Annotated in this window: 46 protein-coding genes and 1 pseudogene (1 of these 47 running past the window's edge); 31 read left to right on the plus strand and 16 right to left on the minus strand. The window is 62.5% G+C overall.

Features of this window, described 5'->3' with window-relative positions; all coding sequences use genetic code 11:
- From H096_RS19985 to H096_RS20045, 13 genes are all read left to right on the plus strand, one after another.
- Positions 1-2,568, plus strand: a 2,568-nt coding sequence (locus H096_RS19985) for a thioesterase domain-containing protein (protein ID WP_033901135.1), incomplete at its 5' end; no start/stop codon positions are given.
- Positions 2,565-4,298 (plus strand): ABC transporter ATP-binding protein, encoded by a 1,734-nt coding sequence (locus tag H096_RS19990; protein ID WP_033901136.1) that lies wholly within the window; start codon positions 2,565-2,567, stop codon positions 4,296-4,298. The genes H096_RS19985 and H096_RS19990, both read left to right, overlap by 4 nt.
- Positions 4,295-6,040: an ABC transporter ATP-binding protein gene (locus tag H096_RS19995; protein ID WP_033901137.1), complete on the plus strand. Its 1,746-nt coding sequence runs from the start codon at positions 4,295-4,297 to the stop codon at positions 6,038-6,040. The genes H096_RS19990 and H096_RS19995 overlap by 4 nt, the downstream gene beginning before the upstream one ends.
- Entirely contained in the window at positions 6,034-7,137 is a 1,104-nt protein-coding gene (locus H096_RS20000) for a saccharopine dehydrogenase NADP-binding domain-containing protein (RefSeq protein WP_033901138.1), read from the plus strand. Before H096_RS19995 ends, H096_RS20000 begins: the two co-directional genes overlap by 7 nt.
- Positions 7,134-8,168, plus strand: a complete 1,035-nt coding sequence (locus tag H096_RS20005) for a class I SAM-dependent methyltransferase (protein WP_033901139.1) — start codon at positions 7,134-7,136, stop codon at positions 8,166-8,168. The genes H096_RS20000 and H096_RS20005 overlap by 4 nt, the downstream gene beginning before the upstream one ends.
- On the plus strand, positions 8,165-9,835 hold the full coding sequence (locus tag H096_RS20010) for a class I SAM-dependent methyltransferase (protein ID WP_033901140.1): 1,671 nt from the start codon (positions 8,165-8,167) through the stop codon (positions 9,833-9,835). Before H096_RS20005 ends, H096_RS20010 begins: the two co-directional genes overlap by 4 nt.
- Positions 9,832-11,010: a cytochrome P450 gene (locus H096_RS20015; protein WP_033901141.1), complete on the plus strand. Its 1,179-nt coding sequence runs from the start codon at positions 9,832-9,834 to the stop codon at positions 11,008-11,010. Before H096_RS20010 ends, H096_RS20015 begins: the two co-directional genes overlap by 4 nt.
- A complete protein-coding gene (locus tag H096_RS20020) occupies positions 11,007-12,152 on the plus strand; it encodes a Gfo/Idh/MocA family oxidoreductase (RefSeq protein ID WP_033901142.1) in 1,146 nt (381 codons plus the stop codon). The genes H096_RS20015 and H096_RS20020 overlap by 4 nt, the downstream gene beginning before the upstream one ends.
- The gene (locus H096_RS20025; RefSeq protein ID WP_033901143.1) at positions 12,149-12,868 is read left to right on the plus strand and encodes a VOC family protein; all 720 of its coding nucleotides are present in this window, start codon (positions 12,149-12,151) and stop codon (positions 12,866-12,868) included. The genes H096_RS20020 and H096_RS20025 overlap by 4 nt, the downstream gene beginning before the upstream one ends.
- The gene (locus H096_RS20030) at positions 12,861-14,459 is read left to right on the plus strand and encodes an AMP-binding protein (protein ID WP_033901144.1); all 1,599 of its coding nucleotides are present in this window, start codon (positions 12,861-12,863) and stop codon (positions 14,457-14,459) included. The genes H096_RS20025 and H096_RS20030 overlap by 8 nt, the downstream gene beginning before the upstream one ends.
- Positions 14,456-15,214: an alpha/beta fold hydrolase gene (locus H096_RS20035; RefSeq protein ID WP_033901145.1), complete on the plus strand. Its 759-nt coding sequence runs from the start codon at positions 14,456-14,458 to the stop codon at positions 15,212-15,214. The genes H096_RS20030 and H096_RS20035 overlap by 4 nt, the downstream gene beginning before the upstream one ends.
- Complete coding sequence (locus tag H096_RS20040; RefSeq protein WP_033901146.1) at positions 15,211-15,519, plus strand: isochorismate lyase; 309 nt, start codon at positions 15,211-15,213, stop codon at positions 15,517-15,519. Before H096_RS20035 ends, H096_RS20040 begins: the two co-directional genes overlap by 4 nt.
- Positions 15,516-16,892: an isochorismate synthase gene (locus tag H096_RS20045; protein ID WP_033901147.1), complete on the plus strand. Its 1,377-nt coding sequence runs from the start codon at positions 15,516-15,518 to the stop codon at positions 16,890-16,892. Before H096_RS20040 ends, H096_RS20045 begins: the two co-directional genes overlap by 4 nt.
- Before the next feature lie 13 nt (positions 16,893-16,905).
- Here the strand turns inward: H096_RS20045 and H096_RS20050 are convergent, their stop codons facing one another.
- Positions 16,906-18,069, minus strand: a complete 1,164-nt coding sequence (locus H096_RS20050) for an L-dopachrome tautomerase-related protein (protein WP_033901148.1) — start codon at positions 18,067-18,069, stop codon at positions 16,906-16,908.
- A gap of 636 nt (positions 18,070-18,705) precedes the next feature.
- On the opposite strand from H096_RS20050, the gene H096_RS20055 reads away from it, so the two are divergent.
- Genes H096_RS20055 through H096_RS20075 form a run of 5 tightly spaced genes read left to right on the plus strand, consistent with a single transcriptional unit; the run spans position 18,706 to position 26,178 of the window.
- Positions 18,706-21,063 carry a TonB-dependent receptor gene (locus H096_RS20055; RefSeq protein WP_241495519.1) on the plus strand — a complete coding sequence of 786 codons (2,358 nt, stop codon included), beginning with the start codon at positions 18,706-18,708 and terminating at the stop codon, positions 21,061-21,063.
- 44 nt (positions 21,064-21,107) lie between these two features.
- A complete protein-coding gene (locus tag H096_RS20060) occupies positions 21,108-22,718 on the plus strand; it encodes an ABC transporter substrate-binding protein (protein ID WP_033901149.1) in 1,611 nt (536 codons plus the stop codon).
- Positions 22,715-23,665 (plus strand): ABC transporter permease, encoded by a 951-nt coding sequence (locus H096_RS20065; RefSeq protein ID WP_033901150.1) that lies wholly within the window; start codon positions 22,715-22,717, stop codon positions 23,663-23,665. The genes H096_RS20060 and H096_RS20065 overlap by 4 nt, the downstream gene beginning before the upstream one ends.
- A gap of 3 nt (positions 23,666-23,668) precedes the next feature.
- Positions 23,669-24,568, plus strand: a complete 900-nt coding sequence (locus H096_RS20070) for an ABC transporter permease (RefSeq protein WP_033901151.1) — start codon at positions 23,669-23,671, stop codon at positions 24,566-24,568.
- The gene (locus H096_RS20075) at positions 24,565-26,178 is read left to right on the plus strand and encodes an ABC transporter ATP-binding protein (RefSeq protein ID WP_033901152.1); all 1,614 of its coding nucleotides are present in this window, start codon (positions 24,565-24,567) and stop codon (positions 26,176-26,178) included. Before H096_RS20070 ends, H096_RS20075 begins: the two co-directional genes overlap by 4 nt.
- Here the strand turns inward: H096_RS20075 and H096_RS20080 are convergent.
- Complete coding sequence (locus H096_RS20080) at positions 26,159-27,124, minus strand: LysR family transcriptional regulator (protein WP_051422110.1); 966 nt, start codon at positions 27,122-27,124, stop codon at positions 26,159-26,161. The two genes, H096_RS20075 and H096_RS20080, sit on opposite strands and share 20 nt — an antisense overlap.
- A gap of 110 nt (positions 27,125-27,234) precedes the next feature.
- Between H096_RS20080 and H096_RS20085 the strand changes: the two genes are divergently transcribed.
- The gene (locus H096_RS20085; RefSeq protein WP_033901153.1) at positions 27,235-27,459 is read left to right on the plus strand and encodes a DUF2790 domain-containing protein; all 225 of its coding nucleotides are present in this window, start codon (positions 27,235-27,237) and stop codon (positions 27,457-27,459) included.
- Here H096_RS20085 and H096_RS20090 read toward each other — a convergent pair.
- From H096_RS20090 to H096_RS20120, 7 genes are all read right to left on the minus strand, one after another.
- Entirely contained in the window at positions 27,456-28,667 is a 1,212-nt protein-coding gene (locus H096_RS20090) for an OprD family porin (protein WP_241495520.1), read from the minus strand. The genes H096_RS20085 and H096_RS20090 overlap by 4 nt on opposite strands.
- Before the next feature lie 84 nt (positions 28,668-28,751).
- On the minus strand, positions 28,752-30,086 hold the full coding sequence (locus H096_RS20095; protein WP_033901155.1) for an MFS transporter: 1,335 nt from the start codon (positions 30,084-30,086) through the stop codon (positions 28,752-28,754).
- Positions 30,087-30,140: 54 nt separating this feature from the next.
- On the minus strand, positions 30,141-30,902 hold the full coding sequence (locus H096_RS20100) for a 1,6-dihydroxycyclohexa-2,4-diene-1-carboxylate dehydrogenase (protein WP_033901156.1): 762 nt from the start codon (positions 30,900-30,902) through the stop codon (positions 30,141-30,143).
- A 10-nt stretch (positions 30,903-30,912) separates the two neighbouring features.
- Positions 30,913-31,935: a benzoate 1,2-dioxygenase electron transfer component BenC gene (gene benC / locus H096_RS20105; RefSeq protein ID WP_033901157.1), complete on the minus strand. Its 1,023-nt coding sequence runs from the start codon at positions 31,933-31,935 to the stop codon at positions 30,913-30,915.
- A 10-nt stretch (positions 31,936-31,945) separates the two neighbouring features.
- Positions 31,946-32,434, minus strand: a complete 489-nt coding sequence (gene benB, locus H096_RS20110; protein WP_033901158.1) for a benzoate 1,2-dioxygenase small subunit — start codon at positions 32,432-32,434, stop codon at positions 31,946-31,948.
- Entirely contained in the window at positions 32,431-33,816 is a 1,386-nt protein-coding gene (locus H096_RS20115) for a Rieske 2Fe-2S domain-containing protein (protein ID WP_033901159.1), read from the minus strand. The genes benB and H096_RS20115 overlap by 4 nt, the downstream gene beginning before the upstream one ends.
- Before the next feature lie 106 nt (positions 33,817-33,922).
- Positions 33,923-34,870 (minus strand): AraC family transcriptional regulator, encoded by a 948-nt coding sequence (locus tag H096_RS20120; protein ID WP_033901160.1) that lies wholly within the window; start codon positions 34,868-34,870, stop codon positions 33,923-33,925.
- Positions 34,871-35,280: 410 nt separating this feature from the next.
- On the opposite strand from H096_RS20120, the gene mexE reads away from it, so the two are divergent.
- Genes mexE through H096_RS20135 form a run of 3 tightly spaced genes read left to right on the plus strand, consistent with a single transcriptional unit; the run spans position 35,281 to position 41,129 of the window.
- Positions 35,281-36,522, plus strand: coding sequence for a multidrug efflux RND transporter periplasmic adaptor subunit MexE (gene mexE / locus H096_RS20125; protein WP_033901191.1), 1,242 nt, complete (start codon positions 35,281-35,283; stop codon positions 36,520-36,522).
- A 15-nt stretch (positions 36,523-36,537) separates the two neighbouring features.
- Positions 36,538-39,717, plus strand: a complete 3,180-nt coding sequence (locus tag H096_RS20130; RefSeq protein ID WP_033901161.1) for an efflux RND transporter permease subunit — start codon at positions 36,538-36,540, stop codon at positions 39,715-39,717.
- Complete coding sequence (locus tag H096_RS20135; RefSeq protein ID WP_033901162.1) at positions 39,714-41,129, plus strand: TolC family protein; 1,416 nt, start codon at positions 39,714-39,716, stop codon at positions 41,127-41,129. Before H096_RS20130 ends, H096_RS20135 begins: the two co-directional genes overlap by 4 nt.
- An 85-nt stretch (positions 41,130-41,214) precedes the next feature.
- Here H096_RS20135 and H096_RS20140 read toward each other — a convergent pair whose 3' ends face one another.
- On the minus strand, positions 41,215-42,231 hold the full coding sequence (locus tag H096_RS20140) for an AraC family transcriptional regulator (protein WP_033901163.1): 1,017 nt from the start codon (positions 42,229-42,231) through the stop codon (positions 41,215-41,217).
- 169 nt (positions 42,232-42,400) lie between these two features.
- Here H096_RS20140 and efeU point away from each other — a divergent pair, with 169 nt between their 5' ends.
- From efeU to efeO (H096_RS20160), 4 genes are read left to right on the plus strand one after another with little or no spacing between them, the layout of a single operon-like run.
- Positions 42,401-43,246: an iron uptake transporter permease EfeU gene (gene efeU / locus H096_RS20145; RefSeq protein WP_033901164.1), complete on the plus strand. Its 846-nt coding sequence runs from the start codon at positions 42,401-42,403 to the stop codon at positions 43,244-43,246.
- A gap of 10 nt (positions 43,247-43,256) precedes the next feature.
- The gene (gene efeO / locus H096_RS20150) at positions 43,257-44,459 is read left to right on the plus strand and encodes an iron uptake system protein EfeO (RefSeq protein ID WP_033901165.1); all 1,203 of its coding nucleotides are present in this window, start codon (positions 43,257-43,259) and stop codon (positions 44,457-44,459) included.
- A 14-nt stretch (positions 44,460-44,473) separates the two neighbouring features.
- A complete protein-coding gene (efeB, locus tag H096_RS20155; RefSeq protein WP_033901192.1) occupies positions 44,474-45,772 on the plus strand; it encodes an iron uptake transporter deferrochelatase/peroxidase subunit in 1,299 nt (432 codons plus the stop codon).
- A 26-nt stretch (positions 45,773-45,798) separates the two neighbouring features.
- Positions 45,799-46,617, plus strand: coding sequence for an iron uptake system protein EfeO (efeO, locus tag H096_RS20160; RefSeq protein WP_033901166.1), 819 nt, complete (start codon positions 45,799-45,801; stop codon positions 46,615-46,617).
- 62 nt (positions 46,618-46,679) lie between these two features.
- Here the strand turns inward: efeO (H096_RS20160) and pssA are convergent, their stop codons facing one another.
- A complete protein-coding gene (pssA, locus tag H096_RS20165) occupies positions 46,680-48,023 on the minus strand; it encodes a CDP-diacylglycerol--serine O-phosphatidyltransferase (protein ID WP_033901167.1) in 1,344 nt (447 codons plus the stop codon).
- Positions 48,024-48,148: 125 nt separating this feature from the next.
- Here pssA and H096_RS20170 point away from each other — a divergent pair, with 125 nt between their 5' ends.
- A complete protein-coding gene (locus tag H096_RS20170; RefSeq protein ID WP_033901168.1) occupies positions 48,149-48,712 on the plus strand; it encodes a TetR/AcrR family transcriptional regulator in 564 nt (187 codons plus the stop codon).
- Between the two features lie 53 nt (positions 48,713-48,765).
- On the plus strand, positions 48,766-49,245 hold the full coding sequence (locus H096_RS20175) for a nuclear transport factor 2 family protein (protein WP_033901169.1): 480 nt from the start codon (positions 48,766-48,768) through the stop codon (positions 49,243-49,245).
- A 35-nt stretch (positions 49,246-49,280) separates the two neighbouring features.
- On the opposite strand, the pseudogene H096_RS20180 reads toward H096_RS20175, so the two are convergent.
- Positions 49,281-50,435: pseudogene (locus tag H096_RS20180) on the minus strand (PQQ-dependent sugar dehydrogenase); the annotation flags it as partial.
- A 12-nt stretch (positions 50,436-50,447) separates the two neighbouring features.
- Positions 50,448-50,762 (minus strand): hypothetical protein, encoded by a 315-nt coding sequence (locus H096_RS20185; RefSeq protein WP_033901170.1) that lies wholly within the window; start codon positions 50,760-50,762, stop codon positions 50,448-50,450.
- A gap of 184 nt (positions 50,763-50,946) precedes the next feature.
- Here H096_RS20185 and H096_RS20190 point away from each other — a divergent pair, with 184 nt between their 5' ends.
- Positions 50,947-51,777: a Ku protein gene (locus H096_RS20190; RefSeq protein WP_033901171.1), complete on the plus strand. Its 831-nt coding sequence runs from the start codon at positions 50,947-50,949 to the stop codon at positions 51,775-51,777.
- 3 nt (positions 51,778-51,780) lie between these two features.
- Positions 51,781-54,240, plus strand: a complete 2,460-nt coding sequence (ligD, locus tag H096_RS20195; RefSeq protein WP_033901172.1) for a DNA ligase D — start codon at positions 51,781-51,783, stop codon at positions 54,238-54,240.
- Between the two features lie 21 nt (positions 54,241-54,261).
- Here ligD and lpxO read toward each other — a convergent pair whose 3' ends face one another.
- Both lpxO and H096_RS20205 read right to left on the minus strand, forming a co-directional pair.
- A complete protein-coding gene (gene lpxO / locus H096_RS20200; RefSeq protein ID WP_010210619.1) occupies positions 54,262-55,161 on the minus strand; it encodes a lipid A hydroxylase LpxO in 900 nt (299 codons plus the stop codon).
- Positions 55,162-55,414: 253 nt separating this feature from the next.
- Positions 55,415-56,731 (minus strand): Wzz/FepE/Etk N-terminal domain-containing protein, encoded by a 1,317-nt coding sequence (locus tag H096_RS20205; protein WP_033901173.1) that lies wholly within the window; start codon positions 56,729-56,731, stop codon positions 55,415-55,417.
- Between the two features lie 396 nt (positions 56,732-57,127).
- On the opposite strand from H096_RS20205, the gene H096_RS20210 reads away from it, so the two are divergent.
- A complete protein-coding gene (locus H096_RS20210) occupies positions 57,128-57,514 on the plus strand; it encodes a TIGR03067 domain-containing protein (RefSeq protein ID WP_033901174.1) in 387 nt (128 codons plus the stop codon).
- A gap of 91 nt (positions 57,515-57,605) precedes the next feature.
- Here H096_RS20210 and H096_RS20215 read toward each other — a convergent pair whose 3' ends face one another.
- Positions 57,606-57,671, minus strand: partial view of a class I SAM-dependent methyltransferase gene (locus H096_RS20215; protein WP_051422112.1) — the final stretch only. 795 nt of this gene lie beyond the right edge of the window; 66 of the gene's 861 nt are visible here — the last part of the coding sequence; its start codon lies off the right edge, out of view — the gene reads right to left on this strand; the stop codon is at positions 57,606-57,608.

Raw genomic sequence — 57,671 nt, forward strand, 5'->3', positions numbered from 1 at the left:
GCCGAACCCGAGCCGCTGCCAGGCGCGCCGTTGCTTACGGCGGTCAAACGTTATGCCGACAGCCAGGTGGGCAGTTTCGATGCGCAACAGGTGCGCGAGTACCAGGCTGACCTGAGTGCCGCTGCATTGAGTTCGATGCTGGAGGTGTTGCTCAAGGCCGGACTGTTCAGCGGCGAGCGGGCCGAACCGGACGCCGCCACAATCCTGCACGCCTTGCAGGCCGAGCCGCGCCACCATTGGCTGGTTCGTCGCTGGTTGGGCGCGCTGTGCGAGGCTGGTCTGCTGCACTACACCCACTCGCACTACCGCCTCGCGCAACCCGCGCCCAACCCGGCGCTGGCGTGGGGCCGGGTGGAACAAGCGGTCGCCTCGGGGCTGTGCAGCCAGGCGCTGCTCGACTACCAGCTCAACCATGTGTGGCAACTGCCGCAACTGCTCAAGGGCGAGGTCAACCCGTTCGACTTGCTGTTCCCCCAAGGCCAACTGGACGTGGCCTTGCAGTTGTACGGCGGGGATGCCGTGTCGCGCTACAACAACCACAGCATCGCGGCGCTGATCAACCGCCTGGCCACCCACCATCAAGGCGACGGCCCGCTGCGCATCCTCGAAATCGGCGCCGGTACCGGCGCCACCAGCGCGCCGGTTATCGGCTTGCTCGATGGGCTGGAAGTCGACTACCTGTTTACCGACATGACCGCGTTTTTCCTGCCGGCGGCCAAGCAGCGCTTTGCCGAGCACGCCTGGGTACGCTATGGCGTATTGGACATCGACCAGGACATCCGCCCCCAGGGTTTGGCCAGCAACAGCGTGGATATCGTGCTGTGTGCGGGCATGCTCAACAGCGTCAAGGACATCGACAACGCCCTCGGCCAGATCACCGAGTTGCTTAGCCCTGGTGGCTGGCTGGTATTCAGCGAGCCGTCCGGCGAATGGCCGCCGATCCTGCTGACCCAGGGCTTCATGATGACACCGGCGAATGGCGACCACGACCAGGGCCGCAGTGGCCTGCGCGACGCCGATATCTGGCAGGCGCGGGTCAAGGCCTTCGGTGGCGAATGCCTGCCTGCCCTGCCCCAGGCCGACCACCCGCTGGCCGCCCTCGGCATGCAGGTATTCGCTGCGCGCTTCAAGGCCGGCGTGCAGCGCCTGAATGTCGACAGCCTGCGCCGCGCCCTGGCCGAGCGCCTGCCGGACTACATGCTGCCAGCGCACCTGCAGGTACTCGACCGCTTGCCGCTGACCGCCAATGGCAAGGTCGATCGCAAGACCCTGGCCGGCTGGCGCCCTGCCGCCGACGCCCAGGCCTCCAGCAGCCAGGAAGCGCCGAGCGATCCGCTCAGCGCCGAGTTGTGCCGCGTATGGGCCGACGCCCTGGGGCTGGCGCAGATCGGCGTCGAGGACAGCTTCTATGAAAAAGGCGCCGACTCGCTGATCCTCGCCCGCGTCGCCGGCCAACTGCGTGAGCAACTGCCCCAGGCCCAACGCCTGAGCTACGACACCTTGCTGCGCCAGATGCTCAACGAGCCGAATGTCGCCGCCCTCGCGCGCCTGCTCAATCAGGGCGAAGCCACGCCGGCCACGGTTGCCGTCAGCGGTGAAGCGCAACGCTCGTCCAGCAGCAACGCGCTGGTGGTGCCGTTTGGCGGGGGTGACGTCGGCCCGGTCCGGGTGATGTTCCATGCCGCCCTCGGCACCCTCGATTATTTCCAGCACCTGGGCCGCGCCCTTGCCGACCAGCAGGCCGGTCCGGTGATTGGCTTTGCCGTGGCTGACACCGAACAGTACCTGGCGCTGGAGCCCAAGCGCCTGATCGAAAGTGTGGCCGAGGACTACGCCGAACGCTTGATTGCCGATGGCCATCAACGCTTCCAACTGATCGGCTACTGCCTCGGCGGGCTGCTGGCCACTGAGGTTGCCCGGCGCTTGCTCGAACGCGGCATGGAGGTGGTCGACCTGAGCCTGATCGACAGCATCCCGATGTTCATCGACACCGACGAAGAGCTGGCGTACGAGGCGATCTTCGTGCCCAACCTGAACCTGGACCCAGTGAAAACCGTGTTCGGCGCGCACATCGAAGACTACGACGTGTACCGCGCCATCGACCTGTTGATGGCCCGCGACAACCGCCGCGTACCCGCCGGGGCCATGGCGGCGCTGAGCGGCGATCCGGGGCTGGACGCGCTGGCGCTGGCGGTCCAACAGCAATCGGCGCGCAGCCAGGAGGAACGCCTGGCCGAATACGCACGCCTGGCCTCGGGCCAGGCCGGGGTGCCGATCGGTCCCGAACTGGTACCGACGCTGTTCCGTGTGTGCCGCCACAGCATGCGAGCGGCGCGGTTCGACCCGCTGCCGTTCCTCGGCAACATGACCTACCTGCGCTGCCTGGAGCAGCAATCGTTCGGCATCACCGGCGGCGTCGGGCATTTGGCCGCGCCGTTCTGGGAAGACGCGTGCCTGGGCCACTTCGAGCTGATCGACGTGCCTGGCAACCACTTCAGCGTGATCGAACCGCCTCACGTCCACACCGTCACTGCGCACCTGCTTGAGGCCCTTCGGAAAAACTCATGACCACCGCCTTGGATACCCTGAAACGCCCGGTCAACCGCTTGATTCGCCTCGGTGTGGCGTTCGCCGCCCTCGGCGCATTGGTCAACCTGGTGCCCTTTATCGGCCTCACCGAACTGGGCCGATTACTGTTGGCCGGCAGCGCCGACAGCAAGACCCTATGGCTGTGGGCCGCGCTGGTGGTGATCGCCCTGAGTGTGGGGTGGATGGCCAGTGGCGTGGCGCTGTGGTTGACCCATGTGGCTGACCACCGGCTGCAATCGAGCTTGCGCGAAGCCATGGTACGCAAGCTCGGGCGCGTGCCGTTGGGCTGGTACACCGACACCACCTCCGGCGCCGTGCGCAAGGTGGTGCAGGACGACCTCGAAGACCTGCACCACTTGGTCGCCCACCATGCGGTGGAGCTCACCGCAGCCATCGTCACGCCGCTGGCGGGCCTGCTGTGGCTGGCGACGTTGAACTGGCGGCTGGCGCTGCTCGCGGTGCTGACACTGCCCATCTACGCGGTGGCCTACGCCCTGATGATGCGCGGTTTTGGCGCCAAGATGCAGTTGCTGGACAAGAGCATGACCCGGGTCAGCGCGGCGATTGTCGAGTTCGTGCACGGCATTGCCGTGGTCAAGGCGTTCGGCCAGGTCGGGCAGGCGCATCGCAGCTATCAGCAGGCGGTCAACCAGTTCAGCGAGCAGTACGCCGGCTGGGTCAAGCCGCTGCTGCGCCTGGAAGCCTTTTCCTCGATGGCCTTGAGTGTACCGGTGATCCTGCTGGTGAGCCTGGGGGTGGGTTGCCTGTTACTGGCGCACGGTTGGATCACACCGCTGGAGCTGTTCGCCGAAACCCTGGTGGCGGTGGTCATCCCGCAATCGCTGCTGGTGATCAACCAGAGCCTCACAGCCCAGCGTACGGCCCTGGCGGCAGCCGGTCGCATCGAAGCGCTGCTGGACGTTGAGGAATTGCCTACGCCCAAGGCCTGCGTCCAACCCCAGGGCAGCGATATCCGCTTTGAACAGGTGCAGTTCGGCTACGACGCCGAGCACCTGATCCTCAAGGGCGTCGACCTGCACTGCCCGGCCGGCAGCGTGACCGCATTGGTCGGCGCGTCCGGCGCGGGCAAGTCGACCCTGGCCAAGCTGGTGCCGCGCTTTCATGACGTCAACGCCGGCCGCATCTGCGTGGGCGGCGCCGATGTGCGCGAGATCGACCCGCGCCAGTTGTATCAACACGTGGGTTTCGTGTTGCAGGACGCACAACTGGTGCACGGCACGGTCGCCGACAACCTGCGCCTGGGCCGCCCGGATGCCAGCGATGCAGAGGTCGAGGCGGCAGCACGCTCGGCGCAAATCCATGCGCGTATCCAGGCGCTGCCTCGGGGTTATCAATCGGTGATTGGCGAAGACGCGATCTTATCCGGGGGCGAGGCGCAGCGCGTGTCCATCGCCCGCACCCTGCTGGCCGACACGCCGGTGCTAATCCTCGATGAAGCCACCTCCCACGCCGATCCCGAGTCCGAAGCATTGATCCAGGATGCGCTGTCGGCCTTGGCACGGGGCCGCACGGTGCTGGTGATTGCCCATCGTCTGTCGAGCATCAGTGGCGTCGACCAGATCGTCGTTCTCGACCAGGGCCGCGTCCTGGAAAGCGGCCGCCATGAACACCTGCTGAACGCCAACGGCGCCTATGCCCGACTGTGGCGAGCCAGCACCGAAACCCCTGCCGTGGAGATGTCCCTATGATTCACAGCCTTGTGACCTTACTGGGCCCGGCCCATGCCCCGCGCCTCTACCGTTACCTGGCGTGGCTGGTGACCAGCGCCGTGCTGCAAGGCCTGGCCGTGGCGCTGCTGGTGCCGATCCTGCACGCGTTGTTCGCCGGCGACCTGCCCACGGCCAGCGCCTGGCTGGCAGGCCTGGCGGCCATGGTGGTGCTGACCTGCATCGCCCACTACCAGCAGGCCATGAAGGGCTTTGCCCTGGCCTTGCTGGTGCTGACAACCTTGCATGATCGCCTCGGCCAGCACCTGGTCAGCCTGCCGTTGGGCTGGTTCAACTCGGAAAAGGTCGGGCGCCTGTCACGCAGCGCTACCAGCGGCACGTTGATGGTCACCGGTTTGTTCGCCCATTACCTGGGGCCGGTAGTGTCCGGGGTGGTGGTGCCGGCCACCGTGGCGCTGACGCTGTTCGTGTTCGACTGGCGCCTGGGCCTGACGGCTGTGTTGTGTGCGCCGCTGATCTACTTCACCCATCACTGGTCAGCCGCCGCCATCGGCAGCAACGATGCGCGGGTGGAAGCCGCCGCGACCCTGGCCGGCAACCGGGTGGTGGAGTTCGCTCGCTACCAGCAGGTGCTGCGCGCATTTGGCCGCACCCAGGACGGCTACGCGCCCTTGCAGGCCGCCAATCAGGCGCAAAAGCTGGCCGGTGGTTCGATGCTGTCGCAGACCTTTCCCAAGCTGCTCGCCGGTGGTTTGACCGTGCAACTGGCCTTTGCGCTGCTGGTCGGCGTGGGCATTGCCATGGCGGCTCATGGTGAAATTGATGCGATCCAGTTGGTGGCCCTGCTCGCCCTGGCAGCACGGTTCGTGGGGCCATTGGCCGAAGCGGCAGCACGCAGCGGCCTGTTGCGCATGGCCGGCAACGACCTGGATCAATTGGTGAGTATCCTGCGTGAGCCGCCGTTGCCCGACCCCGCCGTCAGCCTGCCCCTGTCAGCGCCCGGCAGCCTGGCTTTCGAACACGTGAGCTTCGCCTACCCGAGTGGCCCGACGGTACTGCGCGACCTGACCTTCAGCGCCCCGGCGCATTCGATGACCGCGATTGTCGGCGCGTCGGGCTCGGGCAAGACCACCGTCACCCGCCTGTTGATGCGCTTTTTCGATACGACGGCGGGCAGCGTCAAGGTCGGCGGCGTGGACGTGCGCGAGCTGTCCAACGCGGCGCTGATGGCGCAACTGTCGCTGGTAATGCAGGACGTGTACCTGTTCGACGACAGCCTCGAAGCGAACATCCGCGTAGGCAGCCCGGACGCCAGTGCCCGCGACGTCGCCGAAGCGGCACGGCTGGCCGGTGTCGATGAAATCGTCGCCCGCCTGCCCCAAGGCTGGAACACACCGGTGGGCGAAGGTGGCGCATCGTTGTCCGGCGGTGAGCGCCAGCGCGTGTCCCTGGCGCGCGCCTTGCTCAAGCGTGCGCCCATCGTGCTGCTAGACGAAGCGACCGCCGCGCTCGACCCGCTCAACGAAGCCTTCGTACAGGCCGCGATTCAACGCCTGATGCAACACTCGACCGTGCTGGTGATCGCCCATCGTTTGCCGACCATCATGGCCGCCGACCAGATCCTGGTCCTGGACGAAGGTCGCCTGGTGGAGTCAGGCACCCACGCGCACCTGCTCAGCCTCAACGGTCGTTACGCCGGGTTCTGGCATGACCGTCAGCGCGCCGGTGGCTGGCGCCTGAATGCGCAGGCCAAGCCATGCTGATCGGGGTGCTGGGCGCCAGTGGCGACGTCGGCCTGGCCAGCGCACAGGCCTTGTTAAGCCTGGGCCTGCAGGACCTGCGACTGGGCGGGCGTGACGCGCACAACGGCGCGCGCTGCCTGGCGCTGCTCCAGCAACAATGGCCCGAAGCACGCCTGCAATGGACGGCCGTGGATTTCAACGACACGCCAGCCCTGGCCAGGTTCGCCCGTGGCTGCGACGTCTTGCTCAACTGCGCCGGCCCCGCCTGGCGCGTGGCGGACCGTGTCGCGCAGGCCGCTTTGAACGCCGATGCGCATTACGTCGACGCCGCGGGCGATATCCAGCTCGACCCGGCTTTATGGCGCGGGCGCAGCGCGGTGCTTGGTGCGGGCCTGCAACCGGGCCTTACCGGCCTGCTGCCACGCTGGCTGGCGATGCAGGGGTTCACACACGTGCAGGGGCTGAGCAGCTATTTTGGCCTGCGTGACCACTTCACGGCCGTCGCCGCCGACGACTTCCTGCAAGGGGCGGTAGACGGCTCCAGCGAGCCCTTGGCGGCCTGGCACAACGGCCGTTGCAGCCGCGCACTGCGACGCAGGCGCGACGTGCTGTTGCCGTGTTTCCCCGGGCCGGTGCATGTGCTGCCCTACTTGAACCGGGAAGGCGAACGCTTGGCCAGGGACCTGCGCCTGGAAACAGGCCAGTGGTTCAACGTGATGACCGACGGCCATGTACTCAAGGCGCTCGACCAGGCGCACAGCCTGCCGCGTGCCGAAGCGGTGCAACGCTTATGCGCGGCCAGCCAGTTGGACCTCAGTGGCCAGCCGCCCTTTGTCACGTTGTTGCTGCAACTCGATGGACTGCGCGACGGCCAGACGTGCACCCGCAGCCTGGTCGTCAACGGCGCGGGCAACGCGCCTCTGACCGGCGCCATGGCGGCAGTCACGGTGGTGAGTGTGCTCGAAGGCGAAATCCGCCCCGGCTGCCATGACGCCGCGTACGCGTTGCCGCCCGCCGCCAGCCTTGAGCGCCTGCAACGTGCTCAGGCGATCCGCGCGCTGACCCTGCTGGACCACCCGCTCGAACACCTGCAACACGCCGAAGAAGGTTGCCTATGAACACCGCCCTTAACGCACTGGAACAACTGAGCCTGGGCGTCATGGCCGACGTCCTCCTGCGTACCCAGGCCTTGCCGATGCAGGTGTGGCGAACCGCCGAACAGCTTAACCAATCGCTCGGCACCGCACCGCGCCACGCCTGGATTGTGCGGCGTTGGCTGGCAGCGTTGTCGCGTACCGCAGCCGTGCAGGTAGGCGGCGAGCGGTTGGCCTGGAATGGCACGCCGCCTCAAGCCGCCCTCGGCGATTTGCCAGGGTTGTATGCCGAGCTGGGTTTCCCGCCGAGCATGGCGCAACTCCATGCCCAGGTCATCGAGTGCCTGCCCGAGTTGCTGCGCGAACGCATCGCCCTGGCGCCGTTGCTGGTGCTCGCCGGGGACCCGGTGGCGGTACTCGGTGCGTATCAGCACAACCACTTTACCGCCGCGATCAACCAGGTGCTCGCGGCCCGTGCGCGGGAAACCCGCGCCGCCGACGACGTGTTGCAGGTGCTGGAGCTCGGCGGCGGTGCCGGCTGTACCACGCGTGCCGTACTGGCAGCCTTGGAGGACCGTGAAAAAGCTTATCGCTTCACTGATATCAGCTCACTGTTCACCGGCGTGGCTCGGCGCGAATTGCGCCTGGAGCCCGGTATGCAATTCGACCTGCTCGACCTGGACCGCGACTTCAGCGAGCAAGGAATCGCGCCCCGCAGCCAGCACTTGGTGATCGCCGGCAACGTGCTGCACAACGCCTGCGACCTGCCGCGCAGCCTGTCGCGAATCCGCGCCTGCCTGCGCGACGGCGGCACCTTGCTGTTCAGCGAATCCATCGCCGACAACCCGGCGATGCTGACCTTCATGCACCTGTTGCTCTCACCCCCAGCCGGCGCGCCGCTGCGGGTCATCGATGAGGTGTTCATGCCCCCCGACGCCTGGCGCCAGGCCTTGTACGTCGCAGGCTTTGAGTTGCTCGACGTATGGCCCGCCGCGACCGACCCGCTGGCCGCCGCCGGACAACGCCTGTTCCATGCCACCGGAGTTTCCCGATGAACGTCGACACCCTGTTGATCGACCTGCCCACTGCGCCTTGGCAACTGCCTGCGTTTACCGACCTGGGCGTTCATCAGTTGGCGCCCGCGCGGCTGCTGGCCTTGCTTGAGCGCCAGTGCCCCGCTGTGGTGATGATGAGCGCCGAGCAGTTGGAGCGCCTGCTGGATTTCCCCGCACTGGCCTTGAGTGATCTGAGCCACCTGCAACAGGTGCTGTTCGTCAGCCACCGCCCGGGTGACTGGCAGCTCGCGGAGCGTGCGGCGGCGCAACTCGATTGCCGCGTGCAAGGTTTCACGGAGCAATGGCTCGACTTGGCCAGCGTCAAGCTGGCGCATCAACGCTGGCGTGAGCGCGCTTTGGGCCATCCTCAAGTCAGTGCCGTTGCGCTGCACGGCCAGACGCTGTTCGTGGTGCCGCATCCTTGCCCGAGCAGGCCGGTGGACGATCAGCTGGCCGCAACCGAGGCCGCCCTCGACCAAGCCTTCGAACCCGCGCAACTGGTGGAGTCGGTGCGACTCAATGATCGACTGGGTCACGCCGCGCTCCTCTCCATGCTCAATGGGCTTGAGCAGTGTGGGTTGCTGCCGGCACCGCTCAATGACGTGGCCCACAGCTTGGCACGGGCGGGTATTGCCCCTGGCCACCGGCCGTTGATCGCGCGCTGGCTGGATGTGCTGCAAGCCCAAGGCCTGTTGCGACGCGTCGCCGATCGATTGCTACCCACCCTCGACGCGAATGCCTGGAGCGATATCGCCCTGGAAGGTATTTGGGCGCAGTTGAGCGTGGACTGGGCGCGCAATACCGGCGGCAACGGCACCCTCGACTACGCGCGGGAGAATGCGCGGCAGTTGCCGTCGTTGATGCGTGGCGAGTCTGCGGCAGTGCACCTGTTGTTTCCCGAAGGCCGCACCGAACGCGCGGCGGCGCTGTATCGCGAGAGCCTCGCAGCGCAATACCAACACCGCGCCGTCGCGCACTGGATCGGCGCCTGGGCCGCACGCCAGCCGGCCGATGTGCCGCTGCGCGTGCTGGAAGTCGGCGCCGGCACCGGGTCCACCACCCAAGCGGTGTTGCCCGTCTTGGCGAATGCCAGCGTGGACTATCTGTGCACCGACGTGTCGCGCTACTTCAGCGAGCAAACTGCCGAGCGGCTCAAGGACTGGCCATGGGTGCGTCACGGCGTGTTCGATATCGATCGCCCGGCCCTGGCCCAGGGTTATCCCAGCCAGAGCTGGGACTTGATCGTCGCCGGGGGCGTGCTGAATGCCGCCCGCGACACCGAGCACTCCCTGGCCACCCTGCTCGCTTTGCTCAAGCCGGGTGGCTGGCTGGTGTTCAGCGAACCGACCCAGGAGGAGTTCTGGGTGATGGCTTCCCAGGCTTTCATGCTCAACCAGGCCAGCGACGAACGCCAGCTCAGCAGCGCCACCTTCCTCGACCTGTCGCAGTGGCAAAGCGCATTGGCGCGAGCCGGATTCCACGGCAACCGCAGCCTGCCCGTCGCCACACACCCGCTGGCGCGCCTGGGCCATCGCGTATTCGTGGCCCAGGTCCCGGCCGAACGCCTGAGCCGCACCGCACTGGTGGCCCACCTGGAAGACCCCGAATTGCAGCTTGAGCTGCTCGACCATTTGCCCGACCTCAGCACTGCCAAGGACTTGCCATGACCCCGCTGGCCTACCCGTTCAACCGCTTCACCGACCTCAAGCTGGCGGAACCCTATCGCCATGCCCAGCAGGCACCGGGGCTGTTGCGCATCCAAATGCCCATCGGCGCCCCGGCCTGGCTTGCCACTCGCTATGACGATGTGCGCCTGGTACTCGGCGACCGGCGCTTCAGCCGCAGCGAGGCGTTTCGTCGCGACGATAGCCCGCGTGCCTTCCCACGCATCGCCGGCGGCATCGTGATGATGGACCCGCCGCAACTCACGCGGATTCGCTCGCGCGCCGCCCAGGCTTTCACCCGTCGCCGCGTCGAAGCCCTGCGCCCCCACGCCCGCGACTACGCCCATCAGTTGATCGACCGCATGCTCGCCGCCGGCCCGCCGGCTGATCTGGTCAACGACTACGCCCTGCCGTTGCCCCTGGCGCTGATCTGCGAACTGCTGGGTGTGCCGGTGCAGGACCGTGACCGTTTCAAGGTGTGGAACGACTCCCTGCTGTCGACCCGCCCTGAAGACGCGGATCAGACTCAGCGTCATCTGGGCAAGCTGGCCGCATACATCAAAAACCTGGTGGCCGAACGTCGACGCGAACCACGCGATGACTTCATGACCGCCCTGACCCAAGCCGACGAAAAAGGCGAGTCCCTCAACGAGGAGCAATTGCTGCTGTTGTGCATTGCGATCCTGGTCGCCGGTTACGAAGGCAGTGCCTCGCAGATCCCCAACTTTATCCAGGTGCTGCTGGACAACCCCGCGCAGTGGCAACAGCTCAAGGCCGATCCCGAGCAGATACCGCAGGCGGTCGAAGAGCTGCTGCGCTACATCCCGCTGGCCTCGGCGGCGATGTTTGTGCACTACGCGCTGGAAGACATTCAGGTCGGTGAAACCCTGGTGCGCCAGGGCGACGCGGTGTTCGCCTCGATCGGCGCCGCCAACCATGACCCGGCCCGCTTTGAAAACCCACAGGCGCTGGACCTGCAACGGGATGCCAGCGGCCATTTCGGCTTTGGCCACGGCCTGCATCACTGCATCGGCTCAGCCCTGGCGCGGGTCGAATTGCAGGAGGCGCTGCACGCCCTGGTGGTGCGCCTGCCCAGCCTGCAGCGCTGCGGCGACGTGCAATGGAAAACCGCCACATTCTTTCGCGGCGCCCACTGCCTGCCGGTGACCTGGTCATGAGCCGCCCGACTGCACGTAAACGCGTGATCGTCGCCGGCACTGCATTTGGCCGTATCTACCTGCAAGCGGTAGCACGCGCCCAGGCCGACTATGAACTGGTGGGCATCCTGTCACGCGGCAATGCTTACTCGCGCGCCTGCGCCGCGCACTATGGCGTGCCGTTGTACGAGGCTGTCGAGCAAGTGCCGGACGACGTCGACATCGCCTGCGTGGTGGTGCGCTCCGGCGCCACCGGCGGCGCCGGCAGCGAGCTGGCCCAGCACCTGCTGCGACGCGGCATCCACGTGCTGCAGGAACACCCGGTGCACCACCGCGAAATCGCGGCGTGCATGCAGGCCGCGCGTCAAGGCCAGGCAGCCTACGCGGTGAACACGCTGTACCCGAACATCCTCGCGATCCGGCGTTTTCTGGCGGTGGCCGGGTACCTGCGCGAGCAGCAAGGGCTGGCGTACATCGACGCGGCCTGCAACAGCCAGGTGGCTTACCCGCTGCTGGACATTCTCGGGCGCCTGGCCGGTGGCCTGCGGCCCTGGGTGTTCGCGGCGCCAGCCGCCGGGGTCGGGGCGCAGCCTTTCACGCGGCTCAACGCGAGTTTCAACGGTGTGCCAATCAGCCTGCGCATCCAGAACCAGGTGCACCCCCAGGACCCGGACAACCATTCCTTCCTGTTGCATCGCCTCGAAGTGGGCTGCGAAGCCGGCGTGCTGAGCCTGGGCGACACCCATGGCCCGGTGCTGTGGAACCCGCGCCTGCATGCCCCACGGGATAACACCGACCGCCTGATCATGGCCGGCCCCGGCAGCGAACGCCTGGCCGGGCCGACGATGGTGGTGCTCGACCCGCAGCTCCCCGCGAGCTACCACCAGGTGTTCAACCAGCTCTGGCCCGACGCGGTCAGCCTTGCGCTGGGTGAACTGTGCCGCGACATCGACGACCCCACACGCCGCCTGCGCAGCGGCGTGTGGGCGACCGAGGTGTCCATGGCCTGGCGCGAAATGAACGGCCTGATCGGCATGCCTGAACTGATCGAGCCACCGGTGCCGCGTTCGCTGCCACAGGCCGAACTCCACGCGCGTGCCGACGCCGTGCAACCCCCTTGCGGTGACGACACCGCCCGACTGCTGGGAGCCCTGCCGTTTTGAACACTGCTCAACCCTCTTCCGCCTGCAGCCATGTGCTGCTGTGGGTGCGTGACTTGCACCAGGCCGTGGCGAATTTTCGTGCCGCCGGCTTCGAGGTCACTTACGCCACCGCCGAAGCCAGCGCGCAACACGCACACATCTGGTTCAGCCAGGGGCCGATCATCGAACTGTTGACCACGCCGCGTCATGCCTGGCTGTTCAAGTGGCCCATCGACTGCCTGGCCGGCCGGGGGGCCGGGCGACGCATGTTGCGTTGGGCCGCGCAGGGCGAAGGTTTCTGCGACCTGGCCCTGCTGTGCGAAGACCCGGCCCTGGCGCCTCGCCTCAAGGGCCTGGCGGCTTGCGGCGTGAGCATGGGACGTACGGTGAACTGGCGGCGCACCTGCGCCGATGGCAGCCAGACGCGCTTTCGTTTCGTGTACCCGCGCCATGATCGCTTGCCCTTCCTGGTCACGCCCTACTCACCGTCCCAGCACCCGGCGCACAGGGTCCACCCGAATGGCGCTACCGGGTTGGCCGCGATTCACTTGGGCGTACACCCCGACGATCACACCGCCCTTCACCTGCTGGCCGGCGATGACCCGCTGCTGCGCCTGCAACCGGCCACGCACACCGGCGTACAGGCGGTACAAATCACCGGCCTTGCGCACCCGCTGAATCTGCACGGGGCCCAGTTGCTGGGCTGCCCGACTGCCCAAGGAGATTGCCATGCTTGATGGATGCACTGATTGGCCCGACGACTTTATTCGCCGCTACCGCGAGCAAGGCTACTGGCGCGGCGCGCCTCTTGGCGAACTGCTGCGCTCGCAGTCCCGGCGCACACCAAACAAGGAGGCGCTGGTAGACGGCTCGCGGCGCTGGAGCTACGCCGAGCTCGACTATGAGGCTGACCGCCTGGCCGCCGGCCTTGCCGAACACGGGCTGGTGGCGGGCCAGCGGGTGTTGGTGCAGTTGCCGAATATCGCCGAGTTCTTCAGCCTGACCTTCGCGCTGCTGCGCCTGGGCGTGATCCCGGTGTTTGCGCTGCCGGCCCATCGCGAACATGAACTGGCACACCTGGCGCACCTCAGCCAGGCAGTCGCCTATGTAATTGTCGATCAGCATCTGGGCTTCGACTATCGCCCGTTGGCGCGCACGTTGCTTGAGCAAGTACCGAGCCTGCAACAGGTGTGGGTGGTCGGTGCCGCCGAGGAATTCGTGCCGCTGGCGCAGTGCGTGGCCAGCCCGCGTGAATGGCCTGCGCCAGATTCGCGGGAGGTGGCAGTGCTGCTGTTGTCTGGCGGCACCACCGGCCTGCCCAAACTGATCCCGCGCACCCATGACGACTACGCGTGCAATGCGCGCCTGGCGGCCCAGGCGTGTGGGTTCGATGCCGATACCCGATACCTCGCCGCACTGCCGGTGGCGCACAACTTCCCCCTCGCCTCTCCCGGTGCTTTGGGCGTGTTCAGTATCGGCGCCACCCTGGTTCTGGCGCCGGAACCGAGCCCGGACACCGCCTTTGAGCTGATCGAACGCGAACGCATCACCCACACCGCCCTGATCCCACCGCTGGTGTTGCTGTGGCTGGAAGTCGCGCAATGGTCCGATAACGACCTGGGCAGCCTGCAATGGCTGCAGGTCGGCGGCGCCCGGCTCAAGGCCGAGATCGCCGCACGCATCCGCCCGGTCTTGGGCTGCGGCCTGCAACAGGTGTATGGCATGGCAGAGGGTTTGCTGTGCTTCACGCCACTGGATGATCCGCAGGCGCGGGTGTTCGACACCCAGGGACTGCCGCTGACCGCCGACGACGAGATCCGCATCGTCGACGCCGACGACCAGCCGGTCGCCCCCGGCACCGTCGGTGAATTGCTGGTGCGTGGGCCCTACACCATCCGCGGCTATTACAACGCCGCCGAGCAGAACCAGCGCGCGTTTACCGCCGACGGTTTTTACCGCAGCGGCGACCTGGTGCGGCGCCTGCCCGAGGGGCATTTGATTGTCGAGGGTCGCAGCAAGGATGTGATCAATCGCGGGGGCGAGAAAATCCCCGTGGAAGAGATCGAGAACCTGCTGCTCGGCCACCCGCTGATTCGCGATGTGGCACTGGTGGCGCTGGCCGACGAGTTGCTCGGCGAGCGCAGTTGCGCCTGTGTGCTGGCCCATGGCGAGCGGGTTGACCTCGCCTCGATCAACGCCTGGCTGCGCGAACGAGGGCTGGCCGCCTACAAGTTGCCGGATCGCTTGCAGGTGCTGCGCGAGTTCCCGTTGACGCGCCTCGGCAAGGTCAACCGCAAGGCCTTGGCAGAACAGGTGCTGGCGCTATGAGCGGCGCTGCATCGCCATGGCTGCGTGTGCTGCGAGAAAGCCAACAGGCGCGGGCACGCCTAGTGTGCCTGGCCCATGCCGGGGGCAGCGCGAGTTTTTTCCGTCCGTGGCTGGCGCACCTGCCGGGGGATATCGACCTGCTGGCCGTGCAATCTCCGGGACGTGAAGAGCGTTTCAACGAAACGCATATCCCCTGCCTGGACAGGCTCGCCGAACACATTGCCGCAGCACTGCAAACGTTGCCCGCCCGGCCCTTGCTGCTGTTCGGCCACAGCATGGGCGCCGCCCTCGCCTACGCCGTGGGAGTGTGCCTGCAAGCGGCAGGCTATGGCGCCGCCCATGTGTTCGTCTCGGGTCACGCGCCGCCACACCGGCAACCAGACAGTGACCTGCACCGCCAGGACGACGCCGCACTGATCGCCGACATCCTGCGCCAGGACGCCGACGCCGCCGGCCTGTGGGCCAATCCCCAACTGCGTGCGTTGTTCCTGCCAACCCTGCGCAGCGACTACCAGGCCATCGAAACCTGGCGCCCCCAGCAGCTTACCCGCTTGTCGGCACCACTCGACGTGCTGCTGGCCCGCGATGACGCCGAAGTCAGCCTTGAGCAGGCCCGTGCCTGGGCTGACCTCAGCGACCACACCCCGGATATCCGCCTGTTCGACGGCGACCACTTTTACCTCAAGCATCAGCCGCGACCGGTGATCCATCACCTGTTGCAACGCACTGCCTACCTACAGGGAGACTCGGTATGAAAACCCCGGAACACTGCACTGGCCTTTCGGACATTCGTGAAGCCATCGACAGCCTCGACCAGCAGATCATCGAGGCCCTCGGCCTGCGCATGCAGTACGTCAAGGCCGCCTCCGCGTTCAAGCCCGACCTGGCCAGCATCGCCGCCCCGGAACGTGTCGCGGCGATGTTGCCGCAGCGCCGGCAATGGGCGCAGACGGCCGGGCTGGACGCAGAGTTTATCGAGGGGCTGTTCAACCAGATCATCCACTGGTACATCGCCGAGCAGACCGCCTTCTGGTTGCAGAAAAAGAGCAAGGTGGTATGAACCTGGACGCGTTGCTCAAGGTATTCCAGGCCGCACACCAGCGTGCGGTGGCGTATCAACGGCCCGTCATCGCCGTTTCTTCACACCCCGCGCCGACGCTGGAGGCCCTGGCCCTTTACGAAGCCCACCGGCAGGGTTTCTTCTGGCGCGCGCATTCGCCAGACCTGACACTGTTCGGCGTGGGCTGCGCCTGGCAGATCGAGGCCGGCGGCCCCCAGCGCATGCTCGACGTCGACCGGCAATGGTTCGCCCTGTGCGCCGACGCGGTGATCGACGGGCCCAAGGCACCCTTACTGCTGGGCGGCATGCGCTTTGATGAACAGCGGCCGTGCGCACCGCACTGGGCCGCCTTCGCTGACGCCAGTTTTCATCTGTCGCATTGGCTGCTCAGCGAAGACGCCGACGGCCGCTGGCTGCGCTGCCAGCAAGTGGTCGAACCCGACAGCGACCCGCAGGCATTGGCCCGCGACAGCATCGCGGCCTATGCGCAACTGCTCAACCCGCCCGCCGCGACGGCCACAGCGCCGGACGTCATCGAACGCAACGCGCTGCCCTCACACCAGTGGCAGAGGAAGGTTGAAACGGCGTTGCAGGCCATTTCAGGCGGCGCCTTGAACAAAGTGGTGTTGGCGCGGCATATCGAGTACCAACTGGACACGCCCCTGGACAGTGGTGCGGTGATGCAGCGTTTGCACGCACGGGGTAACGCATCCCACCTGTTCGCGCTGCACCGTGGCGAGCATTGCTTCATGGGCGCTACCCCCGAACGACTGCTCAGTTGCCAGGAGGGTCGCCTGACCACCCATGCCCTCGCAGGCAGCGCGCGACGAGGCACTACTGCCGACGAGGATCACGTTATCGGTGAACGGCTACTGGCCGACCCCAAGGAACAACATGAACACCGACTGGTAGTGCAGACCATCACCCAAGCCCTGGATGGCAAGGTACGCGACCTCCAGGCTGCGTCATCCCCCCACCTGCTGAAGCTCGCCAACGTGCAGCACCTGAGCACACCGATCATGGCGCAACTCAACCCGGACAAGCGTTTGCTGGACGGCATCCACGCGCTGCATCCAACGCCAGCGGTGGGTGGATTGCCAAGTGCGACCGCCATGGATTTTATCCGCCGCCACGAAGGTTTCGACCGGGGTTGGTACGCGGCGCCGGTGGGTTGGTTGGACTCACAGGGCAATGGAGATTTCCTGGTCGCTCTGCGCTCGGCGCTGATGACCCCACGACACTGTCATTTGTTCGCGGGGTGCGGGATTGTCGAGGGCTCTCAGCCTGCCGGGGAGTATGAGGAAACCCAGATCAAGCTTGCCAGCATGGAGCAGGCATTGTTGCTCTCTCCACAGGAGTCAGCGCTTCGATAATCGTCCCGCGCGCTCAATACGTCGGCGCGGGTGCTGCATCGATCTTCACGCGCAGCAGGCTGTAGGGCTTCTGCCGCAAGTCCTTGCCTGCATGAAAAATCGCCTGGCGATGCAACTGGTTGGCCATGAAGTACAGATAGCCGTCCGGGCCGATCGAGAACGTGTCAGGCCAGAGCACCCGAGGGTCATGCACGATAGTTTGCCACTGGCCGTCCGCGAGGCGCTTGCGCACGCTGTTGTTTTCATAATCACCGGCATAAAGCGCCCCTGATGCGTCGGCCTCCAGCCCATCGGACGCGCCTTTTTCTTCGCCAAGGTCCTTGACCGCTTCGGCGAGTTGCGCCTCAGTGATCGATGCATCACGCAGCAGTACGGTGGGCACTGAATATAGGTGCCGGCTCGACAATGGGCAGAAATACAAAGTCTGGCCATCCGCCGACAGTGCAATGCCATCGGACGCCACGGCAAAGGGTTGTGAGCTGCCGTCGGGTTTGCGGACTTTGAGGATTTCACCTTCGACCTTGGGCACGAAACGCGTATCGACTGAGGTCGATGCCGCGCCGCTGAGCCGGCGCAACGCCGTGCCGCTGGCAATGTCCATGACGATGATTGCGCCAGGGCCGCTGAGGGACGAGTCCGTGAGGTAGATCACGCCTTCGTCGCCCACACGAAAATCAAAGCGCATGTCGTTGACGTAGGTGCTGGGCAGCATGACGTTTTCAGGGAAGACCAGCGTCTTCACCACCTTATTAGTGGCCAGGTCAACCGCGACCAGCTTCGCGCCACCGGGCTGCGGCGCCGAGAACCCAGGGGCTGCGGTATCGAGAATCCAGAGCCGCCCGCGTCCGTCCGCCACGACGCTTTGAACACTGATAAAACCTTTGGCCGGATCCTTGGGGTTGGCCTGGTTCATGGCCAGGTCGGGGTAAGGCACCACCTTGCCATTACGCAGCTCTGCAACGGTAAAAGGCACGTTGTCGCCCCAGCGCGGAAAGTTGACAAAGAGGCGCCCTGTCTCAGTGACCGTCACGCCGGTGGGCATGGCGTCATGGAAGGCGAATACCGGCTCGATAACGCCCTGGTGCTGTTCACTGGGCAATGCGGCATGGGCGACCTGGCTGCCGAGGGCAATTGTTGTCGCGAGGAAAAAACAGGCGAGTGGACGTTTTACGTGCATGGCGGTGCTCCAAGCCCTGTTGGTCAGGCCAGTGGGCTTCGGTTGGACAGGATGGACGGAATTACCCAGCGACTGTCGATAACAGTTTCATCAAAATGAAGAGAATGCGATCAGGGTCGCTTGAGTCGATCAGGGCATTGATCACAGAACTGGGAGGACATACCGACAGGCCTGAAGTGGAGGCGCCACAGCTTGAAAAGAACGGCGTCGACGCGCTTGGCAATCGTGATAAGCGTAGTGAGTGACATGATAGATATCCGCTGCTGGGGTTAGAGGTGTGACCAGCGTAACGAACTGCGTACCGCGATAGCAGTCTGTGAAAACGGATACACTTTCAATACTAAATTGAAAATCACCAGAGACTTCCGCTCTGTCTAAATTGCCAGGAGTGGCAGCGAGAGCCTCGCACTAAATAAAAATATGTGATGTTATGCACCATAATAATGCCTATTTATAATAATTAGCTTATTCCAAAAAAGACTTTCACTCAGGTTTTTTATAGGATTATCTTCGTTTCACAGACCGACCCCATACCTGGCGGAGGACGTATTCCCTAGCCCCCAGGTTGCCTACATGCCAGACATCGCACTCCCCACCGCCCTTAACAAATTTCACCTGTCACTCTTGGCCAGCTCCATGCTGATGGCAGCGGCGCCCGCCTTCGCCGAAGACGCCAAGCTCGACACCGTGACCGTGATCTCCACGGGTCTGCGTGGCCAGGAGCGCACAGTGGCCGACAGCCCGGCGCCCATCGATGTGATTAACAGCGACCAGTTGCTCAAGACCGGTCGCGCCGAGCTGTCCGAGGCGATTGCCAAGCTGCTGCCGTCGTTCAACTTCGGCACGAACATCGCCGGCTATAACTCGGTGACACGGCCCCTGAGCAACCGCAGCCTCGGCCCGGCCTACACGCTGGTGCTGGTCAACGGCAAGCGCCGCCACAACGGCGCCACCGGCCAACGCGGTTCGATCGATAACAGCGGTGCGAATGCGGTGGACATCGACCTGATCCCGGTCAGCGCGGTGGACCATATCGAAGTGCTCAAAGACAGCGCTGCCGCACAGTACGGCTCCGACGCAGTGGCGGGTGTGATCAATATCATCCTCAAGAACACCAAGAGCGGCGGCCACCTGGAAACCAGCTACGGCCAGCTGTATTCCGGCCAGGGCGAGACCATCAAGGTCGCGGGTGACCAAGGCTTCGAACTGGGCCAGGGCGGCTTCTTCCACTTCTCGGCTGACGCGCGCAAACGCGGCAGTGCTTCCTGGAACGACAAAGCCGACCGCAGCGTGCGGGCATTCAGTGACCCGGCCAAGGAAGCGGCCTGGGACCGTGTCGCGATCAAGAATGGCGATCCGGATCTCAAGGCCTTCAACCTGGCCTACAACGCCGAACTGCCGCTGGAAGACCTGACGCTGTATTCGTTCTCTACCTACGGCGAACGCGATGCCGAGGCCGCCAACTATTTCCGCCTGCCGACCGGCACCGCCGCAGTCCCTGAGGTATTCCCGGACGGCTACTTCCCGCTCAACAACATCAAGGACCGAGACTACCAGCTGCTGTTCGGCGGCAAGGGCCTGGTGGCCGACTGGAACTGGGACTTGAGCACCACCTACGGACGCAATAACGTGCACCACTCCAGCGACCTCAATATCAACCCGTCGCTGGGCACGGCGTCCCCCACCAAGTTCGACAACCTGGCGACCTTTCGCTTCGAGCAATGGGTCAACAACCTGGATTTCACCCGCCGCTACGACAGTTTGTTCAACCTGACGCCGCCAGTGCAGGTGTCGGCGGGCCTGGAGCATCGTTGGGAACATTTCAGTACCTTCGCCGGCGACCGCGAGGCCTATATCACCGGCACCTACCCCGCCGCTTCCGGCGCGCAGGCCGCAGTAACGATTCGCCCTGAAGACGAAGTGAGCCTGATCCGCAATAACTACGCGGGCTACCTGGACCTGGGCTTCGACCTGACCGAGCGCTGGTTTCTCGACGTCGCTGGCCGCGTCGAACATTACGACGATGACTCGGGCAACACGTTCGGCCTGAAACTGAATTCGCGCTACGAATTGACCGACACCGTGGCGGTGCGCGGCACCGTCGGCACCGGCTTCCGTGCACCGTCCCTGACCCAGATCGGCTACACCGTGGCCGACAACCGGGTGGCGACCGACGTGAACGGTAACGTGGTGCCGGCGGTAACCCGCCTGACGCCGTCCGGCAGCAACCTGGCCAAGGCCCTCGGTGGTGATGACCTCAAGCCGGAGAAATCGCGCAACCTGGGGCTGGGCCTGACCTGGCAACCGGCGCCACGCACCAGCATCACCGCCGATGCCTACCTGATCGACATCGACGACCGCATCGCCCTGACCAGCAACATTTATGACCGTGGCAATGGCGCGATCAATGCCATCCTCGCCGCCCAGGGCGTGCCCACTGGAACCTGGGTCAACTACTACACCAATGCCTTCGACACCCGCACCAAGGGTCTGGACGTGGTCGCCGACCACACCACGCCGCTGGATGCCTGGGGTGATGTGCGCTGGAGCCTGGGGTTCAACTGGAACAAGACCACCATCGAAGGCACCCGCGACACGCCCAGTGCGCTGGCCGGTTCAGGCGTGACCCTGGTGGGCCGTGACCGTGAAGGCGACCTGACCGACGCGTCACCCAAGACCAAATGGATCCTGGGCGCAAACTGGAAGGTCGAGGACCTGGCGGTCAATCTGCAAACTGCCCGTTACGGCGCGGTCAAGACACTGGCGGTCAACCCGAGCGGCGACCGCAGCTTCGGCGCCAAATGGATCACCGACCTGGACATCAGCTACACCTTCGTCGACAGCCTCACCGTCAGCATCGGCGGTACCAACATCTTCGACGTGCGCCCCGACAAACACGCGGTGTACAGCAACCTCGGCCTGGCCGCCTACGGCAACCCGCCGTTCTACCCCGGCGGCGGCTACTGGTACACCAAGCTCGCCTATGACTTCTGATCCAAACGCCACCTGAGGGCACTCCATTGAATACCTCCAACTTGATGAGCCGTCTGCTGGCCCCCTGCGCCTTGGCGCTGAGCCTCGCCGCCTGCTCGCCCGGGACTGACACCCAGGCGGGCAAAACCCTGAACATTGCGTTCTTTGGCGATAACACCACCCTGGTCAGCGTCGACCCGTTCCAGGTGTATTGGCTGGAACACCGCGTGCTGCTGCGCAACGTCGCCGAGTCCCTGACCGACCAGGACCCGCAGACCGGCAAGATCATTCCCTGGCTGGCCAAACGCTGGGAAGTCAGTGACGACGCGCTGACCTATACCTTTCACCTGCGTGAGGACGTCACCTTCAGCAATGGCGAGCGCTTCGATGCCAAGGCGGTGAAAACTGCGTTTGACAGCGACAAGGCCCTGGCGACCGAGCTGCCCGCCACCTTCGGCGCCACCTACCTGGCAGGTTACGACCATGCCGAAGTGGTCGATGACTTCACCGTCAAGCTGGTGTTGTCCAAGCCCAACGCGGGCTTCCTGCAGGCCACTTCCACCACCAACCTGGCGATCCTCGCGCCCGCCTCCTACGCACTGACGGTGAAAGAGCGTTCCCTGGGCAAGATCATCGGCACCGGGCCGTTCGTATTGGCCAGCTACACGCCGGAAGTCGGCGCTCATTTGACCAAGCGCAAGGGCTACGCCTGGGCTTCGGCCAATATGAAAAACCAGGGCGAAGCGCATCTGGACACGGTAGACATCAGCTACATCCCCGAGGAAAGCGTACGAAACGGCCTGTTCCTGCAAGGCAAGGCAGACATCCTGTGGCCGCGCAACCCGTTCTCCGAAGTTGACCTGAAGCTGTTTCAGTCCAAGGGCGCGACGATCCAGAGCCGTTCGTTGCCGGGACCTGCGCTCAACCTGTTCCCCAACACCCGTGGCGAGCGCCTGCTGGCTGACAAACACGTGCGCCTGGCCGTGCAAAAGTCGATTGATCGCAAGAGCTACGCCAGCACGGTGTACAACGCCGAATTTCCGGTGGTGGACGGCGTATTTGATGTGACCACGCCGTATGTCAAAAGCCAGGCGGCCAAGCTCGGTTATGACCCGGCCGGTGCAGAACGCCTGCTGGATGAAGCTGGCTGGGCCAAGGGCGCGGATGGCTACCGGCAGAAAAACGGCAAGCGCCTGACGCTGAGCTACAACATCACGCCGGCCGAAACGGCCGGCGATGTGCTGATCCAGGACCAACTGCGCAAGGTCGGTATCGAATTGAAACTCAGCGTAGTCACCCGGGCCGAATGGGTCGCCAACAACTCCGCCGGCAACTACGACCTGACCATTAATTACATGACCCGCGCCGACCCGATCATCCTGCAAACCATCCTCGATCCGCGCAGCGCCAACAGCTCAACCGTGGCCACCAACACCTACGAACCTGCGGTACTGGACAAAGCCAAGGCGTTGTTTGATGCAGGCATCACCGCCACCCAGAGCCCGCAGCGCGCAGCCGCCTATGGCGACCTGCAAGACCTGTTGATTGATGAGAGTTCGGCATTCCCGATCTACGAGCGCGTGTGGCAGGCGGCAACCTCGCCCAAGGTGAAAAACTTCCGCTGGACCGCCGAGGGTTTTGCGCTGTTGGGTGATATCGAGATCGGTACGCCATGAGCCGCTACCTGATCGGTCGGGTCGGCCAGGCGCTGCTGGTGTTGTGGGGTGCCTATAGCATCACGTACTTCATTCTCTATCTGCTGCCGGGCGACACGCTGTCACTGATGCTCAGCGCCTCGGGCATGGAAGCCGACGCGCTGTCGGTAGAAGACCTGGCAAAGGCGCGGGCCTATTACGGTTTGGACAAGGGCGTATTCGAACAGTATTTCGACCTGCTGTGGGGCGCCGTTCGAGGTGACTTCGGGCAGTCGCTTTCGCTTAACCGCCCGGTCGCCGAGCTGCTGGTTGAACGCCTGCCGCAAACTTTGTCGTTGGCGGGCTTGGCTATCGTCTTGTCGTTGCTGGGCGGTATTGGACTGGCTTACCTGACCGCCTATATCCGCTGGCAACCGTTGAAGAAAGCGTTGACGCGCTTGCCGTCCCTGGGCTTTTCGGTGCCGGTGTTCTGGATGGGGCTATTGCTGATCCAGGTGTTTGCCTTTGGCCTGGGTTGGTTTCCCGCCACCGGCAGCCGAGGCTTCGAAAGCTTGGTGCTGCCGGCCGTCACCCTGGCCATTCCCAGCGCGGCGGTGTACGCCCAGGTACTGCAACGGAGCTTCCAGGGTGTCTGGAAAGAGTCCTACATCACCACCGCCTACGCCAAGGGCCTCAGCCGTGGGCAGGTGCAGGCGCGCCATGGGTTTAAGAACGCCGCGCTGCCGATCCTCACCCTGATCGGCTTGCAGGTCGGCAATACGGTGTCCGGCGCAGTGCTGGTGGAGACCATTTTTGCGCGATCCGGCATTGGCCGACTGGCGCAGGAGGCGGTGCTGCGCCAGGACATTCCGGTGGTACTGGCCATCGTCGCGGTGTCGGCTGCGGCCTTTGTGCTGGTGAACCTGCTAGTCGATCTGCTTTACCCCTGGTTCGACCCGCGCATCTCCCACACGCCAAAGGTGTCTTAGACCATGACCATCCTTGAGCAGAACCTGCGCGGCACAGCCATCCCGGCCAGCCAACCGCTGTGGCGTCGCCGCAGCCGGTTGCAGCGTGCGACGGCCGTGTTGCTGCCCTTGCTGCGACGGCCTGGTTTCATCCTGGCACTGTTGCTGGTGCTCTTCGCACTGGTCTCAGCCGTGGCGCCACACCTACTGACAAGCTTTGACCCCTACGCCACCTCGCCCGTCGACAAGCTGCGCGCACCAGGCCTCACCCATTGGTTTGGCACTGATGAACTGGGCCGCGACCTGTTTACCCGTGTGGTCTACGGTTCAAGCCTATCGATGCTGGCCGCCTCGCTGGCCGTCGGTATCGCCCTGCTCGGCGGCTTGGGGCTGGGCATTCTGTCGGGCTTTGCCGGCGGGCGTATCGACTCGGTGATCATGCGCTTCGTCGATGTGCTGCTGGCCTTGCCCGGCGTGCTGTTGGCCCTGGCGATTGTCACGGCGATCGGCTTCGGCACCGTACCGGTGGCCATCGCGGTGGGCGTCGGCATTATTCCTGGATTCGCCCGCACCACCCGCGCCGAGGTGTTGCGGGTCAAGACGTTGCCCTATGTGGAAGCCGCGCGCCTGGGCGGTGCAAGTTGGAGCCGTACGTTGTTGCGCCACATCCTGCCGAATGCCTGGGGCCCGGTGGCAGTGTTGGCGACGCTCGACTTTGGCGCTGCGATCCTGGCGACCGCGGGGCTGAGCTTCCTCGGTTTCGGCGCAGTGCCCCCCGCCGCCGAGTGGGGCACGCTGATCGCCAATGGTCGGCACTTTCTGATCACCGCTCCGTGGGTGTCGCTGCTGCCGGGCCTGTTCCTGGTGGCCGTGGTGTTCAGCCTCAACCATATCGCCCGCACCTTCGAGGAGACCCCGCGATGAATGCTTTAGTGGATGTTCGCCAACTCAGTGTCAGTTATCGGCACGGCAACACGGCGGTCGATCGCCTATCCCTGAGCATTGCCCAGGGCGAGACCGTGGCGATTGTCGGCGAGTCCGGCTCCGGCAAATCGACCCTGGCCAACGCGATCCTGGGTCTGCTGCCGGAGAGTGCGCAGATCAGCGCCGGCCAACTGTGGGTAGACGGCCAGGACCTGACCCACGCCAGTGAACACCAAAAACGTGCCTTGCGCGGCCGTACTATCGGCCTGGTGCCCCAGGACCCGATGGTCAGCCTCAACCCCACGTTGCGTGTCGGCCAGCAAATCGCCGAGGCGCTGATCCTGGCCAAGGGCAAACGCTACCCCGCTGTCGATGCGGACATTGTCGAGCTGCTGCAACAGGTCGGTATCGACAAACCCGTGCTGCGCGCCCGTCAGTATCCCCATGAACTGTCCGGCGGCATGCGCCAGCGCGTGCTGATCGCCATTGCCCTGGCCGGCAACCCACGCCTGATCATCGCCGACGAGCCCACCAGCGCCCTCGACGTCACCGTGCAGCGCAAGATCCTCGACCACCTGCAACACCTGGTCAGCGAGCGTGGGATTTCGCTGTTGATCATCACCCACGACCTGGGTGTGGCCACCGACCGCGCTGACCGCATCCTGGTGATGCAGCAGGGTGAACTGGTGGAACAGGGGCCGCCACGGCAGATCCTCGATGCGCCACAACATGACTACACTCGCGCGCTGATTGCCGCCGCGCCCGCGTTTGCCAAACGTCGTGAACCGCGGGTGCAGATTGATCCGGCACAACAGCCGATATTGCGCCTGCAAAACGTGGGTAAGACGTTTGCGCTGCCCAAGGTGAAAGGTGAGCAGTCGACTTTTGTGGCGCTTGAAGGTCTCAACCTGCAGGTGTATCCCGGCCAGACCCTGGCCATTGTCGGCGAATCGGGTTCGGGCAAAAGCACTGCGTTGCGCATCGCCCTGGGCTTGGAAAAACCGAGCCAGGGCCAGGTCTGGTTCGAACAGCAGGACGTCACGCACCTGAGCTGGCGCGACTTCCGCCCGCTGCGCCAGCGCCTGCAACTGGTGCAGCAAAACCCGTTCGCCGCGCTGGATCCGCGCTTCACGGTGTTCGACAGCATCGTCGAACCACTGGTCTCGTTCGGCTTGCTCAAGGGGCCAGCGCTGGAACAGGCCGCGCGGGAATTGATCAGTCGCGTGCACTTGCCAGTCAGCTACCTGGACCGCCTGCCACGCGAACTGTCCGGCGGCCAATGCCAACGCGTCGCCATTGCCAGGGCGCTGGCGTTGAAGCCGGACCTGTTGCTGCTGGATGAGCCGGTCAGTGCCCTCGACGTGTCGGTGCAGGCGCACATTCTGGATCTGTTGGAAGAGCTGCAACGGGAGATGGGCATTGCCTACGTACTGGTGTCCCACGACCTGTCGGTGGTGGCCAACTTTGCCCATGAGGTGCTGGTGTTGCGCAATGGCCGGGTGGTTGAGCAGGGTTCGGTGGAGCGGATATTCAATCGGCCGGCGAGTGATTACACGCGAGAGCTGATTGCTGCGATTCCGGGTCGGCACCTCACCGCAAGCGCTGCCTGACAGCGACTACGGCGGATTTGGCTGCATACGCGGGGTCATCAATCGCACCGACATGCCGGTCCAGCAACAATGGCAACTGCACCTGCAAAAACGCCACCCAGGTACGCACCTTGGCATCCAGAAAGCGTCGCGAGGGGTACACAGCGAAGACACTGCGTTCACGCAGTCGGTAATCCGCCAGCAGGCGCACCAGCGAGCCATCCTGCAACGCCTGCGATACACTGAAAAACGGCAACAGGCTGATGCCCATGCCTTCCTGTGTCGCCTTGACCATGGCGTCGGCCACGTTGGTCCTGAAGCTGTCACCGGGTGCAATCGCGATTTCACCTGATGCTCCGGTGAACAACCAGGCATCTTCCTGGAAGTCTTGCAGATGCAGGCGCTGATGCTGCCTCAGGTGCTCCGGCTGTTCGGGGACGCCGTGCTGTTGCAGGTACCGGGGCGAAGCGCAGGGCACGCTGAACAACTGGCCGATGGTCTGGCTGACCAGCGCGGAGTCCGGTAGCGAGCGGGCAATCGAAATCACCACATCGTGACCTTCCCCCAGCGGGTCCGGGTTGTGCTGGGAGAGGGTCAGTTCGATGCCGACGTGCGGATAATGCTCGCTGTAGCGGGCAACCAGCGGGGTGATCAGCACGCCCAAGCCGCTCATGCAATGCACACGCAGACGCCCTCGGGGGTTGAGGTGAGCGCCACTGGCTTCTGCCGTCGCCTCCCTGACGTCTTCCAGAATGTCACGACAGCGCAGCAAAAAACGTTCGCCCGACTCTGTCAGGCACAGACGCCGTGTGGTGCGTTGCAGCAGGCGCGTCTGGAGGTGTTTCTCAAGCTCGGAAACCAGCCGGGACACCTGCGCCCCAGACAGCGCCAGAGACTCAGCGGCGGCGGCGAAGCTGCCACTGTCGACGACACGGGCAAATACCTGCATGCCATTGAGCATGTCCATCAGTGTTGCCCCGCGATTGCTACGTAATCCGTATGAGTCATTTACCTGGCCCTGTCTTTAACGCTGCGCAGTTCTGACTAAACTGAAGCCAACTGAACGAGGGCCACCGTATGAAGATCAAATTTTCCAGCCTTATCCTGCTTTTCGGCGCCAGCGGTGCCTTTGCCCAGGGCAGCCCTGAGAACGCTGCGCCGGATATCCAGCGCATCGTTTCCGTGACGCCCGTGCCAGGCAGTTGCCAGGTCGAGCCAGCGACCCTGGTGTACGTCGACAGCCAGGGCGTCAGCCATAGCGTGAACTACCTGGTGATGGGCACGTGCCAGGGCGGCGTTTAAAGCAGCGTCCAGGTGTAACTGAGGATCAGCCGGTTCTCGTCGATATCGCTGCGGTAGTTGGAGCGCGCCATGACATTGCGCAACCGAATACCCAGGCCGCGCAGAGCACCGTTCTGCACGGCGTAGCCGATATCCAGATCACGCTCACGATCCTTGCCCTCATAACCCGCGCCGGTGGTCACGTTATCGCCGGTGATGTAGCGCACTGTCGTCACCAATCCTGGAAACCCGAGCGCAGCAAAGTCGTAGTCGTAACGCGCCTGCCAGGATCGCTCGTCGGTGTAGGCAAACTCATAGGTGGGCACCTCGTTGCCCAGCGGCGTGACGTTGGCAAACACCCGTGGGAACGCGCTGTCACCGTACATCGCCTGGTAGCCGACATAGACGGTATGGCCACCCCGCCTGACCGACAGGAGCGAGAAAAATGCCCGGTTGTCGATCTTGCCGAGCAATTTATCGCCGTCCTCTCGCGCTGCGTAGTAACCCAGGTTAGCCCCCAGCACCCAATCACCCATCGGCTGGCTGTGCTTGAAGCCAAGAAAGCTCTGCGCATAGATGTCTTGCAACTGGCCACGCCAGAGGCTGACGCTGGTGCGATTGCCATTGAAGGCGTAGTCGCCGCCGACATAGTTGAAGGCGTCGCTGTCGGCACTGCCCTGCGGTACATGGCCGAGCATGGCGATCATCTTCTCGTCGCCGGCCTCATTACGCAGGCTGGTGGTGGTCAGGTGCCCGGCCTGCAGCGTAAGGCCAACGACCTCACTGGAGCTGATGCTCACCCCTTGATAACTTGGCGGCAGCAGGCGGATATCGCTGAAGGCGAGCACCGGCAGGCTGGGCTGTAACTCACCCACTTTCAGCTCGGTCTTGGAAACCCGTGCCTTGAAGGTCAGGCCGAAGCGGCTGTAGTCGTCTGCCGCACGGCCATCGTCCTTGACCGGCAACAAGCCGCTGTTGACCCGGTCCGGGCTGCTGTCGAGCTTGAGGCCCAGGGTGCCGAGCGCATCCAGGCCGAAGCCGACAGGCCCTGGGGTGTAACCGGATTTATAGGTGAGGATAAAACCCTGCCCCCACTCTTCGGCCTTGGATTGTTTGTTGGCCCCGACAATGTCGGAGAAGTCACGGCTGAAGTAATAGTTGCGGGCTTGCAAAGTGGCACTCGAGCCTTCGAAAAAGCCGCCTTCGGACGCGGTCGCCGCCAGGGGCATGCCGAGTAGGGGCAGCCAGATACGCTGTAGGGTCTGTTGATTCATGTCGTTGCTCTTTTAATTGTTGTTATCGACGGTGGTAGATCAACGCACGCCAGCAGCCTCCAGATGGCTGCGCGGCCGACGCTGACTCAGGGCGTAGGTCATCATCGCCAGCGCAGCAATCGCACCCGGAATGGCAAAGACCAGGAAGTTGAGCTGCAACGGCAGCTCCGCAGACATCAAGGCGCCGCCCAGCAACGGGCCGACGATTGCGCCGTTGCGACCGATCCCGGACGCCCAACCCAGGCCGGTGGCACGCATGGACAAACCGTAGAGCTGCGCCGCAGCGGCATACAGCAGGATTTGCGTGCCGATGGTGGTGGCGCCCGCGAGGAAAATCAGCAGGTACAGGACCGGCATCGGGCTGTTGATCCCCAGCAAGCTGATGGAAACCACACCGGTGACGAAGAAGCCGATCATCACCTTGATCAGGTTCAACCGGTCACCCAGCCAGCCACCGACAAGCGCCCCGGCCATGCCGCCCAGGTTCAATGCCACCAGGAACGACAGACTGGACCCCAGGCTGTAACCGGCGCCCGCCATCAGTTTGGGCAGCCAGGAACTCAGTGCGTACACCATCAACAGGCAGCAGAAAAACGCGGTCCAGACCATCGCCGTGCGCACGCCCAGGCCATGGCGAAACAGCTCCACCACCGAAGCGCCCTTGGCTTTTACTTCGTTGAGCAACAGTTCATCACCTGCCTCGATCTGCGTACCCGGCGACAGTCGCATCAGCAACGCCCGCGCCTGCTCCTGGCGACCCTGACGCACCAGAAAACCGATGGATTCGGGCAGCCAAAACACGATCAACGGCAGCAGCAACAGCGGAATAGCCGCCGCGAAGAACATCGACGACCAGCCATAATTGGGCAGCATGAAAATCCCGACACTGGCCGCGAGCATGCCGCCCAAGGAATAGCCGCTGAACATCACCGCCATCAGTGTGCTGCGCAGTTTCTTCGGCGCATATTCGTTCATCAGTGCCGCCGCATTGGGCATCAGGCCACCGCAGCCCAGGCCCGCGATAAAACGACAGATGCCGAATTCGGTGGGACTGCTGGCAAAGCCGTTGATCACCGTGGCAACGCTGAACAGCGCGAAGCACACGGCGATGCCTTTTTTGCGCCCGAACCGGTCCGCCAGGCTGCCAAACACCAGCGCGCCGAACATCATGCCGAACAGTGCATAACTGCCCAGCGCACCGGCCTGCAGCGGCGACAGGTTCCATTCTTTCATGATGGACGGCAGCACCACGCCGTAGATAAACAAGTCATAGCCGTCAAAGATCAACAGCAAGGCACACAGGCCCACCACCCTCCAGTGAAAACGGCTGAAGCGGGCATTATCGATAATCGAATGAACGTCATGGGTACGCATGGCAGTGCTCTCTTTATTGTTGTTGTGAGTCAGTGTCTGCAGGGGTAACGGCGCTCAGCCTAGGTCGCCGCCTCCTACGGGCAAGGTCACGCCGGTGATGTAGGAGGCTTCGTGAGAGGCCAGGAACAGGATCGCGCCGACTTGCTCGTCAATGCTGCCGTAGCGTTTCATCGGGCTACTGTCGAGAGTCTGATCGACGATCTGTTGATACCAAACGCGTTCCTGTTCGCTTTGCGCCTGGCTGTTGCGCGGAATGCGGCGTGGCGGAGCTTCGGTGCCGCCGGGTGCCGTGGCGTTGATGCGAATGCCATGGCCGGCGGTTTCCAGGGCCAGGCAGGCGGTCAGCGCATTCACCCCGCCCTTGGCCGCGCCATAGGGCACCCGATTGATGCCGCGCGTGGCAATCGACGACACGTTGACGATGGCGCCGCTGCCCTGCTCCAGCATGTAAGGCAACACGCAGTGGCAGCACCACAGCGTGGGGAACAATGAGCGGCGCACTTCCGCTTCGATTTCCGGCTCTGCGTAGTGCTCGAAGGGTTTGGCCCAGATGGTGCCGCCGACGTTGTTGATCAGGATGTCGATGCGCTCGAAACGCGCCTTGGCCTGCGCCATCACCCGTGCGCATTCGGCGTGCTGCTCCAGGTCGGCGGTAAGAGTCAGCGCCCGCGTGTGCTGCAATTCATGCACAAGCTCCGAACGATCGACCGCCACCAGCCAGGCGCCCTCCTCCAGCAAGCGTTCGGCAACGCGCCGGCCAATGCCCTGTGCTGCGCCTGTGACCAGCGCGACCTGGTTATTGAAACGTAGTGTCATGTGGGTTTCCTCAGGCGGCGTCGCCGGTGACGATGGCGTTGGGCGTGAACTTCTCGTAGTAGAAGCCGGCCGGGCTGACGCCCTGTTGCTTGAAGTGCTGTCGCACGGCATCCACCATCGGCGGCGGGCCGCACAGGTACACATCGACGTCACCGTGGTTAAGCAGGTCGTTCGCCATGTGCTGGGTGACATAGCCTTGGCGCGGATGGGGGGTCTGCGGGTCGGCCACGCAGGTGACGACGCTCAAGTTCGGCAGGCGCTGGGCAAACGCTTGCAGCGCCTCGACCATCACCAGGTCCGCGTCACGGGTCACGCCGTAGATCAGCGTGATCGTGCGCGTCTCCTGACGCTCCGCCAGCACTTCGAGCATCGACAAAAACGGCGCCAGCCCGGTGCCACCGGCCAACAGCAACAAGGGCCGTGTCACTTCGCGCAGATAAAAGCTGCCCAGGGGGCCGGTCATCGGCACTGCGTCACCCACCTCTGCCTGTGCAAGCCAGCCGCTCATCAACCCGCCGGGCACATGCTTGATCAAGAACGAGGCGCACGTGTCGCCGGGGCGGTTGCTGAACGAATAGGAACGAGTCTGCCCGCTGCCCGGCACGCCGATATTCACGTATTGGCCCGGCAGGAAAACCGGTGCCTGGTCCAGCTCGAAACACACCTCCAGCGCCGCATCGGCGTGCGGGGTAATACGGGAGAGCGTTGCGGCAAACTGCGCAGTGCCGGTCTTGCAGGCACTGGAGGGCACCGGCACCGCTATCACGCAATCGGACTGCGGCACCATCTGGCAAGTCAGCACCTGCCGTTGCTGGGCTTCGTCTTCGCTGAGGGCGTCGTCGATGTAATCGTCCCCCAAGTCGTAGACGCCGGTTTCACAGCGGCATTTGCAGGTGCCGCAGACACCGTCCGAGCAATCCATGGGCAGGTTGATACGTTGGCGAAAGGCCGCATCCAATACCTTTTCACCCACCTTGCAGTCGATGAAACGGGTGACCCCATCCTCGAAGTTCAGGGCAATGGCGTACGTCATGGGGCTGTCCTCAGATGTGGTAGATATCGATGACCTGATGGATGTAGTCGTTTTTCAGCACCACCTTCTTGCGCGTGATCAGCGGCTGTTCGCCGCGCATATCGAGGCTGTAGAACGAGGTGCCGAAGTACGTGTCCGTGGTCTTGTAGCGGTGGCTGAGGGTTTGCCAGTTGAAGCGCAACATCACGTGCTCGCCGTCGTCGGCCAGCACTTCGAGGTTGGTGATCAGGTGCGCGGTGCGCGGCTCCGGCGTACTGGCGCTGGAGCGTTCGGTCTTGATGCGGAACACGCGGTCTTCCAGTCCGTCACGGCTGGGGTAGTAGATCAGCGAGATTTCGCTTTGCGGGTCTTCGGTGAGGGTGTCGTGATCGTCCCACGCCGGCATCCAGAATTCGACCTTGGGCGAGTAGCACTCCAGCCACGCGTCCCACTGGCGATCATCCAGCAGGCGCGCTTCGCGGTAGAGAAAGTCGAGCAGGCGGTCGCGGGAGGTACTCATGACAGCACCGCCTTGTCGCTGGCAATCAGGCCCTGCTGCTCGTGCTGGATGGCGCGTTGCAGGCTCTGCGCCCAATGGGCGTGCTGGCGTACGAACAGGCCTTCGTCTTCGGTCTTGATCCCGCTGAGCTGCGGGTGCATGCCCATGGCCTGGGCGTTTTCATCGGCGCCCTCAACCCACTGTTTGGCGCCACGGCTGAGGTCGTTCCACAGGGTGGTCGCGCCTTGGTAGCCGGTCTGGCAGGCGCGAAATTCTTCCAGGTCATCCGGCGTGCCCATGCCGCTGACGTTGAAGAAGTCTTCGTACTGGCGGATACGGGTGGCGCGCTCCTCGGCGCTTTCGCCGACGGGCGCCATGCAATAGATGGTGACTTCGGTCTTGTCGACGGCAATCGGCCGTACCACGCGAATCTGTGTGGAGAACTGGTCCATCAGGTACACGTTGGGATAGAGGCACAGATTGCGCGTCTGATCGACGATAAAGTCGGCGCGCTCCTTGCCCAGACGCTCTGCAAGGGCCTCGCGGTGAGCATGCACCGGGCGTACTTCGGGGTTGAGCAGGCGTGTCCACAGCAGGATGTGCCCGTGTTCGAAAGCATAGACGCCGCCCAGGCTTTTCGACCAGCCATTGGCGTCCACGGTGCGGGTGCCTTCGGCTTCGTAGTTGCGCCGGCCCATGGTCGCCGAGTAGTTCCAGTGCACCGAACTGACGTGATACCCGTCGGCGCCGTTTTCGATCTGCAGCTTCCAGTTGCCGTCGTACACATAAGACGAACTGCCGCGCAGCACTTCCAGGCCCAAGGGCGCCTGATCGACCATCTGGTCGATGATCACGCGGGTTTCACCCAGGTAATCGCTGAGTTCCGGTACGGATTCGCTGAGGCTGCCAAACAGGAAGCCACGGTAGTTTTCGAAACGACCCAGGCGCGTCAAGTCGTGGGAGCCGTCGCAATCGAAGCTGTCCGGGTAAGCGCCGGTCTTGGCATCCTTCACTTTGAGCAACTTGCCGGCATTGCTGAACGTCCAGCCGTGGAACGGACAAGTAAACGAGCCTTTGTTGCCTTGCTTGCGCCGGCAGAGCATGGCGCCACGGTGCGCGCAGGCGTTGACCAGGCCATGCAGGGTGCCGTGTTTATCGCGAGTGATGACCACCGGTTGGCGGCCGATCCAGGTGGTGAAGTAGTCGTTGATCTCGGGCACCTGGCTTTCGTGCGCCAGGTAGATCCAACCGCCTTCGAAGATGTGTTTGATCTCCAGGGCGAACAGGTCAGGGTCGGTAAAGATATCGCGGCGGCAGCGGAACACCCCGGTGGCGGGATCTTCCTGGACGGATTCGCCGAGTTGCCGGGCGAGGCGGTCGAGGCGGTCGAGCGTGCTGATCATGGGGTAGGCCCTCGGTTGTTCTTGTATCAGGCGCCTTCACTGTAGGGGCACGCTCCACTCCTCAATATCCGTTGGCTGCAAAACGTTATCCGCCGGGCGCAGGCTGTCAGCGCTGGCGTTTCCAGGTCTGCGAGGGTAATTCGCCGAAGCGTTTGCGGTAGGCTTCGGCAAAACGCCCCAAATGCACGAAGCCATGATCCAGTGCCACTTCGGTCACGCTACGAGCCGAGGGCAATTGCAAGCGCGCGTGCACGCGCTCCAGCTTGCGTTGACGCACGTAGTCGCGCGGCGACAGGCCGACCTGACGTTCAAACAGGGTATAGAGCGAACGCTCACTGACCTTGGCGGTGGCCATCAGTTGTTCGACGCTGATGTCTTCGGTCAGGTGTTCCTCGATGAACTGGCGCACCGCTTCGAAACCACCGCCTTGAGCCGCTTGCGGGGCAACGCGCAACACGTTGCTGGCCAACAGCGCCAACAGTTTATTCGCCACGATGCGTTCATACAGGCCTTGTACTTCGCACGCGGCGGCGTTTTCAGCCTCATGGCAGATCAGCCCCAATAGTTGCAGGAACCCACTCATCTCACTCAGCGCATGTCGCGCCGTGGCGAAACGGATGCCCTGTTGCGGCAGCGTCCAACGCTGTTCCAGGCAGGCGTTCTCCAGCAGGCGCACCGGCAACTTGATGATGAATTTCTCGCAGTCGGCGGAATAGGTCAGGTCCACCGGGTCATCCGGGTTGATCAGCAGGATCTCACCGGGTTGGAAGACCTGCTCTACCCCACGGGCATTGGAGCGACAGTGACCGCTCAGCAGGATTTGCAGGTGATAGATGGTTTGCAGCGCATCCGACGTCACTCGCACCGGCGCACCGTAGCTGATCCGGCACAGGTCCAGGCTGGAAAAGGTGCGGTGGCTGATGCTCGCCTGTGGCCGCCCACGAGGTGGCAGGCGAATACAGTGGCTGCCGACATGCTGGTTGACGTAATCGGAGACCGCATAGGCATCGGCACGTTGGAAAATCTGGCTGCGCTCACTCAATAGCACGGTCATGGTTGCGCCTCTTTTATAGTTATAGGGTTCAGGCTGACGCTTGGCGGTGCAAGGCGTCCAATATGGATAAGGTCTCAATGAATACTCAGCGGGTATGGAAACCCCGCAATTGCGCGTTCCACCGCGCTATTTGAAGTCGCGGGCGCAGCAGTTGGATTTATTCCGAAACAATCTTAAGGTGTCCTGCACCGGCCAGACCCTGAGCGGCGCAATCAGGTTCCTTACCGGTACAGCAAAAGACTTTTGCCATTAATCTCATTGATAGCCTGCTAACGAAACCCCCATGCTAGAGGGCTAACCCCGCGCTTATATCATTCCGAATGATAGTTACCTTTGCTTCATTCGATTCGTGACATAGCACATCGCCGCGCATGATCCGCCCATCTCAAATACATTGGCGGATGCACCTCATGGAACAGTCACTCAAACATTTGCGCTTCCCCCTGGCGATTCTGGCCGTGGTGGTGATGAGTGCGTGCGGCAAGACCCCGGACCAAGCGGCCGCCATGCCAGCGGCCAAAGTCAGCGTGGCCAAGGTGCTGGAGCAACCGGTCAACGAGTGGGATGAGTTCACTGGTCGCCTGGAAGCCCCGGAAACCGTGCAGATTCGTCCGCGCGTGTCTGGCCAGATTGACCAAGTCGCTTTCACCGAAGGCGCTTTGGTCAAGAAAGGCGACCTGCTGTTCCAGATCGACCCACGTCCGTTCCAGGCTGAAGTGCGTCGCCTTGAAGCCCAGTTGCAACAAACCCGCGCCGCGGCCACCCGCAGCGATAACGAAGCTCAACGCGGTGAACGCCTGCGCCAGAGCAATGCGATTTCCGCCGAACTGGCTGACTCGCGCACCACCGCCGCCCAGGAAGCCCGCGCCGCTGTCGCCGGGATCCAGGCGCAGCTGGACCTGGCCAAGCTGAACCTGAGCTTCACCCGCGTCACGTCGCCGATCAGCGGCCGTGTCAGCCGTGCCGAAATCACCGCCGGCAACCTGGTGACCGCCGATGTCACCGCGCTGACCAGCGTGGTCTCGACCGACAAGGTCTACGCCTACTTCGATGCGGATGAGCGCGTGTTCCTCAAGTACACCGAACTGGCTCGCCAAGGCCGTCGCGGTGCGACCACCCCGGTGTACCTGGGCCTGTCCAACGAAACCGGTAACCCGCACCTGGGCCAGATGAACTTCGTCGACAATCAGGTCAACCCGGCCACCGGCACCATCCGTGGTCGCGCCGTGTTCGATAACAGCAAGGGCGAATACACCCCTGGCCTGTACGCCCGCCTGAAGCTGGTCGGCAGCGGCACCTACTCCGCCGTGCTGATCAACGACGAAGCCGTCGGCACCGACCTCGGCAAGAAGTTCGTGCTGGTGATGGAAGGCGACAAGCCGGCGTATCGCTCGGTAGAACTGGGGCCGAAAATCGAAGGTTTGCGCATCGTGCGCAGCGGCCTCAATAAAGAAGACACCATCATCGTCAAGGGCCTGCAACGCGTGCGCCCAGGATCGCCGGTCGCTCCGGAAACCATTCCGATGGCCAGCAAGGAAACCCTCGCCGCCTTGGCCCAACAACGACAAGCGCTTGAAGCCAGCAACCTGGAACAAGTGGCGCCGGATAAAGCCGCGCCGAAACTTGCCAGCGCTGCGACTCCACGCGGTTAAGGGATACGACTCAAGATGAATTTTTCCAAGTTCTTCATTTCGCGGCCGATCTTCGCAGCAGTGCTTTCGCTGCTGATCCTGATCGCCGGCGCGATCTCGCTGTTCCAATTGCCGATCAGCGAATACCCGGAAGTGGTGCCGCCGACCGTCGTGGTCCGTGCCAACTTCCCGGGCGCCAACCCCAAAGTCATCGGTGAAACCGTGGCCGCTCCGCTGGAGCAGGCGATCACCGGCGTCGAGAACATGCTGTACATGTCCTCGCAGTCGACCGCCGACGGCAAGCTGACCCTGACCATCACCTTCGCCCTGGGCACCGACCTGGACAACGCGCAGGTGCAAGTGCAAAACCGCGTGACCCGGACTCAGCCGAAACTGCCTGAGGAAGTGACGCGCATCGGTATTACCGTGGACAAGGCCTCCCCCGACCTGACCATGGTGGTGCACTTGACCTCCCCGGATCAGCGCTACGACATGCTTTACCTGTCCAACTACGCCTTGCTTAACGTGAAGGATGAGCTCGCGCGGCTGGGCGGTGTGGGCGACGTGCAACTGTTCGGTATGGGCGACTACTCCCTGCGGGTGTGGCTGGACCCGAACAAGACCGCTTCGCGCAACCTGACCGCCACCGATGTCGTGACTGCGATACGTGAGCAGAACCGTCAAGTGGCCGCTGGTGCCCTGGGTGCGCAACCTGCACCGACCGCCACCGCGTTCCAGTTGTCGGTGAACACCCAAGGTCGCCTGGTGACCGAGGAAGAGTTCGAGAACATCATTATTCGCTCGGGCGCTAATGGTGAAATCACCCGCCTCAAAGACATCGCACGGGTGGAGCTGGGCTCCAGCCAATACGCCCTGCGTTCGTTGCTGAACAACCAGCCGGCCGTGGCAATCCCGATCTTCCAGCGCCCTGGCTCCAACGCGATCGAGATCTCCAACGAAGTCCGCGGCAAGATGGAAGAGCTGAAAAAGAGCTTCCCGCAAGGCATGGACTACAGCATCGTCTATGACCCGACCATCTTTGTGCGTGGGTCCATCGAAGCCGTGGTGCATACGCTGTTCGAAGCGCTGATCCTGGTTGTATTGGTGGTGATCCTGTTCCTGCAGACTTGGCGCGCCTCGATCATTCCGTTGGTGGCGGTGCCGGTATCGTTGATCGGTACGTTTGCGGTGATGCACCTGTTCGGCTTTTCGCTCAACGCGCTGTCGCTGTTCGGCCTGGTACTGGCCATCGGTATCGTGGTGGACGACGCCATCGTGGTGGTGGAGAACGTCGAGCGGAACATCGAGCTGGGCCTGGAACCGTTCCCGGCCACTGAAAAAGCCATGAGCGAAGTGACTGGCCCGATCATCGCCACCGCATTGGTGCTGTGCGCGGTGTTCGTTCCAGCCGCCTTCATCAGTGGCTTGACCGGGCAGTTCTATAAGCAGTTCGCCTTGACCATTGCGATTTCGACAGTGATCTCGGCCTTCAACTCGCTGACCTTGTCCCCTGCCCTTGCGGCCGTGTTGCTCAAAGGCCACAACGCGCCGAAGGATGCGTTCTCCAAGTTCCTCGACAAGCTGCTGGGCGGCTGGTTGTTCAAACCGTTCAACCGCTTCTTCGACAAGGCCAGCCATGGCTACGTCGGCACCGTTCGCCGCGTGATCCGTGGCAGTGGTATCGCGCTGTTTCTGTACGCCGGCCTGATGGTCCTGACCTGGTTGGGCTTTGCCCACACACCAACCGGTTTCGTACCGGCCCAGGACAAGCAATACTTGGTGGCCTTCGCTCAATTGCCGGATGCCGCGAGCCTGGACCGTACCGAAGACGTGATCAAGCGCATGTCCGACATCGCGCTGAAACAACCCGGCGTGGAAAGCGCCGTAGCCTTCCCCGGCCTGTCGATCAACGGCTTCACCAACAGCCCGAACAGCGGCATCGTGTTCGTGACCTTGAAACCGTTCGACGAGCGTAAAGACCCGAGCATGTCCGCCGGCGCGATTGCCGGTGCCCTGAACGGCAAGTACAGCAGCATCCAGGAAGCCTACATGGCAATCTTCCCACCGCCGCCGGTACAGGGCCTGGGTACGATTGGTGGTTTCCGCCTGCAGATCGAAGACCGGGGCAACCTGGGTTACGACGAGCTGTACAAAGAAGTGCAGAACATCATCACCAAGAGCCGCACCACGCCGGAGCTGTTCGGCCTGTTCACCAGCTACACGGTTAACGTGCCCCAGGTCGATGCCGCCATCGACCGTGAAAAGGCCAAGACCCACGGCGTGGCGATCAGCGACATCTTCGACACCCTGCAGATCTACCTGGGTTCGTTGTATGCCAACGACTTCAACCGCTTCGGCCGGACCTACCAGGTCAACGTGCAGGCTGAGCAGCAGTTCCGCCTGGATGAAGACCAGATCGGCCAGCTGAAAGTGCGCAACAACAAAGGCGAGATGATCCCGCTGGCGACCTTCATCAAGGTCAGCGACACCTCGGGTCCGGACCGCGTGATGCACTACAACGGCTTCATCACCGCAGAAATCAACGGCAACGCTGCACCGGGCTACAGCTCGGGCCAGGCTGAAGCGGCGATCGAGAAACTGCTGAAAGAAGAACTGCCCAACGGCATGACCTACGAGTGGACCGACCTGACCTATCAGCAAATCCTCTCGGGCAACACCGCGCTGTTCGTGTTCCCGCTCTGCGTACTGCTGGCGTTCCTGGTTCTGGCCGCCCAATACGAAAGCTGGAGCCTGCCATTGGCGGTGATCCTGATCGTACCGATGACGCTGCTGTCGGCGATTACCGGGGTGATCATCTCGGGCGGCGACAACAACATCTTCACCCAGATCGGCTTGATCGTACTGGTGGGCCTGGCGTGTAAGAACGCGATTCTTATCGTCGAGTTCGCCAAGGACAAACAGGCAGAAGGCCTCGACCCGCTCGCTGCGGTACTGGAAGCCTGCCGTCTGCGTCTGCGGCCGATCCTGATGACCTCGTTCGCCTTCATCATGGGTGTGGTGCCACTGGTGTTGTCCAGCGGTGCCGGTGCCGAGATGCGTCATGCCATGGGTGTGGCGGTGTTCTCCGGGATGATCGGTGTGACCTTCTTCGGTCTGTTGCTGACGCCAGTGTTCTACGTACTGATCCGTCGCTATGTGGAGCGCCAAGAGGCACGCAAAGCGGCCAAGGCCTTGAAGCTGGAGACACAGCAATGAGTGTGAAAGTATTCCTGCCGAGCTTGCTGGTCCTGGCGCTGAGCGCCTGTGCCGTGGGCCCGGACTACAAAGCCCAGACACCGGAGGCGGCCAATATCACGGCCGCTGCCGACGCCAAAACGTATGACCACGCCAAGTTCGAAGGCATTTGGTGGCAGCAGTTCGAGGACCCGACCCTCAACCAGTTGGTGACCCAATCGCTGCAAGGCAACCGGGACTTGCGCGTCGCTTTTGCCCGTCTGCGGGCGGCCCGCGCGATTCGCGATGACGCCAGCAATGACGCCATGCCGACCATCACCAGCCGGGTCAGCAGTGACCAGGGCAAAGGCCAGATTCCGGGCCAGACCACCAGTCGCGTCAAGACCGAGCGTTACGACCTCGGTCTGGACATGGCTTGGGAACTTGACCTGTTCGGTCGCATCCAGCGCAACCTGGAAGCCACCGACGCCGACCAGCAGGCTGCCGAGGCTGACTTGTACCAGCTGCAAGTCACCATGATTGCCGAACTGGTGGATGCCTACGGTCAACTGCGGGGTGCGCAACTGCGTGAACGCATTGCCCTGGACAACCTGAAGAACCAGCAGGAATCGCGCACCATCACGGTCAGCCTGCGGGATGCCGGTGTGGGCGACCAACTTGACGTGGAGCGTGCTGACGCACGCCTCGCGGCCGTCGAAGCCAGCGTGCCGCAACTGCAGGCCGAGCAAGTGCGCGAGCGTAACCGCATCGCCACCCTCCTCGGCCAGCGTCCCGACAAGCTGACCGTCGACCTGGGCCCGAAAGACCTGCCGGCGATTGCCAAGGCGTTGCCGATTGGCGATCCAGGGCAACTGCTGCAACGTCGCCCGGACATCCTCAGCGCCGAACGCAAACTGGCTGCCGCCACCGCGCGTATCGGCGTGGCCAAGGCCGACCTGTTCCCACGGGTCAGCCTCAGCGGCTTCCTTGGCTTTACCGCCGGGCGTGGCTCGCAGATCGGCTCGTCCGCCGCGAATGCCTGGGCGCTGGGCCCAAGCATCACCTGGGCAGCCTTCGACCTGGGCAGCGTGCGCGCCCGTTTGCGCGGCGCCGATGCCGAGGCAGATGGCGCACTGGCGACCTACGAGCAACAAGTGTTGTTAGCCCTGGAAGAGTCCGAGAACGCCTTCAGCGACTACGGCAAGCGTCAGCAACGTTTGGTTTCGCTGATCCGCCAAAGCGAATCCAGCCGCGCCGCCGCCGACCTGGCCGCGATCCGCTATCGCGAAGGCACCGTGGACTTCCTGGTACTGCTCGACGCGCAACGTGAGCGCCTGGCCGCCGAAGACTCCCAGGCCCAGGCCGAAGTGGATTTGTACCGCGGCATCGTCGCGATCTACAAAGCGTTGGGCGGTGGTTGGCAGCCGGACACGGTGGTCGCCAGCGCCAAGTGATGTAAAGAGCTCCTTTGGTTGGTCGCATCCAGCCAATTTTTTGCCCCGTGGTCCATTCGGTCACGGGGCTTTTTTTGGTCCTTGATTAACGCGCTTCACCCAGAATCAAACTCCGATAATGCCCCGGATTCGACCCACTCCACTTACGAAACGCCTTATAAAACGAACTCGTATCAGCAAACCCCAGCCGCGCCGCAATCTCGGCAAAGCTGATCTGTGGTTCCGCCAACCATACAATCGCCAATTCCTTACGCACGCTGTCCTTGAGGCCCTGATAGGTCTGCCCTTCTTCTGCCAGGCGACGGCGCAAGGTTGAGGCCGAGATGCATAGGCTGACCGCGAGCCCTTCGGTTTCCGGCCAGGTATCGGGGGGCAATTGGCGCAGGTCGTGCTTGATGCGGGTGGCGAGGCTGTTGGGGTCGCGGTACTTGACCAGGATATTGGCCGGTGCGTGGGCCAGGAAACGCTTGAGTTCTTCCGGGGTGCGCTTGATCGGCAGGGCCAGGCAGTCGGCGGAGAAGATCATGCGTGTGCGGGGTCGGTCGAAACGCAGGTTGTCGGAGAACATCACCTGGTAGTCGTCGCAGAAGTGCGGCTTTGCGCAGCGAAACTCAATCGCCAGGATTGGAATACGGCGTCCTGCCAGCCAACAGGCCACGCCGTGGACAATCATCCAGTAAGTGAAGTAGGTGAAGGCTCGATTGGGTTCAGCCTCGGGCTCAACCAGCACGATCTCCGCCAGGCTTTGCTGACGCACCAACTCAGCGGGCAATCGCTCCAGCATCAGTGACAGGAACCCGAGCCCAGTTTCCAGGGCGGTGACGAGGGTCGGCTGCGCCATTGCAGCACGGCAGAGAAACGCCAGGCTGCCGGACCTCAGCTTGCGCGGGTCCATCCCGAAGAACTCATCATCGGTGCGCAGTGCCAGAAGACGCCACAGCCGCGCGTAGGTGGTGGCCGAAACCCGCGCGGCAGGCTCGGCCAGCCACTGCGGGTCAATGCCGGCTTTATGCAGCACGTCGGCACGGGCCACATCGCCGTCGCAGCTTTGCAACAAGGCTTCACGCACAAGATGAATGGAGATGGTGTCTTTTTCCGACATGGTGGACCGCGTATCCAGAGCTGCGCAAAGAATGGCACGCATCATAAGGGTGGACGCGCATTGCCACCACCGTTCAGCCACTGTTCAGCAAACGTCAAGAATTATTGTTTAGCAATGAGTATCATTATGTTACAACTTAGCACCCTATCTAGTTGTGACGCGGTGCCGAATGCTCGTTCCTTTCCTCATCATGCTGCGCGAAGGCATTGAAGCCGCATTGATCGTTGGCATTATCGCCAGCTACCTACAACAGACCGGCCGTGGCCAGTGGATGCCCGCCGTGTGGATCGGTGTATTTCTCGCCGCCGCACTGGCCCTGCTGGTCGGCGGCGGCCTGGAACTGGTCAGCGCCGAATTCCCGCAAAAGCAGCAGGAACTGTTCGAAGGCATCGTCGGCCTGGTCGCCGTGGGTATCCTCAGTTCCATGGTGTTCTGGATGCGCAAGGTGGCGCGCTCCATCAAGCATTCCCTGCACGAATCCCTCGATCACGCGCTGGCCGGTTCCAGGCACCAGGTCACCGCGCTGATTCTCATGGTGTTTTTCGCCGTGGCCCGCGAAGGCCTGGAAACCGTGTTCTTCCTGCTGGCCGTGTTCCAACAGAGTGAAGGCCCAGGCGCGCCGATTGGTGCCCTGCTCGGCCTGATCCTGGCGATCATCGTCGGTTTCCTGATCTACACCGGCAGCATGCGCCTGAACCTGGGCGCGTTTTTCCGCTGGACCGGCCTGTTTATCCTCGTCGTGGCCGCCGGCATCCTCGCCAATTCAGTGCAAGCCCTGCACGAAGCGGGCGTATGGAATCACTTGCAAACCGTGCTGTTCGACTTCAGCGCCGCACTGCCCATGGACAGCCCGTTGGGCTCGGTATTGGCCGGCATGTTCGGCTACCAGGAAGCGCCGACCATCAGCACCCTCGGCGCCTACCTGATTTACCTGGTGGTGGCGCTGGTGATGTTCTTCCTGCCCGCCGCACCGTCCAAGCCTGCCGCCTCGCCCTCTTCCATTTCCAGCCAGTAAGGACCGCCTCTTGTCCAAGCCTACTCCTCAACCCTCCTCGCCACCCCGCGCCCTGCGCTGGGCCGTGGCGGGTTCGGTGGTCGTGATGATCGCCGCCGGAGGCCTGTTCTATTACGCCTCGCAACTGGCGGCCAGCAAGCGCCAGACCAACCACAATGAAATCGCCGTGACCATCCATGGCCATGCCTGCGAACCGAATGAACTGACGGTGCCCGCCGGCCGCGCCAGCTTTCGCATCATCAACCGGTCCGACCGTGCGGTGGAATGGGAAATCCTCGACGGCGTGCTGGTGGTTGAAGAACGTGAAAACATCGCCCCCGGCCTGAGCCAGGTGATCAACGCCAACCTGCTGCCCGGCGACTACGCGATCACCTGCGGCCTGTTGAGCAACCCGCGCGGCACCTTGCACGTAACGCCGACCGCCGAGTCCGACGCGCAAGCCAAGGCCAAGCCGTCGATGGTGGCGTTTATCGGGCCGCTGTCGGAGTTCCGCGTGTACCTGAGCAGCCAAGGCAACGCCTTGGTCAAGGCCGTCACCGCCTTGCAACAGGCCGTCGACGCCGGCGACCTGGCCCAGGCTCAAGCGCTCTATGTTCCAGCGCGCGAGGCTTACCAACGACTGGCCCCCGCGTCGCAACGCCTCGCCGAGTTGGACAACGCGATCAACGCCCGCGCCGACTACTTTGAAAAACGCGAGCAGGACCCAGCCTTCAGCGGCTTCCATCGCCTGGAATACAGCCTGTTCCAACAACGCAGTCTCGATGGCTTGGCGCCGGTTGCCCAGCGCCTGCTGACCGACGTCACCACGCTCAAGCAACAATTGCTCGCCCAGTCGCTGCCGCCGGAGCAACTGGTGAGCATTGTGGTGCGCAACCTCAACAGCCTGGCCGATGTACGTGCCATCAGCGGTGAAGAGGAGCGCTACAGCCACGTCGACCTGAATGGTTTCGCCGCCAACCTGGAAGCTGCCCACAAGGTTGTCGACCTGATGCGCCCACTGCTGACCAAGTCTGCCGCCGACCTGCTGCCCAAGGTCGACAGCGCCCTCGCCGCCTTTGATGCCGAACTCCAGGTCTTCAAGGTCGACAAGGGTTACGCCACCTACGACAGCGTAACCGCCGATCAGCGCAAGCAGATCGCCGACAAGGCCAAGGCTCTGGCCGCTGCACTCGATGGAATCGACCCCGCCCTTGGCCTCTCCGGCCTGCAGTGAAGACGACCGCACACATGAGTGATTCAGAACAGTTTGACCTTACTCGCCGCCGTGTCCTGCTGGGCATGGCCGCCACTGGCGCCGCCATTGCCGGGAGCACCCTGACCTGCCCGGCCATGGCCGCCGAGCAAGTCACCACCGCACCGCGCAGCGACAAGACCCAGGACCACCACGATTTTTTCGGCAAGCACCAGAGCGGCATCGTCACCCCGCGCCCGGCGTGCGGCATGCTCGTGGCATTCGATGTATTGGCCAGTGATCGTGAGGACTTGGAGCGGCTGTTCCGTACCTTGAACGAACGCATCAGCTTCCTGATGACCGGCGGCACCGTACCGCAAGTCGACCCGAAACTGCCGCCGACCGACTCCGGCATCCTCGGCCCGGTGGTCACCCCGGACAACCTGACCATTACCGTTTCGGTCGGCGAATCCCTGTTCGATGAGCGCTTCGGCCTCAGCGCCGTCAAGCCCAAACGCCTGAGCCGCATGGTTGGTTTCCCCAACGATGCGCTGGAACCGGCGCAGTGCCACGGCGACCTGAGTCTGCAATTCAGCTCCAACACGCCGGACACCAATATCCACGCCCTGCGCGACATCGTGAAAAACCTGCCCGACTTGCTGCTGGTGCGCTGGAAGCAGGAAGGCAGCGTGCCGCCCCAGGCACCGAGCAAACCCGGCGAGCCTGCGCAGAGTGCGCGCAACTTCCTGGGTTTCCGTGACGGTTCGGCCAACCCGAACTCCAACGACGCCAAGGCCATGGACCAGATTGTGTGGGTGCAGCCTGGCAGCGACGAACCGGCCTGGGCGGCCAACGGCAGCTATCAGGCGGTGCGCATTATCCGCAACTTCGTCGAGCGTTGGGACCGTACCCCACTGCAAGAACAGGAAAGCATTATCGGCCGCGTCAAACCGACCGGCGCGCCCATGGACGGCGACAAAGAAACCCAAGTGCCAGACTACAGCAAGGACCCGGAAGGCAAAGTGACCAAGCTCGATGCCCACATCCGCCTGGCCAACCCGCGCACCCCGCAGACTCAGGCCAACCTGATCCTGCGCCGGCCGTTCAACTACTCCAACGGCGTCAACAAAAACGGTCAGTTGGACATGGGGCTGTTGTTCATCTGCTACCAGGCTGACCTGGAGAAAGGCTTTATCAGCGTGCAAACCCGGCTCAACGGCGAGCCTCTGGAGGAATACCTCAAGCCGGTCGGCGGCGGGTACTTCTTCACCTTGCCGGGGGTCACCGGGCCCAAGGATTTCATCGGCCGCACGCTGCTGGCTGCAACGCACCCTCACACCACTGCCCATACCTAAAACAAACCCAGAGCGGAAATCGTCCCATGAAAAAGTCGTCTATCGCGTTGTCGTTGTTGCTGACCCTTTCGCCGCTGGCAGCCTTCGCCGCTACCGCACCGCTGGACCTGGTAGGGCCGGTGTCGGACTACAAGATCTACGTCACCGAAGAAATCGGCGAGCTGGTCACCCAGACCCAAGCCTTCACCGACGCCATCAACAAGGGCGACCTGGCCACCGCCAAGAAACTCTACGCGCCGACCCGTGTGCACTATGAGTCCATCGAGCCGATCGCCGAGCTGTTCAGCGACCTCGATGCGTCCATCGATTCGCGCGTCGACGACCACGAAAAAGGCGTGACCGCCGAAGACTTCACCGGTTTCCACCGTATCGAATACGCGCTGTTCTCGCAGAACACCACCAAGGGCCTGGAAGCGCTGACGGCCAAGCTCAACACCGACGTCAATGACCTCAAGACCCGCGTCGACGGCCTGACCTTCCCGCCGGAGAAAGTCGTCGGCGGCGCAGCAGCCCTGCTTGAAGAAGTCGCCGCCACCAAGATCTCCGGCGAAGAAGACCGCTACAGCCACACCGACCTGTATGACTTCCAGGGCAACATCGACGGCGCGAAGAAAATCGTCGACCTGTTCCGTGGTCAGATCGAGAAACAAGACAAAGTGTTCCTGGCCAAGGTCGACAAGAACTTCGCCACGGTGGACAAGATCCTGGCCAAGTACAAGACCAAGGACGGTGGTTTCGAGACCTACGACAAGGTCAAGGAAAACGACCGCAAGGCCTTGGTGGGCCCGGTCAACACCCTGGCGGAAGACCTGTCCACCTTGCGCGGCAAGCTGGGCTTGAACTAAGCGACACACAAAAAAAGACCCAGCGCCTGTTGAAGGCGCTGGGTCTTTTTTTTCCTGCCGGTTTACAGGATGCGGTACAGCAAGCGTTCGATCCGCACACGGCTGACACGGCGCAGGAACTTGCCGACTGCCTCCGGGTAGTCCGGCAGCGTTTGCAGGTCCTGATAACGCTCGATCCGCGTGGTGTGCTGGAAAATCTGCGCCAACTCAGTGCGTCGCGGCGCCAGCCATTCACTTTTGGGATCATCGATCAACAAGGCGTTTTCCAGGTCGAGGCGGAACGCGCGCGGGTTGAGGTTGTTGCCGGTGAGCAAGGTGTAGCGCTGGTCGACCCACATGCCCTTGAGGTGGTAAGTGTTATCGCCGTCACGCCACAGGTGCAGGTTCAACTGGCCGCTGTCGATCATCGGCTGATGGCGTTTGGCAAAGCGGCGCAGGCTGATTTCGTAGAGGTAAGGCAACGCCGCAATGACCTTGAACGGCTCGCTGGGCGGGATGTAGAAGTCGTTGGCGGTCTTGTCGCCGACGACGATGTCGATCTTCACCCCGCGCGCCAGGGCGCGGTTGATTTCGCGGGTCACCGGCAGCGGCAGGTTGAAGTACGGGGTGCAGATGGTCAACTGATGCTGGGCGCTGGCGATCAGTTCGAGAATCACCCGGTTCAGGGGGTTGTTCTTGCCGACCCCGAGCAAAGGGCTGACTGACAGGTGACCATTGGGCAGTTGCCCGGCCGTGGTGTCGTATGCCGCGTGCTTCAGGCGGCTGCGCAGATCGCCGATGTCATTGCGCAGGCTGCGGGTGGTGGGCGGGTTGGGCAGGTCCAGGCGATTGACCGCCTTGGACGCCACCAAACCGTGCTCCACCAGATGCTGCATGGAATCGGCAAGCGCTTTGTTGTGAATCAAGTGGTAGCGGTCGAAACGGTACTTGTCGAACTTGTGCAGGTACACGTTGTTCAGGCTGGCGCCGCTGTACAGCACCGTGTCGTCGATCACAAAGCCCTTGAGGTGTAGCACACCGAACAACTCGCGGGTTTGCACCGGCACGCCGTACACTGGCACTTCGCTGCTGTGGCTTTGAGTCATGGCCTGGTACCAGGCACTGTTGCCCGGTTGTTTGCCGGCGCCGATCAAACCACGCTGGGCGCGCAACCAGTCGACCACCACCACGATGTCCAACGCCGGGCGTGCAGCCTTGGCGGCGTGCAGGGCGTCGTAGATTTCCTGCCCCGCTTCGTCCTGCTGCAAGTACAGCGCGACGATATAGATGCGCCGGGTGGCCTGGGCAATTTTCTCCAGCAGGCAGCGACGATAAGCGTCGGCGCCGGACAGCACCTCAAGGGCATCAGGAGTGAGGGGGAAACCGCGCAGTTTGGGCAACAGGGAGCGTTTGAAGAACGACGGCATAAGGCTCGCAATGGGTCGAATCCGAAGAGGCCCCGAGCTTACACCATGAGGGTGCTCAGGTCTCGCTGCGCCGCATGGAAAAATTTTAATTGACCAAGAAGAACGATCGTTCTACTGTTCGAAGCATGAACGACATGACCAGTAATGAAACCCGCGAAATTATCCTCGACGTCACAGAAAAGTTGATCTATCGCCATGGCATCGCCGCCACCGGCATGGACTTTCTGGTGAAAACTGCCGGCGTCTCGAGAAAAAGTATCTACCGCTACTTTGCCAATAAAGACGAGTTGGTGATGGCCGCGCTGCAACGTCGCGATGAACGCTGGATGCAGTGGCTGCGCACTGAAGTGGAACGTCGCGAAGACACCGGAGAACGCCTGCTGGCGCTGTTCAGCGCGCTCAAGGACTGGTTCGGCACGGCTGACTTCCGGGGCTGCGCGTTCATCAACACCAGTGGCGAAACCGGTGATCCGCAAGACCCGGTGCGCCTGCTGGCCAAGGCGCATAAACAGAAACTGTTCGAGTACGCACTTGAACTGTGTCAAGCACATGGCACCCCCGACCCCGAACGGCAGGCCGCGCAACTGCTGATCCTGATCGATGGCGCCATTACCGTTGCCCTGGTGATGGGCGATTCAACGGCTGCCGATAATGCGCAATGCATGGCGCGAACGTTATTGGGACTTTGAACCCGCCAGTAGGCGCAACTTCCGATCAATCCTTATTCATTGAGGAACTGCCAATGTCATCGACTGTAGAAACACGTCCGCCCCTGCCGCCGTTCACCCGCGCGTCGGCCATCGAGAAAGTCCGCCTGGCCGAAGACGGCTGGAACTCCCGTGATCCGCAGCGGGTGTCCCTGGCCTACACGCTGGACACACAGTGGCGTAACCGTGCCGAATTTGCGCATAACCGCGAAGAAGCCAAAGGTTTCCTCACCCGCAAGTGGGCCAAGGAACTGGACTACCGCCTGATCAAGGAGTTGTGGGCATTCACCGATAACCGCATTGCGGTGCGTTATGCCTATGAGTGGCACGACGATTCGGGCAACTGGTTCCGCTCCTACGGCAACGAAAACTGGGAATTCGACGAGAACGGCCTGATGGCCAATCGTTTTGCCTGCATCAACGATCTACCGATCAAGGAAAGCGAGCGCAAGTTCCACTGGCCGCTGGGCCGACGCCCGGATGATCATCCGGGGTTGTCCGATTTGGGGCTGTAAAACAGTTGGGGCCGGTTTGCCGGCCCCACTGCTTTATCCTGATTCAGCCCAACCCGATACAACACGCCATCATCTTCATCCGTCAGCACATACAAGAACCCGTCCGGGCCCTGCCGTACATCGCGGATCCGCGCCTTCAGGCCGCCGAGCAAACGTTCTTCGTGGATCACCTTGTCGCCATCAAACTGCAACCGGATCAACTCCTGGCTGACCAGCGCACCGATAAACACGTTGTGCTGCCAGGGCTTGAAGCGATCCGCATCGTAAAACGCCATGCCACTGATACCCGGCGACTTTTCCCACACATGATGGGGCGGCACTGTGCCTTCCACCGTTTTGCCCTTGGCTTCGGGAATCGGTGTCAGGGAGTAGTTGATGCCGTGGGTGGCCAACGGCCAACCGTAATTCTTGCCGCGCTCGATGATGTTGATCTCATCACCTCCGCGCGGCCCGTGTTCGTTTTCCCAGATCGTGCCGCTCCACGGGTTCAGCGCCAGCCCTTGAGGGTTGCGCTGGCCGTAGGACCAGATCTCCGGGCGCACGCCTTGCTGGCCGACAAAGGGGTTGTCATCCGGCACGCGGCCATCCGGGTAGATGCGCACGACCTTGCCTTGCAACTTGTCCAGGTCCTGGGCCGTCGGGCGATCGTTGTTTTCACCCAGGGTCACGAACAGATAGCCATCGCGGTCGAACGCCAGGCGCGAGCCGAAGTGGTTGCCGGTCGACAACTTGGGCTCCTGGCGCAGGATCACCTTGAAGTCGGTCAAGCCACTCAGATCTGCCGCCAGGCGTCCACGGCCCACGGCTGTGCCAGCGGTACCGCCTTTGCCGCCGCCTTCCGCGTAAGAAAGGTAGACCGTGCGGTCCTCCTTGAAGTCCGGCGACAACACCACATCCAGCAGACCGCCCTGCCCTTTGGCCCAGACTTGCGGCACGCCCTTGAGTGGCGCGGACAGCTTGCCGTCGGGGCTGACAAAGCGCAGGTGGTCAGGGCGCTCCGTCACCAGAAAGCCTTGCTTGTCCGGCAAAAAGGCCACCGCCCAAGGGTGGTCCAGGCCTTTGGCGATTGGCGTCGCGGTGATGCTGCCCTGTTCGCTGGGGAACTGCTGGGCGTCAGCGGCGTGAGCGGCCGTCAACGGCAGCAGCGTGGTGGCGCAAAGGGCGACTAACAGGCTTTTGCGTAGAAGCATAAGGCGAGATCCTTACCGGCGATTGCCGTTGGCATCATAAGTGGGGGCTTTGGTTTCGGTGGCCGGGCGGCTGGGGGCGGCATTACGTTTGGGGTAGCTGTTGCCGATGCCGCCGTTTTCCAGGGTCGGCGTGCGTGTGGTCGGGCCGGTCTGGATACCGCGAACGGCCGGCGCATTTGGCTGGGTGCCCTGCATGCTATTAGGATTGGCCCGGTGGATCGGGCCGTTGTTGCCATTGTTGCTGCCGGGCAGGTTTTGCGCCTGGGCCACAGGCATTAGGGCCAGACCCAACAACAGCGCTGCTACGTGACGCATACAACTGTTCATGACAAAGCCTCTCTGGGGCGAGGAGTACGTGCTTTCGATAACACGCTACGCCTTGGGTTCGGCTTTCGACACTAAATAGTTTCTCATCAGGTGTAACACGATCTGTCCGCGCATCTGCTCGGGGAAACTTTTCCCACCGCCTTCGAGTCACCAGAACACAGCCTCTTCAAAAGGAATCGCACCTATGCCACGGGCAATCTGGAAAGGCGCCATCAGCTTTGGCCTGGTGCATATCCCGGTCTCATTGGTCTCGGCCACCTCCTCTCAAGGCATTGACTTTGACTGGCTGGACAAGCGCAGCATGGACCCGGTCGGTTACAAGCGCATCAACAAGACCACGGGCAAGGAAGTGACCAAGGACAACATTGTCAAAGGCGTTGCGTTCGAGAAAGGCCGCTACGTGGTGCTCAGCGAAGAAGAAATCCGCTCGGCCCACCCCAAATCGACCCAGACCATCGAGATCATCGCGTTTGTCGCCAGCGACCAGATCCCGTTGCAGAACATCGACACCCCCTACTTCCTCGCACCGGATAAGCGTGGCGGCAAGGTCTACGCCTTGCTAAGGGAAACCCTTAGAAAAACCCGCAAGGTCGCCCTAGCCAATGTGGTGCTGCACACAAAGCAGCACTTGGCGGCGTTAATGCCCCTGGACTCGGCGCTGGTGCTGGTGATGCTGCGCTGGCCCGCCGAAGTGCGCAGCCTGGACGAACTGGAACTGGGCAGCGACGTGACCAAGCCGAACCTGGCCAAGGGCGAACTGGACATGGCCAAGCGCCTGGTCGACGACATGAGCGCGGACTGGCAGCCCGATGACTACCGCGACAGCTTCCAGGAAAAAATCATGGCGCTGGTGGCCAAAAAGGCCAAGGCCGGCAAGATCGAGGATGTGGAGACCAAGGACAGCGAAGAGCGCAAGTCCGCCGATGTGATCGACCTGACGGAACTGCTCAAGCGCAGCCTGGCCGGTAAACCCGCGAAGAAGCCTGCCACGAAGAAATCCACCAAGGCCTCCTGAGTCATGTCCAAGCCCCTCAGCGAATACAACCGCAAGCGCGATTTCAGGATTACCGCCGAACCGGCAGGCAGTGCGCCTGGTACTAAACGCAAAGCCTCGGCGCTGTCCTTCGTGATCCAGAAGCACGACGCACGCAACCTGCACTATGACTTTCGCCTGGAACTCGATGGCGTGCTGCTCAGTTGGGCCGTGCCCAAAGGCCCGAGCCTGGATCCCAGCCAGAAGCGCCTGGCCGTGCATGTAGAAGATCATCCGCTGAGCTACGGCGGCTTTGAAGGCAGCATTCCCGCCGGTCAGTACGGCGCCGGTGATGTCATCGTGTGGGACCGTGGCATCTGGCAGCCCCATGACGAACCCCGCAAGGCCTACGCGGCCGGCAAGCTCAAATTCACCCTGGTCGGCGAGAAACTCTCCGGCGACTGGGCGCTGGTGCGCACGCGCTTGAAAGGCAGCGGCGACAAGCAACAATGGCTGCTGATCAAGGAAAAGGACCCGCAGGCGCGCGCGGCCGACGACTACGATATCGTCCAGGCCCAGCCGAACAGCGTGCTCAGCGATGCTTCAGTGGGAACATCCAAGGCTCGGGCCAAAGCCAGGAAAACCCAGTTTCCCGAGCAATTCACCCCGCAATTGGCCACCCTGGTGGATCGCGCCCCCGAAGGCGATTGGCAATACGAAATCAAATTCGACGGCTACCGCATGCTTGCACGCATTCAGGACGGCGACGTCCGCCTGTTTACCCGCAACGGGCATGACTGGACCGACCGTCTGCCGCGCCAGGTCAAGGCCTTGCAGGCTCTGAAGCTCAAGGACAGCTGGCTGGATGGCGAGGTGGTCAGCCTCAATGGCGACGGCCTGCCAGACTTCCAGGCGCTGCAAAATGCTTTTGATATCGGCCGTAGCCTCGACATCGTCTACTACGTGTTCGATGCCCCCTTTCTCAACGGCCAGGACCAACGCCTGGCGCCAGTCGAGGATCGCCGTGCCGCTCTAAAGGTCGCGCTGGCCGGTAGCCGCAGCAAATTGCTACGTTTTTCCGAGGCATTCACTGCGCACCACCGTGACATCTTTGAAAGCGCCTGCGACTTGGCCCTCGAAGGCGTGATCGGCAAGCGCCTGGGCAGTCCGTACGTCTCCAGCCGCAATGCCGACTGGATCAAACTCAAATGCCGGTTGCGCCAGGAGTTCGTGATTGTCGGCTATACCCGGCCGCAAGGCTCACGCACGGGGTTCGGCGCGTTGTTGCTGGCAGTAAATGATGAGACTGGCCTGGTGTACGCAGGCCGCGTGGGCACGGGTTTTGATCAAGCATCGCTCAAGACTATCTATGCGCAACTGACATCGTTGGAGCGCAAGACATCGCCGCTTGAGAAGCCGCTGACCAGCACCCAAGCACGAGGCGTGCATTGGGTAGCGCCCACGTTGGTCGGTGAGGTGCAGTTTGCCGAGTGGACACGCGAGGGCGTGGTCCGCCAAGCCGCATTCGTCGGGCTGCGCACCGACAAGCCGGCAGCGCAGATTGTTCATGAACAACCGCGAACGGCCAAATCCATGAAGCCTGCCAAGAAGACCCGCAGTGATGTGAACATCACCCACCCAGACCGCGTGATCGATAAACAAAGCGGTACGCAAAAACAGCAACTGGCGCAGTTCTACGACAGCATCAGCCAGTGGATTCTGCCCTTTCTGCACCATCGGCCCGTGTCACTGCTGCGAGCACCCGAAGGTATCGAGGGCGAGCAATTCTTCCAGAAACACTCGGAGCGCCTGGCGATACCCAACATCAAGCAGCTCGACCAAGCACTCGATCCCGGCCATGCGCGGCTGATGGAAATCGACAACATCGGCGCGCTGATCGGTGCCGTGCAAATGGGCTCAGTGGAGTTTCACACCTGGGGCGCCACCTCGGACAAGATCGAAACCCCGGACCTGTTTGTGCTCGATCTCGACCCAGACCCGGCATTGCCCTGGAAAACCATGCTGGAGGCCGCGCAACTCACCCTGTCGGTGCTGGATGAGCTGGGGCTGCAAGCATTCGTGAAGACCAGCGGTGGCAAAGGCCTGCATCTGATCGTACCGTTGGCGCGTCGGGACGGCTGGGACACCGTCAAAGCGTTCGCCAAGGCCATCGCCCAGTTCATGACCGAGCAGTTGCCGGAACGCTTTACCGCGACATCGGGGCCCAAGAACCGGGTCGGCAAGATCTTTATCGATTACCTGCGTAATGCACGGGGAGCCAGTACCGTAGCCGCGTATTCCGTGCGTGCGCGGCCGGGTTTGCCGGTGTCGGTGCCGATCAGTCGTGAGGAGTTGAAGGGGCTACGCGGTGCGCAACAATGGACAGTCGCCAATCTGCAGCAACGTTTGAATGCTTTGAAAGCGGATCCCTGGGCGGGATATACCAATCGACAGAAGATCAGCAAGAGGATGTGGGACAAACTGGGCGCCCATCCACCGAAGTGAACAGCGCCCGCACAGCGAAACTCAGATCAGCAGGAAAATCGCTGCCAATCCAGCAAAGATCGCCCATTTTTCCAGGTAGTAGCGTGTGCGATTGCGTTTTTTCAATTCCTTGCCGCGCAGACGAATCTTGTACAGGCGTGTGAACGCGCGGTTGAGCCCACCGGTCTTGTCCCCGGCATCGTTGGGCGAGCCAGCGGCCGCCATCACGTTGCGGCTGAACCAGCGGTTGAACGCAGCGGCCCAGCGATACTTCATCGGGCGCTCGATATCGCAGAACAGGATGATGCGGTTCTGCTGCGTGGTGTTTTCGGCGTAGTGGATGTAGGTCTCGTCAAACATCACCGGCTCGCCGTCACGCCAGTAGTAGTTTTCGCCGTCCACGTTGATGTAGCAGCCGGGGTCATTCGGGGTATCCAGGCCCAGGTGATAGCGGTACGAACCGGCATACGGATCACGGTGGCGTACCAGCTTGGAGCCCGGTGGCAGCTCGGCGAACATCGCGGCCTTGATCGAACCGATGCTTTGCACCAGCTCAGTGGTGCGCGGGCACAGTTTCATCGCTGAAGGATGGCTGTCGCCATACCATTTCAGGTAAAAACGCTTCCAGCCCGACTTGAAGAACGAATTGAAACCCACGTCGTTGTACTGGTCCGAACGCTTGATTTCCCCGGCGCGCATTAGATTCTGCCCTTCCAGGCGGATTTCTTCCCAGTGTTCCTGGAGCGGGCTCAAATCGGGAAAATCGCTGGGCGACAGATACGGTCGGCTGGGCAGCTTGGAGAAGAGGTAGAGAAAGCAGTTGATCGGTGCCAGGAAGGTCGAATGATCACTGAGCTGGCGACCCAGCTTGTGCCGCACCCGGCCACGCAGGTGTACATACGCAATCGAGGCAACGTAGAGAACAACAATGATGAGTTTCAAGAGATTTCGTCACAAGTCAGAAGAGAACAGGCTGCTCCTGCGTGCCCACAACGGCCGAGGTTGGATAGCAGCACCTGAAATCACAATTCACACAATGGGCCCGACCGACTGAGTGACAACCCGGCTCGTGGCCCTTTGCAGTTATTTAGCCACAGGTTGTAACTAAAAGTTAACTAAGAATTGTGAAAAGCTGTCTTGTGAATGTGTTGGGCGGGCTTGTTGCGCGACAAGCCTGCGATAGGTCCAACCCGGCCTAGCGACGTGGAGTCCGACGTTCGTCGAACACTGAAAAAGGTCCGGTTTCACGGCGCACCTGAGCAAAGTGCCAAATCAACGCGGTCAGTATTCCTAGCGTCAGCCCTGTCAACAGGCTCAACGCGATAACCAAGCCCTTTTTCGGTTTGATAGGGCTCAGCGGCGGCTGCGCCTGCTGGTCCACAGTCACCAGCTTCAGGGCGCTCATATCGATATTAAGGCTGTGCAGTCGAGCCTCTTCTGCCCAATACGGTTCAAGGTCTTGCAAGAACACATCTTCATTCTTGCGGCTGTCGAGTACTTCCACTTCGCGATTAACATCCAGCATGCGCAATGCCTTGCCAATTTCTGCAATGCGGCTGTTGGTAAAGTCGTTATTGGTACGTCGTGCCAACGCTGCCCGCTCGGCCTCAAGCGCCTCGGTGCCCATAAAGTAAAGCGGGATCTTCTGATTGGTCACTTCGGTGCGCACCACCTGGATCGAGCCTCGCTGTGCCTCAGCCCCCATTGCGGAGGGCGTGGTGGGATGCTTGATGCTAATCGTCCTGGCTATCGAGATAGCCTCCGCTAATTCAGCCAAGCGGCTGTTGCGTTGTGCTTCCATCTCCAGACGCAAGGCGCTGAGCTCGTCTCGCAGTTGAGCACGCTTGACCTTATCCGCCTCCAACAACCTAGCGATTTGCGACGCTTTATCTGCTTCATAGTTGGCGCGGGCAGCGTCGATCTTGCCTTTGAGCTCGTTGAGGCGATTATTGACCATGACCTTGAGGTCGGCCCCCACTTGTTCGCGCTGTTGTGAAATAGCGTGAGCCACGAACCCGTTGAGAATTGCAGCCCCGTCAATCCCGTCGGGGTACTGCATTTCCAAGCGGACATAATTGTTGAGCGCGTCGGGATTCTTGGACTCCATGAGTACCAAGTGAATAGCCTTGTTGTTGAATACCTCAAAACTCTGCTCCAGGCTGCGCCCAGGCTGTTGGAAGCGCCCGAAGAGCTTCGGGTTGGCCCTGAAAAAGCCTAGCCTTGCTTCGTATGAGTCGAGTTGCGCGCCTACCTTGGTCAATGCGTCAGCCGGTGGCAACTTGTAGACTTCTGAACGGTTGAGAGCGTCCAGATCATTGATTGCCGCAGGCCGCAGTACACTGCTGACTTGATACACCTTGGGGGCCAGATACACATAGCCTACTCCCAGAAAGCCTGCGAGGATCGTGCAACCAATGACCAGTTTTTTGTGCTTCCAGATCGCGCCGAACAGCTCAAAGAGATCGACTTCATCTGAAGGTAAATAACGATGAAGCTGGGGAGTGTTGTTCAAAGTTCATGCACCCTGATGAGTTGAAATCCAGCGCCCAACAAACAGACCTGAATAACGACTGAATAAACAGGAGGCAACGTCCGGACACACAATACACATAGCCTTCTTTCGACAAAGGGATCACCCAGGCTTACCGAGGTTTCATACCTGTGCCACAAAAGGTTTCGTTTCAGTTACACGGGAGTCATTACTGATAGACACCCAAAGTATTACGGTCCGTTATGAGACGTTACCCGACGGGCAGGCAAAATATCGCTAATCACCTGTCGTTCAAGGAAAAACCTCTAAATCTCTAAAAAACAGGACCATTCCTACGCAGCGCTACACATTAAGCTATAAAAAGTGCCGAATTTCCTGCAGTGCTCGGCGACTGAATCCCAGAAAAAAGGAATTTGTATGTCATCCATCTCAGATCCAGATGTTCAAGCACTTCAAGGTGCCTGGGAGCAAACCTCACTCGAAGACAGTGGCGTGCTCAATCCCGTCGATGCTCACAGCGCGCCTGGGGCAATCACAACCATTACCGGCGACCGCTTCGAAGTGAAGACCGTCAGTGGCGAGGTACTGCTCGCCGGCCGTTTTTATCTGGACAGCACTGCCGTTCCCAAACGCATTACCTGGATCGACTCCATCGGCGATGACGCAGGCAAGCATTTGCCGGCCAGCTATCGCCTGGAAGCGAATGAATTCGTGTTCATTGCAGCCGATGAAAATATGCCCAGGCCCACCCTATTCAGTACTGGGCCAGGTCAAACCATGCGCACTTTTGTGCGTCGTGCCTGATCAGCGCATCAATCCGAACCAGCGACAGTATTTTCACAAGGCCTTCACTTTCAGGTCTATAGGGTGAAGCCTACCTACTCCAGTGAATCCCTTAGCCCGCCTCTTCTTGCGGGCTTCTTTTTGCCTGTTGAAAATCGACATATCCGGCGCGTTTGGT

This window comes from Pseudomonas sp. FH1 (assembly GCF_000510895.2).
Taxonomy (GTDB): Bacteria; Pseudomonadota; Gammaproteobacteria; order Pseudomonadales; family Pseudomonadaceae; genus Aquipseudomonas; species Aquipseudomonas azotoformans_A.

Excerpts from the sequence above, each read along its gene's own strand:
- H096_RS19990 (WP_033901136.1), top strand. The coding sequence starts at position 2,565 with ATGACCACCGCCTTGGATACCCTGAAACGCCCGGTCAACCGCTTGATT.
- H096_RS19995 (WP_033901137.1), top strand. The coding sequence starts at position 4,295 with ATGATTCACAGCCTTGTGACCTTACTGGGCCCGGCCCATGCCCCGCGC.
- H096_RS20000 (WP_033901138.1), top strand. The coding sequence starts at position 6,034 with ATGCTGATCGGGGTGCTGGGCGCCAGTGGCGACGTCGGCCTGGCCAGC.
- H096_RS20005 (WP_033901139.1), top strand. The coding sequence starts at position 7,134 with ATGAACACCGCCCTTAACGCACTGGAACAACTGAGCCTGGGCGTCATG.
- H096_RS20010 (WP_033901140.1), top strand. The coding sequence starts at position 8,165 with ATGAACGTCGACACCCTGTTGATCGACCTGCCCACTGCGCCTTGGCAA.
- H096_RS20015 (WP_033901141.1), top strand. The coding sequence starts at position 9,832 with ATGACCCCGCTGGCCTACCCGTTCAACCGCTTCACCGACCTCAAGCTG.
- H096_RS20020 (WP_033901142.1), top strand. The coding sequence starts at position 11,007 with ATGAGCCGCCCGACTGCACGTAAACGCGTGATCGTCGCCGGCACTGCA.
- H096_RS20030 (WP_033901144.1), top strand. The coding sequence starts at position 12,861 with ATGCTTGATGGATGCACTGATTGGCCCGACGACTTTATTCGCCGCTAC.
- H096_RS20035 (WP_033901145.1), top strand. The coding sequence starts at position 14,456 with ATGAGCGGCGCTGCATCGCCATGGCTGCGTGTGCTGCGAGAAAGCCAA.
- H096_RS20040 (WP_033901146.1), top strand. The coding sequence starts at position 15,211 with ATGAAAACCCCGGAACACTGCACTGGCCTTTCGGACATTCGTGAAGCC.
- H096_RS20045 (WP_033901147.1), top strand. The coding sequence starts at position 15,516 with ATGAACCTGGACGCGTTGCTCAAGGTATTCCAGGCCGCACACCAGCGT.
- H096_RS20050 (WP_033901148.1), bottom strand. The coding sequence starts at position 18,069 with ATGCACGTAAAACGTCCACTCGCCTGTTTTTTCCTCGCGACAACAATT.
- H096_RS20055 (WP_241495519.1), top strand. The coding sequence starts at position 18,706 with ATGCTGATGGCAGCGGCGCCCGCCTTCGCCGAAGACGCCAAGCTCGAC.
- H096_RS20060 (WP_033901149.1), top strand. The coding sequence starts at position 21,108 with ATGAGCCGTCTGCTGGCCCCCTGCGCCTTGGCGCTGAGCCTCGCCGCC.
- H096_RS20065 (WP_033901150.1), top strand. The coding sequence starts at position 22,715 with ATGAGCCGCTACCTGATCGGTCGGGTCGGCCAGGCGCTGCTGGTGTTG.
- H096_RS20070 (WP_033901151.1), top strand. The coding sequence starts at position 23,669 with ATGACCATCCTTGAGCAGAACCTGCGCGGCACAGCCATCCCGGCCAGC.
- H096_RS20075 (WP_033901152.1), top strand. The coding sequence starts at position 24,565 with ATGAATGCTTTAGTGGATGTTCGCCAACTCAGTGTCAGTTATCGGCAC.
- H096_RS20080 (WP_051422110.1), bottom strand. The coding sequence starts at position 27,124 with ATGGACATGCTCAATGGCATGCAGGTATTTGCCCGTGTCGTCGACAGT.
- H096_RS20085 (WP_033901153.1), top strand. The coding sequence starts at position 27,235 with ATGAAGATCAAATTTTCCAGCCTTATCCTGCTTTTCGGCGCCAGCGGT.
- H096_RS20090 (WP_241495520.1), bottom strand. The coding sequence starts at position 28,667 with ATGCCCCTGGCGGCGACCGCGTCCGAAGGCGGCTTTTTCGAAGGCTCG.
- H096_RS20095 (WP_033901155.1), bottom strand. The coding sequence starts at position 30,086 with ATGCGTACCCATGACGTTCATTCGATTATCGATAATGCCCGCTTCAGC.
- H096_RS20100 (WP_033901156.1), bottom strand. The coding sequence starts at position 30,902 with ATGACACTACGTTTCAATAACCAGGTCGCGCTGGTCACAGGCGCAGCA.
- benC (WP_033901157.1), bottom strand. The coding sequence starts at position 31,935 with ATGACGTACGCCATTGCCCTGAACTTCGAGGATGGGGTCACCCGTTTC.
- benB (WP_033901158.1), bottom strand. The coding sequence starts at position 32,434 with ATGAGTACCTCCCGCGACCGCCTGCTCGACTTTCTCTACCGCGAAGCG.
- H096_RS20115 (WP_033901159.1), bottom strand. The coding sequence starts at position 33,816 with ATGATCAGCACGCTCGACCGCCTCGACCGCCTCGCCCGGCAACTCGGC.
- H096_RS20120 (WP_033901160.1), bottom strand. The coding sequence starts at position 34,870 with ATGACCGTGCTATTGAGTGAGCGCAGCCAGATTTTCCAACGTGCCGAT.
- mexE (WP_033901191.1), top strand. The coding sequence starts at position 35,281 with ATGGAACAGTCACTCAAACATTTGCGCTTCCCCCTGGCGATTCTGGCC.
- H096_RS20130 (WP_033901161.1), top strand. The coding sequence starts at position 36,538 with ATGAATTTTTCCAAGTTCTTCATTTCGCGGCCGATCTTCGCAGCAGTG.
- H096_RS20135 (WP_033901162.1), top strand. The coding sequence starts at position 39,714 with ATGAGTGTGAAAGTATTCCTGCCGAGCTTGCTGGTCCTGGCGCTGAGC.
- H096_RS20140 (WP_033901163.1), bottom strand. The coding sequence starts at position 42,231 with ATGTCGGAAAAAGACACCATCTCCATTCATCTTGTGCGTGAAGCCTTG.
- efeU (WP_033901164.1), top strand. The coding sequence starts at position 42,401 with ATGCTCGTTCCTTTCCTCATCATGCTGCGCGAAGGCATTGAAGCCGCA.
- efeB (WP_033901192.1), top strand. The coding sequence starts at position 44,474 with ATGAGTGATTCAGAACAGTTTGACCTTACTCGCCGCCGTGTCCTGCTG.
- efeO (WP_033901166.1), top strand. The coding sequence starts at position 45,799 with ATGAAAAAGTCGTCTATCGCGTTGTCGTTGTTGCTGACCCTTTCGCCG.
- pssA (WP_033901167.1), bottom strand. The coding sequence starts at position 48,023 with ATGCCGTCGTTCTTCAAACGCTCCCTGTTGCCCAAACTGCGCGGTTTC.
- H096_RS20170 (WP_033901168.1), top strand. The coding sequence starts at position 48,149 with ATGAACGACATGACCAGTAATGAAACCCGCGAAATTATCCTCGACGTC.
- H096_RS20175 (WP_033901169.1), top strand. The coding sequence starts at position 48,766 with ATGTCATCGACTGTAGAAACACGTCCGCCCCTGCCGCCGTTCACCCGC.
- H096_RS20185 (WP_033901170.1), bottom strand. The coding sequence starts at position 50,762 with ATGAACAGTTGTATGCGTCACGTAGCAGCGCTGTTGTTGGGTCTGGCC.
- H096_RS20190 (WP_033901171.1), top strand. The coding sequence starts at position 50,947 with ATGCCACGGGCAATCTGGAAAGGCGCCATCAGCTTTGGCCTGGTGCAT.
- ligD (WP_033901172.1), top strand. The coding sequence starts at position 51,781 with ATGTCCAAGCCCCTCAGCGAATACAACCGCAAGCGCGATTTCAGGATT.
- H096_RS20210 (WP_033901174.1), top strand. The coding sequence starts at position 57,128 with ATGTCATCCATCTCAGATCCAGATGTTCAAGCACTTCAAGGTGCCTGG.